This window comes from Conyzicola sp. (assembly GCF_046714715.1).
GTDB lineage: Bacteria > Actinomycetota > Actinomycetes > Actinomycetales > Microbacteriaceae > Conyzicola.
Map to the genome: position 1 here is coordinate 1 of NZ_JBKKAD010000099.1, position 47,197 is coordinate 47,197.

Consider the following 47,197-nt stretch of genomic DNA (forward strand, 5'->3'; position numbering starts at 1 on the left):
ATCGCGATGCTGCTGCCCTACCGCCTCTCGTGGTTCGCGCTCGTAGTCGGGCCGGCAATGTCGATCGCAATAGAGCTCGTTCAGGCGATCGCGTTCTCGGCGCGGTTCGCCTCCGTCGGCGACGTTATCGCCAACTCCACGGGCGCGTTCATCGGCGCCGGCCTCGCTTTCGCCCTACGTACTGTTGTGCGTCGGCTGGAACGCGAGACCGTCGGCGCGGCGCTTCGACAAGCTAAGCGACCGAGTCCCTAGCGAGCGACCGAACCGCTAGATATAGAAGTCGGGCGTGTGCGGAGTGCGGGACCGTGGCTTCGCGGGAGCACCCGTCAGCAGAGAGCCTTCCGGCGCATCCGTCAACACGACCGCGTGCGCGCCGACGACCGAGTTCGCTCCAATGACGACCGGACCGAGAATGCTCGCGCCCGTGCCAACGACGACGTGGTCGCCCAGCGTGGGATGCCGCTTGCCCGGCAGCGAAGTTCGACCGCCCAAAGTGACGCCGTGGTAGATCATGACATCGTCGCCGATCACTGCCGTTTCGCCGATCACGACGCCCATGCCGTGGTCGATGAAGAACCGGCGACCGATGACGGCTCCGGGGTGAATCTCGACGCCGGTAAGGAACCGGGTGAGCTGAGATACGACGCGCGCCAGCAGAAGCCACCGCCACTTCCACAGCCGGTGGGCAAGGCGGTGGCCCCAGATCGCGTGCAGTCCCGAGTAGGTGAGCCAGACTTCCAGCCCGTTTCGTGCCGCGGGATCACGGTGGCGGGCGGTGGCGATGTCCTCCCGGGTGCGGGAGAACGGCACGCTAGTCGACCAGGTCTTCGTAGAGAACGGTCGAGAGGTAGCGCTCACCGTAGCTGGCGTCGATCACGACGATCGTCTTGCCGGCGTTCTCGGGTCGGCCGGCGAGCTCGAGGGCGGCCGTGACGGTCGCACCGCTCGAGATGCCGCCGAGGATGCCCTCTTCGGCCGCGAGACGGCGGGCCATTTCGACGCTCTGCGTGATGTTGACGTCGATGACCTCGGCGTAGACCTCGCGGTCGAGAACATCGGGCACGAAGTTCGCGCCGATGCCTTGGATCTTGTGCGGGCCGGGCGCTCCGCCGTTGAGGATGGGGCTCTCGGCGGGTTCCACCGCCACTACCTGCAGGCCGGGCTTCTGTTCCTTGAGGTAGTTGCCCGCACCGGTGATGGTTCCGCCGGTACCGATGCCCGAAACGAAGATGTCGACGGTGCCGTCGGTGTCTTGCCAGATCTCGGGTCCGGTGGTCGCGCGGTGAATAGCGGGGTTCGCCTCGTTCTCGAACTGGCGGGCGAGAACGGCGCCGGGGGTCGAGGCCACGATTTCGGCCGCCTTTTCGACTGCGCCCTTCATTCCGGATGCGCCCGGGGTCAGCACCAGCTCGGCGCCGTACGCGCGCAGGAGTACGCGGCGTTCCTTGCTCATCGTCTCGGGCATGGTGAGGATCACCTTGTAGCCGCGGGCCGCGCCGACCATCGCGAGGGCGATGCCGGTGTTGCCGCTCGTGCCCTCGACGATCGTGCCGCCCGGCTTCAGCTCACCGCTCTTCTCGGCGGCGTCGACGATGGCGACACCGAGACGGTCTTTGACGCTCGCGCTGGGGTTGTAGAACTCGAGCTTCGCGAGCACCGTGGCGCCGAGCCCCTCGGTCACCTTGTTGAGGCGCACGAGCGGGGTCTTTCCGAAGATCTCTGTGATGTCGTTGTAGACGGGCATGCGTGTTCTCTCTCTAGACCGGTCGGCAAAGCGTTAGGCCAAGCTTAGGGACGCGATGAGTGGGCGGGGCCCGTTCTCCCTAATGTGACGTAACACGCTCACATAATGATTGACTCTACGAACGCTTCACCGGCCACTCGGTAAAGCGCCGCGCCCGCCCGTTCTCGAGCTCGATGAACCAGAGGTCGTCGTAGTCGGGTCGGTCGTCGAGATACTCCACGAACGCCTGTGCGACAGCCGTGTCATCCGCAAGCACACCGAGCACGCGCACATCGAGCTTCCAGACCTCGGGACTGTCCGGCTCCTCGATCCAGCCGGTGACGATCTCGTCGCGTCCGCGCCAGGGGTCGGGGTCGTTCGGGCGGAACTCATAGAGGGCGTCTTCGGTGAAGAGGGCGCCTATCTCGTCGGCGTCGTTGCTGATCCAGGCGGAACGGTAGGCCTCCACCCAGCGGGTCACATCGTCTGTCGTAGTCATGGTGACCGTTCTATCCGCGGCCACCGACACGCGCCAGTGGGTTGCGGCGCATCCGGCACCGTCGGTTAACGGCGAAAGGCGCCCACCCCTGAGGGATGAGCGCCTTGCGCTTCGACAAGCTCAGCGACCGTTAGGCAGCTCAGCGACCGAAGTGGCTACAGGGCGGCGAGGTCGGAGACGACCTTGTCGCCGGGAGCGGCCTGGATCATCTGCGCCTTGATCTCGGCCCGCTCGAGCAGCTCGTCCATCTTGCGACGACGCGCACGGGGGATGAGCGTGACGACGGTACCGACCTTGCCCGCGCGGCCGGTGCGGCCCGAACGGTGCAGGTAGGTCTTGTACTCCTCGGGAGCGTCGGCCTGGATGACGAGGCTGATGTCGTCGACGTGGATGCCACGTGCCGCGACATCGGTCGCGACGAGAACGTTGACGCGACCACTCGTGAGCAGCTGCAGGTTGCGCGTGCGGCGGCTCTGGTTGAGGTCGCCGTGGAGGCTCGTCGCGGGGATGCCGGCGTCTTCGAGGAAGTCGCTCATCTCTTCGGCGAACGCGCGGGTGCGGGTGAAGACCAGGGTCTTGCCCTCGCCCGAAGCGAGCTCGCGGATGAGTTCGCGCTTGTCGCGCTGCTCGATGAGCAGAACCTTGTGGTCGATCGTGGAGGAGGCCTGGTCTTCACCGGCGACCTCGTGAACCGACGGGTTCTTGAGGAACTGCTTCACGAGGGTGGCGACACCCTTGTCGAGGGTTGCCGAGAAAAGCAGCTTCTGGCCGCCTTCCTTGGTTTCCTTGAGGATGCGCTGCACGGGCTCGAGGAATCCGAGGTCGCACATGTGGTCGGCCTCGTCGAGAACCGAGACGATGACGTTCGAGAGGTCGAGGCGACCCTGCTCGACGAGGTCTTCGACGCGGCCCGGGGTCGCGATGATGATGTCGACGCCGCGCTGGAGGGCGGAAACCTGCTTGTACTGCGGAACGCCACCGACGATCGTGGTGGTGAACAGGCCGACGCTGCGGGCGATGGGCTGAACCGTGCGGTCGATCTGCATGGCGAGCTCACGGGTGGGGGCGAGGATCAGGGCGCGCGGCTTGCGGCCGGCCTGACGGTCCTTGCCACCGTTGTTCTCCATGAGGCGCTCGACGAGCGGTGCGCCGAAGGCGATGGTCTTGCCCGAGCCGGTCTTGCCGCGTCCGAGAACATCCTTGCCGGCGAGAACGTCGGGGATGGTCGCGGCCTGGATGGCGAACGGAGCCGCTGCACCCATCGACTCGAGCTGGCGAACGATGTTGGCGCCGAGGCCCAGGTCGCCGAAGGTCACACCTTCGACGTCTTTGGCCGTGATGACGGCCGCTTCGAGACGCTCGAGAACGACGTCTTCCTGCATGCCGCCGCCGGAGTGCGACTTGTTCGCAGCGCCGTCTTTGGCCGGGTAGTAGCTGGAGTCGCGGGCGGGACGCTCGGCGCGGTCGGCGTACGAGGGGCGCTCGGTACGTGCTCCGTACGAGGGACGCTCGGTGCGCTCTGCGCGGTCGTACGAGGGACGCTCGGTGCGGGCCGGGCGGTCGTTGTTGTACGAGGGACGCTCGGTGCGGGCGGGGCGCTCCGAGTTGTAGCTCGGGCGGTCGTTGCCGTACGACGGACGCTCGGTGCGGGCCGGACGGTCGGAGTTGTACGAGGGACGCTCGGTGCGGGCGGGGCGCTCCGAGTTGTAGCTGGGGCGGGCCGGGCGGTCGCTGTTGTAGCTCGGACGCTCGGTGCGGCCGGCGCGCTCGTTGTAGGGCGTGCGCGGCTGGCGGTCGTTCGTGGCCGGGCGGTCGCCGTAGCTGGGACGCTCGGTGCGGGCCGGGCGGTCGCCGTAGGCGGGACGCTCGGTGCGCGCGGGGCGGTCGGTGCTGTCGCCGTAGGTCGGACGCGCGGGGCGGTCGCCGTACGACGGGCGGGCCGGGCGGTCGTTGTAGGTGGGGCGCTCGTTGCGGTCGCCGTACGCGGGACGCGCGGGACGGTCGCCGTAGGCGGGACGCTCGGAGCGGGGTGCGCCATTGCTGCGGTTCGGGCGGTCGCCGTAAGCGGGCTTCTCGCGCGGGTTCCAGTCGGGACGGCGGTCGCCGGTCGAGGGGCGGTCGCCGGTGCGTGCTGCACGGTCGTCGCCGGTCCAGCGCTTCTTGGGTGCGCCGCCCTGGTCGGGGCGGGAGTTGCGGGCGTCGCCACCACGAGGGGTGTACGGCTTCTTGTTGTCGCGGTCCGACTTGTTGTAGTCAGGCTTGGAGTACGGGGACATAGTTCTTTCCTGGGTTGTTTCAGTTACGTGAAAGTACACGTGCAGATGCAAACGCGATTGTGGAGTACGCGTGAGTTGCACTTCTGAACCCGGGCAGTCTTTGACCGAGGCCGTCACATACATTCGTGTGATTTTTTCGCAGCGGATGCGCTGGAAAACCGGCCTCTAAGACTTACAAACCCATACACGCAGTGCGTGCTGTCTCGAGCCGACTTGTCTACGTTACTGCATGAGGCGAGCTTAAGCGAGCTTCGGCGTCATTGTGATCCGTCAGTCGATCGCAGCTTCGGGTTGGAGGTCGAGTGACGACTCGGCGTTCGTCTTGATTGTCAGATCCGCTCGGGAGAATAGGGCGAGCACGACCCACGCTGCTGGCGCGAGATCCCAGTGACCGGTCAAGTAGCTGGCGAGGCTCACCGCGATGAAAGAGCCAACCAGAAGAGGTGGCTGCTTGACGAAGGTGAACCAGAGGAAAGTCAGGAATAGGGCGACACCTACGATGCCTTGGCCGGCCCCCAGCTCGAGGATTAAGTTGTGAGCTCCGATTCCCATCGGATTGGCCACCGCGAGGGTGCTGGCCCCGGACCCGATGAAGAAGTGATCCAACCACCATTCCCGGGCGATCGGCCAGATGAGAAGGCGCCCGGACCACGTTCCCGTGGGACGACCCAGAACGTTTTCGACAACAGGCAGCAAACGGTCGATGACTCCCACTGCCAGTGTCAGAGCGACTAGAGCCGAGGCGACGACCAAGGCCCAGAGGGGCGGTCGTTTGAGGAACCGCGAGGCCAGCAACCACACCACGAGCAGCGCGAGCCCGACGAAACTCCCGCGCGAACCTGCCATGACAATGCCTATTCCGAGCAGAACCGTGACGACGGCGAGAATGGCGACCACGGCGTTGGTTCTATTCATCGCGGCCGCGAGCAGCACTACGACGCCGAAACCGGCGACGAACGCGTACCCCGCATAGTTCGCATTCACATCGATGAGATTAAGCCGCACGGTCTCGGGCTTCGAGACGCGCAATTCAATCAAGCGGCCGAGCAGTATCAGGCAGCCCGCCAGATAGCCGCCCGCCAAGATACCGAGCTGGAGCCGGTTTGTTGTCACGTATCGAGACACGATGAAGTACATCGACAGCGCCCCGCTCGTGACGGCGGCGCTGAACGTCACCGGGATGTTGATAGACCACAGTGAGGAGAGGGCGGAGAAAAAGACGATCCCCGTGGCGAGAATCGCGGGCACGTCGAATCGGAAGTTCAGCGGTCGGGACGCGAGAAATACGATCGCGGAAACGACGATCAGCGGGGTCGTCGTCGATAACGGAGAGAAAACGGTGATCGCTGCGACGATGGCCAGCGCGATAATCCGCCATTCTCTAAGGACCGTCATACGGCGATACTAACTGGCTTACCCACGTCGCCCCCCGCCCTCGCCTGCCCTTCTTCACTGTAGCGCCCGCGACTTAGGACAAGGGGGGACAGAAAGTGTGAATCCCGACAAGGCTCCACGCGAGCCCGCTCGAATATCCGACCTACCCACGAGGTAGTGCAACACGGTCTGCGCAATTCACAAAGCGCGCGGTTGCTCGTGACGACCATCATGTCGCCGTCGGAGGGGGAGGCATCGCGGGAGACATAGCTGCACCCAGACTCGCGTGACGCTACTGCATGACCCGCAATTGTGCCAGCTTCGTCTCCGAACAGACGGATGCCGCGACCACCGCCATGCGCAGGCTGCAGCCGCGGCATCCGCCCCTTTATGTCCGTCTACAGGTCGTCGCTGTGGCGCCCGCCGTCCCGGCAACCGTGCCGCCACGGGCCACCGGACACGTCGTCGACCCGCCAGATCTCGCCGTTCAGGGTTACGACGAAGGCCGTGTCGCGGATGAACTCGAGCGACGTCGGCAGATCGAGTTCGCTCACCACCGGGGTCATGGTGCCGTTGCGGTTGACGCGCAGCAGCTCGCCGCTGTCGGCGAGCGCGGGCGACCCGTCGGGCACAACGCCGGGCGAGTCACCCTGCGAGAGCCCGTAGAGCACGTCGCACTTGCCGAACTCCACGTCGATCATGAGGCTGTACCCGCTCGCGATCACCCGGGGCTCGGGATTGCGGGCCGAGAACGCCAGGATGCGGCCGGTCTCGGGGAGGTGTGGAACCGGCCCGGCCTCGGCCATGTAGACGGTGCGCCCGTCGACGGCGAGGCCCGTCGGCACCGTGTTGCCGAAGGTGGCCAGCTCGCTGATCTCGCCCGACCGCGACACCTTGAGCACGCGGTTGTGGTGGCCGTCGGTCACGAGGAAGCCCGACCGGGTGGCCTGCAGCGCGAACTGCAGACCCCGCGAGAGGAAGAAGTCGGTCTCCGGCGGGTTGGCCAGCGACCAGGCTCCGATGTCGGCGACGACCGTAAAGCTGGTCGGGCCGTCGACGCGGTAGATGCCGTCGACCGAGGTTCCGGGGCCGTTCGGGCCGGGTGCGTCGTCGCCGACGACCGTCACCAGCACGTAGGCGGTGCGCCCGACGAAGTCGATGTCGATCGCGCCGCCGATGCCGATCACCGAGGCGGGCAAGCCGCTGGCGTAGACCGAGGTCTCGCCCGTTCTCGGGTCGACCCGGGTGATCTGGCCGATCGCGCCCTCGGTCACATAGAGTGCGCGGTCGGGGCCGATCGCGCTGCCCGTCGCGCCTTGCAGGCCGGATGCGATGAGGTGCGCCTCCGCGACCGGTACGGGCGGGTGGTGGCCGGGCGATCCTCCCGTCGGTGCCGCCATTGCCGGGGACGTCGCCAACAGCGTCGGCACAACGAGTGCCGCCACTATCGCCGCGAACGCCCTTGTTCGCTTGATTGTCATGTTTTCCTCCGGTTGGTTTCACCACCGGTGGCATTCGTCGCTTCGGCGATGCTGCCGGCGTCGTGTCGCGCAGCTCGTCACGCGATGCCGCCCATCCTTCTCGGGGCCGGAGCGGGGCGTCAAGGGGACAGAATTGACGGATGCCGACGACCATCACCATCGAGGCCCCGCGCCAGCCCGACGTGCTCGAGCTCATGCGCGCCGCCGACGAATACGCGCTGAGCCTCTACCCGCCCGAGGCGTACCACAAGCTCGACGTCGCCGACCTCGAGCGGCCGGGCGTGACGCTGTTCGTGGCGCGCGACGACGGGCTGGCCGGCATCGTCGCGCTGGTCGAGAACGGCGACGGCTCCGCCGAAGTGAAGCGGATGTTCGTGGCCGAGACCCACAGGGGCCGCGGCGTCGCGGGCGCGCTGCTCGGGCGCCTCGCCGAGGCTGCCGCCGCGGCATCCGTCTCTGTCATCCGTCTCGAGACCGGCTGGGAGCAGCCCGACGCGATCGCGCTCTACCTGAAGCACGGCTACGTGCACATCCCGAACTTCGGCAAGTACGTCGGCGACGAGTCGAGCGTCTGCATGGAGAAGCGGCTCGCCTAGCGCCCCTCTATCGTCGTCGACCTGCCAAATGAAGGAGATTTCGCCGGCGCGGGCCGCGCATCCGCGAGAACGTGTGACTCGACCGCACTTTCTCCTTCATTTGGCAGAGAAGCGGCTGGGCTAGACCTCGAAGCGGGCGGTGCCGTCGGTCTCGACCGCGCTCATGACGCGTCCGCGCATGTCGACGCTGATCTCGGGCAGGGCGGTGAGGGGAAACCAGGCGGCCTCCGTGTTCTCGCCGTCGGCGGGGAAGGCGTCGCCCGAGACGTAGCTGCAGCGGAAGATGAGGTCGAGGTACTGCGACTCGTCGCCGTTCTCGTAGCGCACGGGGTCGGTGACCTTCACCCAGACGAGGGTGTCGACGCTCGCGACGACGTTCGCCTCCTCGAGGATCTCGCGGGCGGCGGCCACGGCCGGCTCCTCGCCCGGGTCGATGATGCCGGTAACCGGGGTCCACGCGCCGGTGTCGGAGCGCCGCACCAGCAGCACCTCGGTGCCGGTGATGCTGTCACCGTCGCGCAGCACCACCGCCGTGACTCCGGAGAGCCACAGCGGGTGGGTGCCGACCTTCTCGCGTAGGGCCAAGACGAAGTCGGGAGTTGCCATGCGTCGAGCCTAGGCGGTGGGCTCGGCGGTCAGCGCCTCGGCCTCGCGAGCGGCCCGCTTGTCGGTGCGGCGCTCCTTGGCGCCCTCGACCAGGTAGTACAGCACCGGCAGCACCACGAGCGTCAGCACGGTCGACGACACGAGGCCGCCGATCACGATGATCGCGAGCGGCTGCGAGATGAAGCCGCCGTGTCCGGTGAGTCCGATGCCGAGCGGCAGCAGCGCGAAGATCGTGGCCAACGCCGTCATGAGGATCGGGCGCAGTCGGCGCGAGGCACCGTGGATGATCGCCTCGCCCACCTTCATGCCGCGTTCGCGGTACTGGTTGATCAGGTCGACGAGCACAATGGCGTTGGTCACCACGATTCCGATGAGCATCAGCACACCGATGAGCGACGGCACACCGAGCGGGATGCCCGTGGCGACCTGCAGCAGGATCGCTCCGGTCGCCGCGAACGGCACCGACACGAGCAGCAGCAGCGGCTGGCGCAGGCTCTTGAACGTCGCGACCATCACCACGTAGACGATCAGGATGGCGATGAGCAGCGCGAGACCGAGCTGCTGGAACGCGTCGCCCTGCTGCGACGTGACGCCGCCGAGCTCGGCGCTCGCGCCGGCGGGCAGGTCGACCTCGGCGACGGCCGCGGAGACGAGCGACGAGGCGGTTCCGACGTCGTCGCTGCCCGGGGTGACGCTCACGGTCGCGCTGCGCACGCCCTTGATGGTGGTGATGCTCGAGGGGCCGTCGGCCTGCTCGACCGTGGCCAGGTCGGAGAGGGGCACCAGGCCGGTCGCCGTCGGAATCTGGAAGCCCTGGATCTCGGCGAGCGTCGTGGGCGCGTTCTCGTTATCGATGTAGATCGAGAGGGTCTCCTCGTCGATCACGACCGAGCCGCTCGCGCTCGGGTTCATCGCGGCGGTGACGATGCCGCCGACCGCGATCTCGCTGAGCCCGGCCTGTGCGGCCTTATCGCGGTCGACCACGATGGCGATGTACGGCTGCGTCACCGACAGGTTGCTCGACGCCTCGGCCACGACGTCGAGTTTCTCGACCTCGGCGAGGATCGCGTCGGCCGAGGTGGTGAGGTCTTCGGAGCCGTTGGCCGTGATGTTGATTTCGATATCGGATGACGCGAAGCCCGAGCTCGCCGCAGCGAGGCTGATCTCGCCCGCGTCGTCGATGTCGGCCACCGCATCACGCACGTCGGCCTTCAACTCTTCCTGGTCGACATCCGGGTCTGTAGTCAAGGAGAACGTGTTCGATCCTCCGCCCGAGAAGGCGGCGGTGAGCGAGCTACCGCTGGAGCCGAGCGAGAGCTGGACGGTCTCGACGCCGGGCAGGCCGATGAGCGCGTCCTCGACCTTCATGGCCGCCTCGTCGCGCACCTCGAGGCTCGAGCCGAGCGGCAGGGTCTGGGTCACGGTGAGCGTGTTCTGGCCGCTGTCGCCGATGAAGTTGGTCTTCAGCAGCGGGGTCACCAGCACGGTGAGCGCGAGCACCAGCACGGCCGAGAGGATGGTGACGAACGGGCGCTTCAGTGTCCAGCGGATGACCGGCAGGTAGGCCCGCTGCAGCGCGCTCGGGGTGTCGAGCTCGTCGGCGACCGGCTCGACACCGCCCGCGTGCTTGTGCACGGGCTTCGCCTTGAGGAACCAGTAGGCCAGCACGGGCACGATGGTGAGCGAGACGAAGAGGCTCGCGGCGAGCGCGATCGTCACGGTGAGCGCGAACGGGCGGAACAGCTCGCCCGTCACGTCGCCCACGAGTGCGAGCGGCAGGAACACGGCCACCGTGGTCACGGTCGACGCGGTGACCGCGCCGGCGACCTCGCGCACGGCAGTGAGGATGGCGGTCTTCTTGTCTTCGCCGAGGCCGAGGTGCCGCTTGATGTTCTCGATCACGACGATCGAGTCGTCGACGACGCGGCCGATCGCGATCGTCAGCGCGCCGAGGGTGATGATGTTGAGCGTGTAACCGGAGGCCTGCATGCCCACGAAGGTGATGAGCACCGAGACGGGGATCGAGATCGCCGTCACGAGTGTGGAACGGATGGAGAGCAGGAACACCAGGATCACGATGACCGCGAAGACGAGACCGAGCAGGCCCTCGACGGCGAGGCTGTTGATCGACTCCTCGATGAACGGTGCCTGGTCGAAGACCACGGTCAGCTCGGTGTTGCTGCCGAGCGACTCCTCGATCTCGGGGATGAGGTCTTGCACGAGCTTCGACACCTCGACGGTGTTGCCGGCCGGCGACTTCGTGACGGCGATGGTGAGCGAGGGTTCGCCGTCGACGCGGGAGATTCCGGTCACCGGGTCGTCGGCGATCGTGACGGTGGCGACGCTGCCGAGGGTGGTGGGGGTGCGGGCGCCGAGCAGCGGCAGGGCGGCGAGGTCGTCGGTCGACTGGATGCGCGAGCCGGCCTGGACAGTGAGGGTCTTGCCGTCTTCGGTGATCTCACCGGCGGGCAGCAGCACGCCGTTGTCGTCGAGCGCGTCGCGGATCGACTGGGTGGTGAGGCCGGCAGCCAGGAGTGCCGCGTCGTCGGGGGTGATGGTGACGCGCTGGGTGGTGGAACCGAGCAGGCTCGCGTCGCTGACACCCTCGAGCTGCTTGATGTCGGCGATCGCGGTGTTCTCGAGCTGCGCCGACAGGTCGCGCGGGTCGAGGTCGCTGGTGACGGCGATCTGGATGACGGGCAGGTCGCTGAGGCTGAAGGTGAGCACCTGCGTCTCCGCGCTCTCGGGCAGCTGCGACGACAGGCGGTTGATCGCGAGCTGAACCTTCTGCTCGGAGGTCGTGATGTCGGTACCGTAGGCGAACGATGCCGTAATGGTGGAGACGTTCGCGTTGGAGGTCGCCGTGGTTCCATCGAGACCGGGCACGCTCTGGATGGCGGTCTCGATCGGGGTCGACACGTCTTCGTTCACGACCTCGGGGCTGGCGCCGGGGTACGAGGTGACGATGAAGATCTGCGGCAGCGACAGCGACGGGATGAGCTCCTGCTTCAGCGAGGTGAGCGCCACACCGCCGAAGATGCCGACGACGACCGTCACGAGGGCGATGAGCGCGCGGTTGCGCAGGCTGAACACGGACAAAAGGTGCACGGGGCAGGCTCCCTGGGATTGTTGTGGGCGAAGCACAACGACGTGCGCTGCCCCAAATTATCCCTTGTCGCGCGCGCCGGCCACATACTCCCGTCGGATTATTTGTGCCACCGGCGCCGTACCACCGTGGTACCGACGGCGGCTATCGCCGACAGCAGCAGGACCAGCAGCAATGCGCGTGCCCGCGGGTCGTCGAGGGGCGAGATCGACGACGCGGCGGACGCCGACAAGACCTCGGGCCCGGCCCCGGCCTCCGGCTCCGCCGAACCGCCACTCGCGGCCACGGCACCCTGACGCGCCTCCTGGGTCGCATCCTGCGACGCATCGAGCGACGCGACCACCGACGATGCCGGCATTTCGACGAGTCCCTCCGCCAGCGGGAAGAGGCGGGAGAGCGGCGCGAAGCCGCGCGGGGTCGCGGCCACGGCGGGCCCGGCGGCCGGAGTCTCCGACAGGGTAGCGGTGGGCGACACCGAGGGAGCGACGCTCGGCGACACCTGCGGGGTCGGGGCGGGCGCGACATCCGGGCCCGGCGGCGTCTGGGTCGGCACCTGGGTCGGCGCCTCCTGCGCGGGCGGCGTCACGGCCGGCACCGGCACCGGCACGACCTCGATGGCCGCGAGCGTGGGCTGGTCGACGGCCGCCGAGAAGTCGATGTCGAGGTTGCCGCCGACCACCGTGACGGTGTTCTCGATCACCACCGCCGTCATCGGCGCGACCCGCGCGTTCAGGTCGAGCCCGGCGATCTCGGTGGCCCCGCCCTCGAGGTTGACCGAGAAGACGCGCTTGCCGTTGCCGCCCGCGCCTCCGCCAGTGGCGCCGTGGTAGATCTCGGCGAAGTGCAGCCGCACCGTGTAGGCGCCGTTCGGCACCGGGATGTCGTAGGAGTACGAACCCTTGTCTACCGTGGTGCTGCGCTCGTTGAGGTAGAGCACGTCGTTGGCGGTGCCGGCGATCTGGGTGACGCCCGGGTTGCTGTACGACTTGCCTCCGCCGCTGTAAAAGGAGTCGGCGAGCCAGGAGACGCCGCCCGTGGTCACGGCCGGTCCACCCGCGTTGATCCGCACGGTCGGCCCGGTCGCCGCGCGGGTGATGCTGGCCACCGCACTCGTCGCGGTGAGTCCGCTCGAGGCGACCGCGGTCACCCGGTAGTAGACCGTGCCCGCCGTGGCCGGCGCGGTGGTGTCGACGAACGAGAGACCGGCGGTCGGCACCGCGGTGAGCCGGGTGAACGGTCCGGCCGCCGCCGAGGCGCGCTCCACGATGTAACCGCTCACGTCGGCCGACCCGCTCGCCGCGAAGGTCACGGTGTTGCCCGACCCGGTCGCCGCGATGGCGACACCCGTGGGTGCGGCGGGAGCCGTGGCATCCGCAATCGTTCCCGGGATGATCTCGATCGCCGCGATCGTCGGCTGGTCGACCGTCGACGCGAAGTCGATGTCGAGGTTGCCGCCGGTCACCGTGACCCGGTTGGTCGTGATGAACGCGTTCATCGGCGCGACCCTGGTAGAGATGTCGAGCCCGCTGATCTCGGGCGTGCCCTCTTCGAAGTTGACGTTGAAGACGCGCTTGCCCGTTCCGACAGCTCCACCGCCGGTCGCCCCGTGGAAGATCTCCGCGAAGTGCAGCTTCACCGTGTAGACGCCGTTGGCGACGGGCACGTTGTAGCCGAACGACCCGGGCGCGGCGGTCGTGCTGCGCTCGTTCAGGTAGAGCTGGTCGTTCGTGGTTCCGCCGATCTGGGTGACCGCCGGGTTCGAGTAGACCTTGCCGCCGGTGGAGTAGCTGTCGGCGAGCCAGGTGACGCCGCCCAGGGTGAGCGCGCCACCACCGGTGTTGATGCGCACCGGCTGCTGCACGGGCGGTGCGATCGTGGCCGAGACCACGGCCGACGCCGGCGACTCCAGCCCGGTCGCCCCGACCGAGACCACCCGGTAGTAGGCGGTGGCACCGACGGCGAGGGCGCCATCGGTGTAGGCGCCGGTGGTGAGCAGCGAGGCGCCGCTGATGCGGGCCCACGGGCCGGATGCTGCGACCGAACGCTGCACGTAGAACCCGGGCGTGCCCTGCCAGGCCAGGTTCACCGCACTCGACGTGGTCGTCGCGACAAGCCCGGTCGGTGCCTGCGGCACGACCGCGCGCACGATCTCGATCGCCGAGATCTTGGCCTGGTCGACGGTCGACGTGAAGTCGATGTCGAGGTTTCCGTCGGTGAGGGTGACCAGGTTGGTGGTGACGAGCGCGGTCATCGATCCGACGCGGGCGTTGAGGTCGATGTTCGCCTGCTCGGCCGGTCCGCCCTCGAGGTTCACCGAGAAGACGCGCTTGCCGTTGCCGCCCGCGCCACCGCCGGTCGCCCCGTGGAAGATCTCGGCGAAGTGCAGCTTCACCTCGTAGCTGCCGTTCGGCAGCGCGAAGTCGTAGGCGAACGGTGCGAGGTTCGTCGTGGCGCTGCGCTCGGTGAGGTAGAGCGCGTCGTCGGTGGTTCCGCCGATCTGGGTGACGGCCGGGTTCGTGTAGGCCTTACCCCCGGTGAAGCCGGAGTCGGCCGACCACGTTCTACCGCCGACGGTGAGTGCCGGCCCGCCGGCGTTCACGCGGATCGACTGGGCTACCCCCGTGATGTCGGTCGAGGCGACGGCGCTCGGCGCCGACACCGCTCCGCCGGCCCCGAGCGCGATCACCCGGTAGTGCGCGGCGTTGCCGAACGGCACCGCCGAATCGGTGAAGCTGAGCCCGGTCACCGCGAAGGTGCTGATGGTGGTGAACGGTCCGGCCGCGGCGAGCGCACGCTCTACCCGGTAGCCGGTGACGCCGCTGCCGACGGGAGCCGTCCAGGCGACGGTCACGCCGTTCGCGTTCGGCGTCGCGGTGACTGCGGTGGGCACGTACAGCCGTGAGACGTCGGCCGACGCCACCGCGGAGGCCGCGGAGCTGCCGGACGCCGAGACGGTGGTCACCCGGTAGTACGTCGTCGACGTGAACGGGAGGGCGGCATCCGTCAGGCTTGTCGCGGTGATCGGCGCGCTTCCGCCGATGACGCTCCACGGTCCGGTCGCCGAGGTCGCGCGTTCGACGGTGTAGCCGGCGGCTCCGGCGACGGCGGTCCACGACACGGCGACGGATGCGCCCGCGACGGTCGCGGTGACTCCCGACGGCGCGGCCGGCGGGATCGGCGCATCGCCGACGCGCACGACCTCGATGGCCGAGATCGTCGGGTAGTCCACCCGGGCCGAGAAGTCGATGTCGAGGGTGCCGTCGGTGACGCCGACCGAGTTGGTCGTGACGTAGGCGGTCATCGGTGCGACCCGCGCGTTCAGGTCGAGTGCCGGGATCTCGGTGGCCCCGCCCTCGAAGTTGACGTCGAAGATGCGCTTGCCCGCACCGCCCGTGCCGCCGCCGGTCGCGCCGTGGTAGATCTCGGCGAAGTGCAGCTTGACCTCGTAGAGGCCGCTCGGCACGGGTATGTCGTAGGCGAACGCCGGTGCCTCGCTGCGCTCGGAGGTGTAGAGCGCGTCGTCGGTCGTTCCGGCGATCTGCGTGACCGCGGGGTTGCGGTACGCGGCACCACCCGTGAAGAAGGTGTCGGCGATGAAGGTGCGGCCGCCGGTGGTGACCGCCGCGCCTCCGGACTTGATCAGGATCGCGCGGCCGGTGACACCGGAGATGTCGACGGCACCCGAGGCGGCGGGAGTCGAGACGTTGCCCGACGCGTCGACCGCGATCACCCGGTAGTAGAGGGTGTTGGCGAAGGCCGGCAGCGCCGAGTCGACGAACCCGGTGGCCCGGATCGGCGTCGAGGTGAGGCGCGTATAGGTGCCGGTGGCGCTCGTCGCCCGCTCGACGTGGTAGCCGGCGAGGTCGGGTGCGACCGCGACCGCAGCGGGCCAGGCCAGGGTCACGTCGGAGGTGCCGACCGTGGCCGTGGGCGTACCCGGTGCCGTCGGTGCGACCGTGTCGCTGGATGCGACGGGCAGCACGTTCGTGATGAGGTACGCGTTGTCCTGGAAGTCGCAGTTCGTCGGAGCGATACCGCACTGGTTCGGCGAGCTCACGTAGTCGTGGCCGACGATCCAGGCTCCGGCGACGATCGCGCCGTTGCGGTCGCGCACCGGCCAGGTCTTCGAGGCCATGTACGCGATGTTGTTCGTGCTCTGACCGGCGACGATGATGCCGAAGTTGCCGGTCGGGCTCGTCGACAGCTGGGTCGGCGTCGCGGTCGCGGTCGGCGGCAGGATCGACTGTCCGTACGGTGCGGCGTGACGCGCGGTGGCGCCGTTGACGCTGACCACCTCGGTCTGGTCGCAGCAGCCGTGAAAAGCGGCGAGCTGGCGCACGTTCACGGGGAGGGTGGCGTCGGCGCGCTTCCAGAGCAGCGACCGCACCTCCTCGCCGGCGAGCGGCGAGGTGCGCATCTCGTCGCCGTTCTCGAGGGCGCCGATGTCGGTCGTCCAGCCGAACAGCTCGGAGATCTGCGGCAGCGTCAGTTCGCTGCCCCCCTCGGGAGCCGTCATGTAGCCGCCGCGCAGTTGCACGGTGGTGACCGGCTGGGCCGGGTCGCTCGAGGTGATCACGAGCTGCGCGGCGCGCACGCCCTTGCCGCCCGTGGTGGCGATGAACTTCACCGTGACCGGGGTGGACGCGCCGGGAGCGACGGTGCGAACGCCGGCTGGCGCATCCGTGATCTCGAACTGTGCACCCTGCGGTCCGCTGATCGTGATGCTGGAGATGCGCAGCGGCTTTGTGCCCGAGTTGGTCAGGGTGACCGTTGCGGTGTCGACCGTCTGGTGCAGCACGACGCCGCTGTTGATGCGCTGCATCACCAGCCAGTCTTCGCTGAAGCCGGGGATGGGAGCACCGTTGACGCGGGTGGCCTGCTCGTTGCGCAGCACCAGGGTTCCGCCGATGTCTTCGATCGTGAAGGCCACCGTGCGGGCGGAGGTGCGGGCGGCGGAGTCGACGGCGGTGACCACGAGGGTGTGGCTGCCGACACCGAGCGCGAGCGGGGCCGTGTAGGGGGTGGCCGCCGCGCCGTCGAGCGCGTAGCTGAGCGACGAGACCGTCGCTCCGCCGGCCGCCGTGGCCGCGAGTACCACGTTGGCCGGGCCGCTGGTCGAGCTGGCGCCGACGGCGGTGCCGTTCGAGGTGACGGTGATCGACGGGGCCGCGATCTCCGCGCCGGTGATGGTGATCCAGTCGACCTTGGTGTTCGTGCCGGTCGGGGTCAGCGTGAGCAAGCCGTCGCTGACGACCACCTCGGCGGTGCCGGTGGTGAACGGGGTCGTTCCCGTGGGCGTGAACGAGGTGATGACCGGGGTGCCCTCGATCGTGACGCCGTGCACCGAGTCGAGGAAGCCCGCGTCGCCCACCGAGACGGCCACCGTGTAGGTGCCGTTGGCGACCGAGTACTGCCAGACCCCGTCGGTGACGCCGTCGACCGGGCCGGCCTGGGTGAGGATGAAGGTCTGCCGCGTCAGGTCGCCGGTCGGGTAGGTGATGCCCTGCGTCGGCGCGTTGCGGTAGCGGGTGGCCGCCGAGCGGTCGGTGGCGACGCCGCCGGTGAACCAGCCGTAACCGCGGGCCGCGTCGAAGGCGGCGCCGGTGTCGGCGACCCATCCGGTGGGAGCGGTGACCGTGGAGGGCTGGAAGTTGACCTTCGTGCTGGCCCCGGCCGGCGGAGGCGTTTCGAGCCCGTCGCCCTTGATCGACACCCAGTTGATCTTCGTGTTGGTTCCGGTGCCGGCGATGGTGAGCTTGCCGTCGGTCACGGTGACCATGCGCTTGCCGGTCTGGAAGGGGGTGGTGCCGGTGGGCGCGAACGTCGCGACGACGGGCTGGCCCTCGGCGGTGACGGTGTGCACCGAGTCGAGGAAGGCGGAGTCGCCGACCGATACCGCGACCTCGTATTCGCCGTCGGGCACCTCGTACTCCCAGACCGCGGCCGTGGGGGCCTGCAGGTGGGCGCCGGACCGCAGCAGCGGGTCGGCCGGGAAGGCGATGCCGGCCGTGGGGGCCGGGCGGTAACGCAGGAAGGTGGAGCGATCCACCGGGGCGCCGGTCGCGGTGACCCAGCCGAAGCCGGCGGCGTCGGTGAACGCGCCACCGACGTCGGCGGTCCAACCGTCCGTCGCCGGAGCGTCCGGGGTGCGGAAGTTGACCTTCACCTGTGCGCCGTCGGTCGGGTCGTCTCCGCCGCCGTCGGTCACCGGGATCACGTCGATGTAGCTGATCTTGGTGTTCTGGCCGCCGCGGGAGTCGACGGTGACGAAACCGTCGGCAACGGTAACGACCTGCGTGACCGTCCTGTGCCTGGTCGCTGCACCGGCGGCGCCGCTCGGGGTGAAGCGTTCGATGAGCGCGGTGCCCTCGACGTTGATCTGGTGGATCTCCACGTCGGTCTGCGGGGCCGGGTCGCCGACCGCCACGGTCACGGTGTACTGGCCGTTCGGCACGGCGAGCTCCCAGAGCGCGTCGATCGGGGTGCCGTTGAAGGTGCCGGTGACGTCGGAGCCCTGCATGTGCATGAAGGTGTCGAGGCGCTGGTCGGTCTGGCTGGTGGCGCGGTCGCGACCGTTGCCGGCGGTGCCGCCGACGGACAGGTCGACATCGTTCTCGGTGACGTCGTTCTTCCAGCCGTACGACAGGCTGGTGCCCTGGCCGGCTCCGGTGCGCAGGCTGAACGCCTGGCCGTAGTCGCGCAGGTAGCCGGTCGGAACCGCGGCGGTCGCCGTGGTGAAGTCGACACGCACGCCGCCGTCGACCGAACCGGTGTCGGTGGCCGGCTTCACGCCGGTGACGAGGAACACGTAGTCCTGATAGTCGCCGTTCGAGGCGTCTTCGAAGGCCACGATGTAAGAGTTCGTCATTATTGTGCCCGCGCGGTTCTTCGCCGGGTAGATGCGGGCGCGGTGGGCGATGCCGGTGTTCAGGCGGTCTTCTGTGAAGCCCGTGCGCTGGAAGGTGTTCGAGTAGTAGTAGAAGCCGAACTTCGCGGCGCCCGGGTCGAAGCTCGGCACGGTGCCGGGGCTCGACGGCGGCAGCAGCGACTGGTATCCGCTCGTGTCGATCGATCCGAGCTTCACCCGCTCGGCCGTCGAGCCGTCGCCGGTGTACCAGCCGAACGGCAGGTCTTCCTTCGGGGCGTACTGCGCCAGCGGGGTCATGGTCGGCGCCGCGGTGCCGCTCTTCACGAACAGCGGTTCGAGAATCTCGTCACCCTTCGCGGTCGGCTGCACGCCGCCCTCGAGGTTGGTCCAGCCGACGTTGATCGCATAGCCGAGGGTGCCCATCACGTTGGCGAAGGTGGGCTCGTTGCCGCCCTCGATGCCGTTCATGGTGAGACCGAACAGCCCGACGTTGACGGTGCTGTCGCCCGCGGTCAGCCGCAGGGTGGTGGCACGCTGCCCGACGGTGGCGCTCGGCTTGAAGGTGACGTTGAGCACGGCAGACCCCTGCGGCGCCAGGGTCGTGTTGCCGCCGGTGACGATGAACTCACCGGTCTGGCCGCCGGTGAGCGTGTTGGCGAGCGCGATCGGCTTCGAGCCGTTGTTGGTCACGGTGACCGACTTGGCCGCGCTCGTGCCGTTCTTCACCGCCGAGAAGACGAGTTCGTCGACCGAGCTCGAGATCGCCGCGGCCTGCTGGCTGGCCGGCACGCGCAGCAGGTAGAGGCGCTGGTCGCCCCCGCTGCGGTCGTACTGGTTGACGTAGAGGTTGCCGTTGCTCTTGTCTTCGACGACCTCGAGCGGGTCGTTGAACCCGTCGACGCCGCTCATCGTCGTGTTCGCGACGCCGGTGATGCCGACCGAGGTCTGTGCGCCCAGGATCTTGCCGCTCGTCGAGTCGGGCTGCAGGAAGATGAGGTCGTTGTTGTTCGAGAAGCGGGTGATCAGCAGGCGGCCCTTGAGCTGGCCACCGAACGTCGCACTCGTGTACTCGAGAGCGCCGTTCGGCGACTTGTTGAACTCGAAGTCGTACGCGACGCCGCGATAGTTCGGATCTGCCGCAGTGCCGAGCGGGTACTTGACCTCTTTAGTTCCCGGAGCGTCGGGGGTCGCCGGGTTGTTGCCGGCATTGAGAACGAATTCGCAGCGCTCGGGGTTCGGGTGGCCGTAGTAGCCGCCGGCCACCACGTCGAAGAGCAGGTCGCGCTGGGTGGCGATGTTGCCCTGGGGCGGAACGGTGCCGCCGGTGTAGCCGCGGCGCACACACTGCGCGGTCACGTCTTTGCCGTTCACGGTCGAGAAGCCGGGGATGCCGGGCGCCGCGGTGCGGGTGAACGTGCCGTTCGGGTTGGCCGTGACGCCGGGGGTGTTCGCGCCGCCGGCGGTGCCGTTGGTCGCCACATAGAGATGGTCGTTGGAGTGCCAGACCAGGTCGTAGGCATTGCGGATGCCGCTCGCATAGATCGTGAGCGGAGCACCTGCGGAGTACGGCGAGTACGTTCCGCCGTCGGCGGTCTTCACGTTGATCGCCGCCCCGCCGTTGGCGGCGGTGGCCACCTGCGGGTTGGCGGGGTCGAAGGCGAGGGTGGCGGCGGTCAGCAGCTGCTCGCCGCGCTGGCCCCAGGCGTTGTCGAGGTCACCCGACGCCTGGTTGGAACCCTGCTGGAAGTAGATGCGTCCGTCGGGGCCGTACGCCATCGAGTTGGTGAGGTGGTCGGAGAGCGAGCGCGGGAGGCCTTCGAAGACCGGGCGGTCGACCTGCAGCCTGTCGCCGGAGAGCTGGTGGATGCTCGAGACCCACTGTCCCTGCTCGCTGAAGTTCGCGGTGGTGCGGGTCACCCAGACCTTGAGGTTGTCGGCGGTGGCCGATTCGTCGAAGAGCAGGCCGATGTGCGCGACGCCCTCGTAACCCAGCGATTGCGGTTCGCCGAGCGTGCCGTCGGCGGCCACGTCGAAGCGGAAGATGCCCTGCCCGATGGTGGTTCCGTAGAGCTTGCCGTCGGGACCGAAGGCGAACGAGGCCCAGAACTTGCCGCGACCGGTGGGCAGCTCGACCTTCTGGAATCCGACACCGGTGAGCGGCGTGAACTCGCCGCTCGCGCCGGTCTCGCCGGATCCGGTGGTGAACAGCGACGAGAACGGCACGAACGGAACCCCGAAGTTGTCGGTGACGCCGCTCGTCACCTCGAACCGGTACTGGGTGTTCGGGGCGAGCGGGGTGGTGGGGGCCAGCGAGATCACGTCGTTGCCGCCGGACGAGCCGACGGTCGTCGGAACCTCGGCGCCACCGGCGACGGCATACAGGTGCACGTTGCCGGGAAGCGACGACGGCTTCAGACCGATGCCCGCGTAGGGCACCTTGATGGTCGCCGAGACGCCGGCGTTCACGTCGTGGCCGGTCACCCGGTTCTCGGGCAGCACGGTGTCGACGTGCGGCGCGCGTGCCAGCCCGACGACCTCGATATAGCCGATCTTGGTGTTCACGCCGCCGCGGGCGTCGATGGTGAGTTTGCCGTCCCAGACGCCGACGGTGGTGGTGACGGTGGAGTACTGGGTGGCGTCGCTGCCGACGAACCCGTTGACCCCGAGGCTGCCCTCGACGTTCACGACGTAGTTCGAGTCGTAGGTCTCGGCGCCCTTCTCGTCGCCGACGCCGATCTTCACCGAGTAGAGCCCGTCGGGTACGGCGAGCTCCCACATGCCCTCGGTCTTGATGCCGTTCGTTCCGGTGCCGCCGTTGGCGTCGCCGTACTGCATGTGCATGATCGAGTCGAGCAGCGCGGGGATACCCGCGCGCTCGCGGTCGCGGCCGTTGCTGACGAGGCTCAGTTCGTGGCCGTCGGTGTCGAGCCAGCCGTAGCTGAGGGTGCCGGCGCCCTGCGTCGCGCCGGTGCGCAGGCCGTAGGCCTGGCCCCAGTCGGCGACGTAGCCGCTGACGGGTGCCGCGTTCGTGGCGGTGAAGTCGACCTTGACGTTCGTGGTGTTGGGCACGTTCGGCACGGCGACGACCTCGTTCGACGCTGTCGAGGCGTTGCCGGCGAGGTCGACCGCGACCACGACGTAGAAGTAGGTGGTGCCGTTGGTCACCGTGCCGTCGGTGTAGCCGGTCGAGGCGACGAGCGCGCTGCCCGAGACCGGGGTGCCGGTGGTCGCGACCGCGGGTTCGGTCGACCGGTAGACCCGGTAGCCGGCCAGGTCGGTCGACGCGGGAGCGGCCCAGACCAGCTGCACCGAGCCGCCTCCGGCGGTGGCGGCGAGACCGGTGGCCGCGAGCGGCGCCTCGGTGTCGGGCACGGTCGAGATCAGGGCGGTAGCCGGGGCGGAGGGCAGCGAGGCGTTGTCCGCGTCGTCGACCGCGACCACGACGTAGTGGTACTGGGTGTCGGGCTCGGCGGTGGTGTCGACGAACGAACGGGCGGTGAGATCCTGCGTTCCGCTCAGCGGTGTGCCCGTCACATCCACAGGAAGGCTTTCGCTTCTGAACACACGGTATCCGACAGCGTCGGTCGAGACGGATGCGGACCACCCGATCTCGATCTCGTCGTCATCCGCCGTCGCAGAGATCTCGGCGGGGGCGGTCGGCGCCTCGGTGTCGCTGCTGGTCTTGACGATGTCGACCTCGATGGCCGCCTCGTTGTAGCCCTGGTAATACTCGACGACGACGAGGTGGCTGCCCGCAGACAGGGCGACCTCGGCGGAGTACTGCTCGGTGGCGCTCTGGTCGCTCCACTCGTCGATGATGCGCTCGCCGTCGACGCTCACGCGTACGCCGTCGTCGGCGCGGGCGGTGAACTCGAAGGTGCCCTTGCCCTCGTTGATCGCGCGGGTGAACCGCGCCGAGTAGAGGCTCGAACCGACGCCGGCCGGGCCCTCGCCCACCCCGAACTCCTGGTCGATCTCGTCGATGCAGGCGCGCTTGGTCACGACTCCGGCGAGGCTGGTGCCGGCGAAGTACTCCGACATCCACTGTCCGGGCGGGCAGGCGGTGATGGTCTTGGTAAAGGTGACCTTCGCCGAGGCGTCGTTGAAGCCCTGGTAGTACTCGACGACGATCTCGTGCGGTCCGTCGCCGAGCGGCACCTGCACGACGCGGGTCTGGTCGGCGGACTGCGCCGTCCACGCGTTCAGCACGAGGGCGCCGTCGACACGCACGCGCACGCCGTCGTCGGTGCGGGTGGTCAGCTGGTAGCTGCCGGCACCCTCGTTCACGGTCTTGCTGAACCGCATCGAGTACTGGTTCGGACCGTCGAGACCCACGGGGTAGGTGCCTCCCGTGAACGACTGGTCGATTGCGCTGACGCAGGTGATCGACTTGGGGGTTCCGGCGAGCGCGGTGCCGCCGAACAGCTCGGCCTTCCAGGTGCCCGCCGCGCAGAGCTGCGGCGGGGTCGGCTCTTCGGCCTCGGGCACAACGACCTCGAGGGGAGCGGAGGGCGCCGAGTCGCGGTCGTCTCTGCTGGTCGCGGCGACCACGTAGAAGTAGGTCGATCCGGCCTCGGTCGTGAGGTCTATGTAGGCGGGTTCGGTGACCGTGGCGAGCGGGGCTGCGCTGGTGTCCACCGCCGAGGTGGTGCCGCGGTAGACCTTGTACGAGACGGCAGACTCGGCGGCCTGCCAGCCGAGACTGACGTCTTCGCCGTCGATCGTCGCGGCGAGGCCGGTCGGCACGGCCGGGGTGATCAGCGTGAGCGCCGTGCGGTAGACCTCGAGGTAGGCGAGCTTGGTGTTCGCGCCGGCCACCGCGTCGATGGTCAGGGTTCCGTCGGCGACGGTGATGTCGGTCGTGGCCGCCTCGTCGTACTGGCGGGCGGCGGTGCCGACGAACGGCGCCACGACGCGCACGCCCTCGGCGTTGATCACGTGCGTGCTGTCGTAGCCGTTCACGATGCCGTCGCCGCTGTCGCCGACGCCGGCGACCACGGTGTACACGCCGTTGGGTACATCGAGGCGCCAGCTGCCCGCCGTCGGGTTGGCGGCGAGCTGGAGGTGGATGATCGAGGCGAGACGCGGGTCGGCGGCCTGACCCGAGACGGCGCGGATGCGCGTCGACGCGGTGAGATCGAGCGGTGCGCCGTCGGGTCCGGTCCAACCCGATCCACGAGCAGCGGTGTAGGCCGAGCCGTCGTCTTTCGTGTAACCGGCTACGGGGGTTCCGGCCGCGGTGGTGAAGTCGACGCGGGCGACCGGGTCGCCGGCGGGGACGGACGAACCGGCCGGCCCGACGGCCGCGGCGGGCGAGGTGTTGCCGAGGGCGTCGACCGCGACGACGGCGTAGTGGTAGTTGCTGCCGCCGAAGGTGGCGACGTCACGGAACGTTGTGGCGGCGATCGGGGTCGCGCCCGAGAGCGGGGTTCCGGTGAGAGCCACAGGCGAAGTGGCGGAGCGGTAGACCCGGTAGCCGACGACGTCGGTGTCGGCCGGTGCGGTCCAGCCGAGATCGACGGTCGAGGGGGTGCCGGATGCCGCGAGCTGCGAGGGTGCCGCCGGCGGGGTGACATCGACCTCGGCGTAGGCGAAGTTCTGGAACGCCCAGGCCAGCGGGGTGGTCTCGGCCATGTTGCGCTTGGTGCCGAAGACGCCACCGAACGCGGTGACCGTCGAGTCGGCGGGGCGGGTGGTCGGCGCCAGCAGCGCGCCCGAGAAGAACGCGGCGGGTACGTCGGCGAGCGTGCCGACGGCGACCGGCGCGGCGGTGCCGACCCGGTAGGTGGCGCTCACGCGGCGGTTGATCGAGTCGACCAGCAGGTTCAAGGTGACCGGGCCCGCGGCGAGAGCGGTCTGGGTCGTGGTGATAGCGACCTGGTCGACGCTCGGCGCCGGCAGCGAGACGTCGTTGATCTCCTTGGCGAGTTGCACCTGCCGTCCGCCCGTGTCGGTGTTGGCGGCGATCACGAGCTTGATGTAGTTCTTGTCGTCCGCCCCGAACCAGAGCCCGCCCTGCGCGAATCCGGTGGCGACGGGACTCGTCACCGTCGTCGTGAGCAGCAGCGCCTTGCCCGCCGAAGCGAGGCCGACTCCGAGCGTGTTGTCTTGGTTGTTGTTGGTGCCGTTGGCGATGCCCTTGGTCGCGTTGATTGTCAAGGCGCCTCCGCCGACGGTGATGTTCGCCGGGAGGTAGTACGGCGAACTCGCCGCGGCGCTAGACGGCTGCACCGCCGTGAGCCCGGTGCCGATACCGGCCGAATCGGGCAGGCCGCCGGCCTCCGCGTCGAAGGTGAGTTCCAGCGACCCTGCCGCGGGAGCAAGCTCGCCCCAGCCGATCGGCGAGTACGGCGCTGCAGCCCAGGCGGCCGGGTCAGCCGGCACGTCAGCGGCGGCGATGGCGCTAGCGGGCGTGGCCTGCAGCAGCGAGCCGAGCAGGGCGGCGAGCACCACAGAGGCGGGGATGAAGGCGGTGCGGCGCGCGAAAAAGGGTCGCGTGAAAAGCGGCATGACAGGTCCGTTTCGGGTCGAACCGATCGCGCCCCGCCCACGACAACGTGGGCACGGCAAGTTCGGGTAAAGCACTCTGGACGAGGGGCGACCACGATGGGTAAGACCGCAGAAAGCTTTTCCCCGACACGGTCGGACACCCTTTCGAGGGACACGACTGTGATGGTCAAAAATTAGTGGTAAATATTCGACAAAAAAGGGTCTTGCGCGGGCTCACCAAACGTTAGTAAGTTGAGCGTTTCGAGCGAAACCATCCCCGCGCCGTCGCGGCTTTGATAAAAGTGCAGATCAGACCCCTGTTATTTTCGTCGCGCTCGCGGGCCCCGGTGGTCAGACGATTTCGGCGAGCCAGCCGTTCTCAGAGAAATCGAGGCGGCCGACGCCCCGCCAGGCCGCGGCGAGAGCGTCGACGGCGCGCACCGTCTCGGCCTCGGGGTACGAGAACGGGATGCGCAGGAACCGCTCGAAGGCGCCGTCGATGCCGAAGCGGGGGCCGGCCGCGATCTGCAGTCCCTCGTTGCGCGCGGCGATCGTGAGCTGCGAACTCACGGGGGCGCCGAGGTTGACCCACGTCGTCAGGCCGCCGGCGACACGGGGCACCTCCCAGTCGGGCAGCTTCTCGGCGAGCTGGGCACGCAGAAACTCCTGGCCGGTTGCGAGCAGCCGGCGACGCGACTCGAGGATCGCGTCGTAGTCGCGCAGCAGGTGGGTCACCACGAGCTGCTCGAGCGCCGGCGTTCCGAGGTCGCCGCTCGACCGCGCACGCACGAGGCGCGCGATCACCGAGCGGTCCGCGCGGATCCAGCCGATGCGCACGCCGCCCCACACGGTTTTGCCGACCGACCCGACAAGGATTGCCTGCGCGCCCGCCGCACCATAGGCGGCGAAGGGCAGCATCCGTTCTGTCTCATCGATACCGAGCTCGGCCATCGTCTCGTCGGCGATGAGCGTGGTGCCGTGCTGGGCGGCCAGCTCGAGGGTGCGCTCGCGCAGCGCGGCCGGCATGGTCTGCCCGGTCGGGTTGTGGAAGTCGGGCATGAGGTAGCCGATCGACGGGCTGGTGCGTTGGATCGCCTGCTCGAGCGCCTCCTGGTCCCAGCCGTCGTGGGTCGTCACGGGAACCGGCACCAGCCGGGCGCCCGACGACTTGAGCGCCTCCATCGCGTGCGGGTAGCTCGGCGTCTCGACGAGCGCCCGGTCACCGCGGGCGATGAGCGTGCGCGAGAGCAGGGCGATGGCGTGCTGCGCGCCGAGGGTGACCATGATCTGGTCGGGCTCGGTCGGCAGGCCGCGCGCGGTGTAGCGGTCGGCGAGCGCCTGCCGCAGAACGGGCATGCCGACCGGGTCGAAGCCGCTGTCGCCGAAGTAGGCCGGCAGCTGCTCGGCGGCGGCGACCGCGGCGGCGGCCATTTCGGGCAGGGCGGGCATGCTGGCCTTGCTGAAGTCGAGCAGGCCCGACGACGCCGCCTCGGCCGGAATGCCGGCCCCGCGGGGCTGGCGGGCGACGCTGCCCGAGCCGCGCACACTGCTGAGGTAGCTCTTATCGCGCAGCTCGGCGTAGGCGGCGGTCACCGTGGTGCGGCTCACCCCGAGCTGCGCGGCGAGATCGCGTTCGGCGGGAAGGCGCGTGCCGAGACCGATGCGGCCGTCGAGGATCAAGAGCCGGATGCGATCGGCCAGGGCCTCGTAGGCGGGCGTCGCTCCCGCGCCCCTCCAGCTGTCGAGCATGAGGTCGAGGGAGCGCGCCGATACGAGGTTCACGCGGGCCACTTTACACCGATTGGCCTCTTGTCGAAAGGCCAATTTGGTAATTGGATTGCAGCTATGAACAGTTCAGCCCTATTGGCTCGCCGAATCATCCAATTGCTGATCGGCCTCGTGGCCTACGGTGTCGCGATTTCGATGATGGTGCGCGGCGCCCTCGGGGTGCCGCCGTGGGACGTGCTCACCCAGGGCCTCGTGCTGCAGACGGGCCTGCCGTTCGGCCTGCTGACCAACATCATCGGGGCGCTCGTGCTGCTGCTGTGGATCCCGATCCGGCAGAAGCCCGGCATCGGCACGATCGCGAACGTGCTGCTCGTCGGCCCGTCGATCGAACTCGGGCTCCTCTTGGTACCGGTTCCCGCCGAGCTCTGGCAGCAGGTGCTGCTGTTCGCCGGCGGGCTCGCGTTGCTGTCGGTCGCGAGCGGCCTCTACATCGGCGCGCGCTTCGGGCCGGGACCGCGCGACGGGCTGATGACCGGCATCCACACCCGGTGGGGCTTCAAGATCTGGTGGGTGCGGTCGGTGATCGAGATCACCGTGCTGTCGATCGGCTGGCTGCTCGGCGGCAACGTCGGACTCGGCACCCTAGCCTTCGCCCTGCTCGTGGGCCCGATGGTCGGGATCACGCTGCCGTGGCTGCGCGTTCCGACGCCGGAACCACGGGTGGTCGACGAGCCGGTTACGACTGTTGTTGATAGCTCGCAGCAAGGAACATCCGCAATTCGTTCCTGAAACGAAGGACACTCGCGGGCTCGCGGCGCAGACGTCCTTCGTTTCAGGAGTCTGCGCGGGAAGAGCCCGGCTCGTCTGAGGCTTGCCGGCTCGAGTTGATGCCGCCGCTAGTTGAAGGCGCTAGTTGATGCAGGCGCCCGCGGCGTAGGTCGTGCCGGCCGGGGTCGCCTCGGGAGCGGGCGCCGCGGGTTCGGCCGCCACCGGGGCAGCCGGCATGACGCCGTCGCCGCCGAGCACGACGGTGACCTGCGACACCGTGGTCGACGCCACGACGGCGGCGCCCGGAAGGTAGGTCGCCACGGCCTTGGCCGCCGCTTCCTGTCCGGCCGGGTATTGGATGGTGGTTGCGGCGGTCGCCTCCGTGGACGCCGGGGCGACAGTGACGAAACCAAACGACGCGAGGGTCTCGGTGGCCTCTGCCGCCGACCCGCTGTAGGAGCCAGCGTTCAGCACGGCGACCGTGACGTCGGCGGGGGCTGCGGCCGCCGCCGTCTCGTACGCCGACGGCCCGCCGATCAGGTCCTCGATGAAGGCGGGGATCGCCGCCGTGTCGACCTCGACGATCGACAGCGAACTGCCGCCGACGTTGATCGTGGGCGTGCCGAGAATCGGGATCGTCGCCGTCGTGATGTTGTCGGCGCTGAGACCCTTCACCTGGGTCGCGAGGTCGATGAAGTTGAGTCCCTCGTCGGTCTCGATCGCCCCGCTCACGGCGTCGAGCACCTCGCCGAGCTTGAACGGGTTGAGCAGCGTGCCCGCGGAGAGGATCTTGCGCGCCTCCACCGACAGGAAGTACTGCTGGCGCACCTGGCGGTCGAGGTCGCCGCGCGGCAGGCCGTGACGCTGACGCACGAAGGCGAGGGCCTGCTGGGCGTTCAACGTGGAGACGCCCGCCGGCAGGTTGAGGGTGGAGTACCTGTCGTTCACGGCGTTGTTGAGGCAGACGTCAATCGGGCCGAGCGCTTCGGCGATGTTGTAGAAGCCGAGCAGCGAGACGCGCACGTAGTGGTCGATCTGCAGCCCCGTCATGCCCTCGATCACCGAAATCAGCAGGCGTGCGCCGCCCGCCGGGTCCTCGTTGCCGCCGCCCAGCGAGAACGCCGCGTTCAGCTTGTTCTTGCCGAAGCCGGGAACGTCGACCCACGAGTCGCGCGGGAACGAGATGAGCGTCGCCGAGCTGCCGTCGGCGGGGATGTGCATCACCATCATGGTGTCGGTGCTGGTGCCGCCGCCGTCGGCGGTCGTACCGAGCTGCGCGAGTTGCGCGTCGCTCGCGCCGTCGGGCCGGTGGTCGTCGCCCACGAGCAGGATGTTCTGGTCGGTGCCGTCGAAGTCGTCGTCGCCCGAGCTGTCGATCGCGTCGACCTGGTTCACTCCCGAGATGAACCGCTGGTAGTTGAAGAAGACGTATCCGCCGGCGGCGAGAACCGCGACCGCCACCACGAGGCCGATCCAGCGCATCACGTGACGGCGGCGCTTCGGGCGCTGCGGCGGCATCGGCGGCTGCGGTGGCTCGAACGGCGGCTGCCCGCCGAGGGCCGGGTCTACCGGCAGCGGGAAGTCGTCATAGGAGTTCGGGCGGGAAGTCACTCCGCGAGATTACCGACCGATCCTGAACAAATATGCCGACCGAGCCGACAATCACTCTTAAGGATGACATGCCGGTTGAGTAGCGAGCGAGAAACGAGCCCGCGTATCGAAACCCCGACGAGGGCTTTGGATACGGTCGCGGAGCGACCTACTCAACCAGCGCTACAGCTCGCGCTCGGCGAAAGCCGTCATCGCGTCACGCACGAACGCGGCACCCTCGGCACCGCCGTAGTTCGCGCCGAAACGCTCGTCTGCGACGTACATCTCGCCCAGACCGACGACGTACTCCTTCGTCGGGGCGCCGGGATAGCCGGGCGTGCCGGGAATGCCCGACAGCCAGCCGTACTGCCGCCGGGCGAGTTCGTGAGCCTCGGTACCCGCGGGGTCGAGGGCGCGAGCCGCGGCATCCGCCCAGTCTGCGGCGAGCGTCGCCTGCTCTGCCAGGAAGGCCGCCTTCTCCTCCCCGGTCTTCGCGCGCCACCACTTATCCCCCGAGGCGTAGGCGTCCGTGCCCCAGCGGTCGACCACCTCCCCTTTGTATTGGGTGTGGTCGAAGCCGTTCAATATTTCTTCTGCCATGAGTTGTTCACCTCCCTTCAGTTTGTCGATGGTGGATTGGACGCTCGAGATCTGGTCGGCCAGCCGCTGCTGTTCCGACCGCAGCCAGTCCAGGTGTGCGAGCAGAGCCGACGCGTGGTCGCGCTCACCGGCGAGCACCTCGCCGATCGCGGGCAGGCCGAGGCCGAGCTGTCGCAGCAGAAGGATGCGCTGCAGCCGCACGAGCGCCGCCTGGTCGTAGTAGCGGTACCCGTTGTCGCCGGTGCGACTCGGGGCCAGCAGGCCGACGTCGCCGTAGTGCCGCAGGGTGCGGCTGGTGGTGCCGGCGAGGCGCGCCACCTCTTGAATGGGCCAGTCCACGGGCCCTCCTCTCTCGTGTTTTCCACCGTACGGGTTGACGCAGCGTCAAGGTCAATCGGGGGGGTTGTGCTCGTGCGAAGACGCGATATATCGTGTTGATCACGCAGTCGCGATATAACGCGAGTGCCCCAGACCCTAGGAGAAACCGATGGCACACGAGAAATGGCTTATCGACGGCGCCAAAGTCATCGACGTCGAGAACGTGAGCAAGCTCAAGGTCAGCCTCATCGCCGGCAAGGTCGACATCGTCGGCCACGACGAACCGGGCGCCCGCATCGAGGTGCACTCGGTGGACGGCAAAGAACTCAAGGTGTCGATCGAGAACGGCACGCTCGAGATCGACCACCCCCAGCTGAGCTGGGACAACTTCATCGAAGTCTTCTCGAGCTTTCGCGGCACCGCCCGCGCCGACGTGAGCATCATGGTGCCGCGCACCGTCGCGCTCACCCTCGGCGTCGTCAGCGCGAGCGCCCTGATTTCAGGATTGACGACGACGGATGCCACGGTCTCGACCGTGAGCGGAGACCTCGTGATCGACGGGCTCACCGGCACCCTCCAGGTGAACGGCGTGAGCGGAGAGGTCGCGATCAGCGATCACGACGGCAGGATCTCGTGCCGCACCGTCAGCGGCGACATCACCGCGTCGGGCGACCTGAGCGTCTTCACCGCGGAGTCGCTGAGCGGCGACGTGTTCACCGACATCACCGGCATCCCCGACGAGGTGCGCATCAGCACCGTGAGCGGCGACGTCACGACACGCCTCGCCCCCGGAGTCGCGGCGCAGTACAAGATCAACACGGTCGGCGGCAGGGTTCAGCTCGACGACGCCGAGATCAAGGGCGTGCACGGCCAGTACATCGGCAAGTACGGCGAGCTCGACGCGAAGTGGCTCGACTTCAAGGCCAACACGGTGTCGGGCCGCATCAACGTGATGCACGCGGTGTCGGCATGACGCCCCCGGTCTTCGCCCACGGCCACCTGCGCCTCTACCTCCTGAGCCTGCTCGCTGACGCCCCGATGCACGGCTACGAGGTCATCCAGGCACTCGAAGAGCGCTTCGGCGGCACCTACGTTCCGAGCGCCGGCACCATCTACCCTCGACTCGCAAAACTCGAGGAAGACGGGCTCGTCACCAAGTCCACGGACGGCCGCAAGACCGTCTACGAGATCACGGAAGCGGGCCGCGCCGAACTGGCCGCCCGCGCGAGCGAACTCGACGGCATCGAAGACGGCGTCACCGACTCTGTTCGCCGACTCGCCGACGAGGTGCGCTCATCGGTCAACTCGGCGATGAAGACGCTGCGCGCTGATCTCGCGTCGGCGGCGCGTGAGGCGCGCAGCGAGGCGAAGGATGCCGGACGCACGACCCGCGCGAACGTCAAGACCGAGCAGGTCGACAGCCGTGGCCAGCTGATGAACGCCGAGGCGGCGCTCAACGACTTCCGCCTTCAGCTGCGAACGGAGCTGCGCAAGCAGGTCGCGCGCGGCCAGCTGAACGAGGAGACCGTGCGCGTGCTCACCGTCGGGCTCGACGAGCTGCGCGATCGGGTGAAGGCGACGCTGGTTGAGTAGGCCGCTTGCGGCCGTGTCGAAACCGTCTGGGTTTCGATACGTCGCTGGCGCTCCTACTCAACCAGCAACAATCGTAGATATGTACTAGGGTTGACCGCGCGTTGATCTTCATCCACGATCCGCCGAGCTCCTCAGGAGCTGCTCCACTGCCGTAATCCACGGCCGGAGCCCCACACACTCTCAGCTAGAAAAGTCTGTTTCACCATGTTCAATCCCACTATCAATCTCAACCACTCGCAGGAAGCACTCGACGCGTTGTCGCCCGAGCTGCGCCAGGCGATCAACCTCAGCTACTTCTCCGGATTCACCAACGCGCAGATCGCCGGACTGCTCGGCGTGACCATCGAGGTCGTCGAGGAGCGGCTGCGCGAAGGCTTCGCGGCGCTCGCTGGTTGAGTAGGTCGCTCAGCGACCGTATCTAAACCCTGCGTCGGGTTTCGATACGCGCGCCAGAGCGCGCTACTCAACCAGCAGGGGCGAAGGCGACCGGCACGTAGAGGTCTTGCGCGCGGTCGGTCAGCGCCGTGTGGTCGTTGCGCGTGAAGATGCCGCACGCGTCGACCCGGCAGTCGAGCTCCTCGCCGACCGGATCGCCCACCTCGAGGTAGGCGGTGAACGTTCCCGAGCCCGGGTCGTCGTAGCTGCGGGCACCGAACAGTTTCCAGGCCCAGTCGTCGTTGATCCAGTTACTCGGCGCATATTCGACGGCGCCCACGGTTCCCTCGGCGGCGCCCTGCTGGTCAGGAACGCCACCGATGCACGGCCCGGGCTTCGAGCCCGTGTCATCCGGAATCTTGCAGATCGCCACGTAGATACCGCGCGATGAGTCGTAACCGGTACCGCTGACGACGATGCGGGTGCCGGGGGTCAGCGACGCGGTGTCGACGGATGCGCCGGGCTCGGGCGAGAGCACGTCGAAAGAGCGGGTGCGCCCGTCGTCTCCCGCGGCCGTCACCGATGTGGGCCACTCCTCGGCGAAATCGCCCTGCCCCGAACGTCCCTGGTTCTCGTGCGTGACGATCGGGATGACCACGAGCGCGACCGGCACGAGCACCACGATGGCGACCGCGAGAACCACCCACCGCCAGCGGATTCGTCGCCGTCTACCCGCTCGCACCATGGCTGAAGTCTAAGTCGTGACTAATTTCTGCCCGTCGGGAATAAAAAGAGTAGGCTCGCCCCTCGTGACTAACGACGTGCGGTCGCCGAAGCGTTGGCTGATCGGTGAACCACTCCCCTCGGAGAAGCTCGAGGGGCAACTCCTCCCCAAGCATCTGGCGCTCCCGATTTTCGCGAGCGACCCCCTCTCGTCTGTGGCGTACGCGCCGCAGGAACTGCTGCTCATCCTGACCCTCGGCGGCCTCGCGTTCCTGTCGTTCGCGCCCTGGGTGGCCGCCGCGGTCGTGGTGCTGCTCATCGTCGTCGTCGCGTCGTACCGCCAGCTGATCAAGGCCTACCCCTCGGGTGGCGGCGACTACGAAGTGGCGCATAATAACCTGGGCGAGAAGGCCGGACTCGTCGTGGCATCCGCCCTTCTCGTTGACTACATCCTCACCGTCGCGGTCTCGGTCGCGAGCGGCGTCGACAACATCATCTCCGCCTTCCCCGGCCTCAACCCGTTCCGGGTCGAGATGGCCGTCGGATTCATCATCGTGCTCGCTGCGATCAACCTGCGCGGCGTCGCCGAGTCGAGCAAAGCGTTCGCGCTTCCCACCTACCTCTTCATCGCCAGCGTCGGCGTGATGATCGTCACCGGAATCGTGCGGCTGGCCCTCGGCGACCCGGCCGTCGCCGAGAGCGCCCAGTACACGGTGGAGGGCGAGAGCCTCACCCAGGTCGCATTCGTGCTGCTGCTGCTTCGCGCCTTCGCGAGCGGCTGCAGCGCGCTCACCGGCGTCGAGGCCATCGCCAACGGCGTGCCCGCCTTCCGCCGCCCGAAGATCAAGAACGCCCAGCGCACCCTCGTGCTCATGGGCGGCATCGCCATCGTCCTCTTCATTGGCGTGATGATCTTGGCCCTCACCAGCCGGGTGCACTACGCCGAGAACGCCTGCGATCTCAACGGTTTCGTCGACTGTCTCACCAACCCTCAGCGCAGCGTGATGGCGCAGATCGCCTCGGCGGTGTTCGGCAACGGGTCGATCATGTTCTTCCTGATCCAGGCGGCGACCGCGCTGGTGCTGCTGCTCGCGGCCAACACCGCGTTCAACGGCTTCCCGCTTCTCGGTTCGGTGCTGGCGCGCGACAAGTACGCGCCCAAGTCGCTCTCCACCCGCGGCGACCGTCTCGTCTACTCGAACGGCGTGCTGGCCCTCGGCTTCGTGGCCGCGGTCATCCTCATCGCCTACCAGGCCAACCTCACCCAGCTGATCCAGCTCTACATCATCGGCGTCTTCGTGAGCTTCACGCTCGGACAGACGGGCATGGTCGTGCACTGGACGAAGATGCTGCGAGACGGATGCGCCAATCCCGGCCAGGTCTACCGCTCGCGCGCGATCAACGCTTTCGGCGCGGTGCTCACGGCCACCGTCCTGGTGATCGTCACCGTCACCAAGTTCACCCACGGCGCCTGGCTCGTGTTCGCGATCATGCCGATCCTCTACCTGGTGATGCTGCGCATCAACCGCTACTACGGCAAGGTCGAGCGCGACATCGAGGTCGACAACACCACCCAGTTCGGCGCGAGCGGCGACCACGCCATCGTGCTCGTGGGAAAGATGCAGAAGCCCACGCTGAAGGCGCTCGACTACGCGATCGCCGCACGCCACGCATCGCTCGAAGCCGTGCACGTGTCGATCGACGAGGTGGAGTCGGCGCTGCTGGTCGCCCAGTGGGAGGAGCAGGGCATCGACGTGCCGCTGCGCATCATCGCCTCGCCGTACCGCGACATCAGCATGCCGCTCATCAGCTACATCAAGGCCCACCGCGACGAGAACGGCTCGGAGATCGTCACGGTCTACACGCCGCAGTACATCGTGGGCCACTGGTGGGAGAGCCTGCTGCACAACCACAAGGCGAGGCGCATCCGCCACAAGCTGCTGCTCTGCCCGGGTGTCACCGTGGCCCTCGTGCCGTGGTTGCTCGACTCGACCCGCGCGCTCTACACGCGCCCGCAGCGCCCGCTGCCCGGGCAGGACCGGCGCGGCGAGCCCGTGCGTGTGATCCAGCGCAAGGCACTGCCGCCGGCCCGCATCCCGACCAAGCGGCCGTAGTGTCGTCGCTGCTGGCGGTGCTCGTGGGTGGGGCGCTCGGCACGGGTCTGCGCCTCGGGCTCGACCTGCTGGCCGCCCCGTTCTCGACGCTGATCATCAACGTGGTCGGCGCGTTCGCCCTCGGCCTGCTCACCGCCCGCGTCTGGCCCCGCGCCCGCCCGTGGGTGCGCGCCGGCCTCGGACCGGGGCTGCTCGGCTCGTTCACGACGTTCTCGGCGTTCGCCGTGGCGCTGGTGTCCCTCGCGTCCTCAGACGACTGGATGCTCGGGGCCCTCTACCTCGTCGCGACCCTCGCGCTCGGGTTCGGCGCGGCGTGGGCGGGCCTGCGCGCCGGCGCGCCGCGGAAGGGTTCGCGGATTTCGTCCGGCTCGCCACCTCCGCCGATTGAGCCTGTCGAAATCCCCAGGGCCACCCAATGACCCCGCTGCTCGCGCTCGCCGTCATCGCCGCGGGCGCCGTGGCGGCCGTCGCGCGCTACCTCGTCTCGCTGTCCTTCGCACGCACGCCCGGATTTCCGTGGGCGGTACTCACGGTCAACGTGGCCGGATCCCTGATCGGCGGCGCGGTGCTCGCCCTCGCCGAGCGGGCCGAGGTGAGCGCCGACCTGCGTCTCATCCTGCTCACCGGCCTCTGCGGCGGACTCACGACCTTCAGCACGTTCAGCGTCGAGACGATCGAACTCGTGCGCACGGGCTACACGCGCATCGCGGTGCTCAGCGTCGCCGCCAACCTCGTGCTCGGGGTGGGCGCGGCGGCTGCGGCGTACCTGCTGCTGCGCTGACGCGCGCGGCCGGCGTTCGTCATTCTCGCAACTCAGGCAGAATGCCGGATGCCGCGGCGCCCGCCCCTGCAAAACCGCGGGTCGCGCGGCCAGCCGGCACGATCTGCCTGAGTTACGAGAGCGGGGCGAGGGCGTTCGGCATTCAGGACAACCCGCCGCGTAGCCACCTCGCAGCCGCCCCAGTTCGCGGCGGGTGATGGCGGCGGCCCGTTTCATCCTGAATCACGAACCCGCCCGTCTTCGCAACTCAGGCAGAATGCCGGATGCCGCGGCGCCCGCCCCTGCAAACCCGCGGGTCGCGCGGCCAGCCCGCAAAATCTGCCTGAGTTGCGAGATGGACGGTGGCGAGTGAGGGGCGGCTGGTTCGCTCATCGGCGGCATAGTGCTGCTCCCGGCACTCGGGAAGAGCAGTATGCCGCCAGTGAGGGCGAGCTAGTCGTCGTTGCGGGGGTTGAGCAGCTCGTCGAAGTCGGGGAGCTCGCGCGCGATCGGACGCACGTGCTCGCGCGGCTTCGTCGAATCGTCTACGCCGTCGTCGTCTTGCGGCTCGACCTCGAAGCGGAACACGTAGTCGCGCGGCTCGTCGGAGTGCGACGCGGAGACCGGCAACGGGAAGACATCGTCCTCGGTCTGCGGCACGAACTCGAAGGTCGGGGTCGGATTCGACGCCGGGGTGGGGGCGGGAGTCGGTTCCGCGTGATGCCAGGAGTCCGGGCGCTCGGCCAGATCGGGGTCGGCGGCGAGTTCCTGCTCGGGTGTGGGCTCGGCTTCAGCCCCGGGTCCGGGGTCGGCCGCGAGCTCGGGGTCGGGCTCGGCAACCAGCTCGGGCTCAGGCTGAGGTTCGGGCGCGGTCTCGGTTTCCGGCTCGGGGATGGGTTCTGTGCCCGCGTCGGGCTCGGGCTCAGCAACAGCTGCGGGCTCGGCGGCGTCGGACTCCGCGTCGGTGTCGGACTCCGCGGCCGGTTCGGGCTCGGCACCGGGGATCGACCCGGCGGAGGCGAGGGCCACCGCGGCCTTGGCGAATGTGGTGCGATCGGCTGTGGGCCGCGGCTCGACGGCGGCCGGTTCCTGCGGCTCGGCGGGAACCGGGGCGATCGTGATCTCCGGTTCCGCCTCGGCGAAGGCCTGGAGGTCGGTCTGCTGGTGGGCTTCGGTGCCGGGCTCCGGCTCAAATTCGACCTGCACCGGCTCGGCGAGGGCGGGCGCCGCCGCAGGATTCGGGAACCCGGTGAAGGCCGGCGCGGCGACCTCGTCGGGCAGGAACTCGATCGGAACGATCGGCTCGCTGCTCGGCAGCAGCCAGCTCATGTCGTCATCGGGCTCGCTGGCGTGGCGGGGCTGGGTGTCGGGGGCTGGGGTTTCGACTGAGGGGGTTTCGACAGGCTCAACCGGCGATGTCGGCTCAACCGGCGATGTCGTCTCAACCGGCGATGTCGGCTCAACCGGCGAGGTGGTTTCGACAGGCTCAACCGGCGATGTCGGCGCGGCCGTCGACAGGAAGACGAAGGGCGCGGGATCCCCGGTGCGCACAGACTCGGCGGCGAGGCGGGCATCTTCGGCCTCGCGTTCCTGGCGCTTGAGCCGGGAGAGGGTCGCGATGGCCTGGCGCGCTACGGTGCGCCCGGCGCGGTTGGCTCCGATGGTCGACGCCTGGGGTCCGTAGCCGGCGAAGAAGATGCGCGGCTCCTTCCACGACGTTCCGTTGGCGACCATGATGCCGCCCTCCTTCTCGCGCAGCTTCAGCGGGGCGAGGTGGCGAAGCTCGGGGCGGAATCCGGTGGACCAGATGATGACGTCGGCCTCCTGGAACGCGCCGTTCGACCAGCGCACACCGTCGGGCTCGATCGACGAGAACATGGGACGAGCGGTGAGCACTCCGCGGTCGATGCCCGCCTGGATGCGCCTGGTGCGCGGCACACCGGTGCCGGCCACGATGCTGGGGAGCGCCTTGCCGGCACGGGCGGCCTCGTCCTGCATCGCGACGGCGGAGGCACGCGCCTCGAGGTTGAGCTCGCCGTCTTCGAGAAACTCGATCGGACGGCGGCTGACCCACGTGGTCTCGGCGGCGACCGACTCGAGCTCGAGCAGGAATCCGATCGCCGACGTTCCGCCGCCGACGACCACCACGTTCTTACCGGAGAAGTCCGCGGCATCCGCATATTCGGCGGTGTGAACGTGACGTCCCGCGAAGCTGTCCCGACCTGGGTACCACGGGATGAACGGGGAGCCCCAGGTGCCGGTGGCGTTGATGACGACGTCGGTCGACACCGTCTGCTCGCCTTGGCCGTCGGAGAAGGTGACGAGCATGCGGTCGCCCGCATTCACGACCTTCGTCACGGCGGCGGGCCGCACGACCTGGAAGTCGTAGAAGCGCTCGTACTGCTCGTAGTAGTCGGCGACGACCTCTTTGGCCGGCTGGGTGCGGTCGGCGGTCTCGAAACTGAGTCCGAGGGCGTCGAGACCGGGCAGGTCGTTGATGCGGTGAGCCGATCCGATGCGCAGCGCGTCCCAGCGGAATTGCCAGGCGCCGCCCGAGCCCGGGCCACGGTCGAGCACCACGAACTCGTTTCCGGGGTCGAGACCAAGTCGCTTCAGGTAGTAGGAGACGGAGAGTCCCGCCTGGCCACCACCGATAACGACGACGGATGTGTCGGTGCTGTCAGAGGTCACCCGACAACGTTACCCGCTGACCCTGCGTGCTAAACTGCCAACTACTTTTCGTTCAATCGCTGTTCGCAATCTCCCGGAACCTTTGAGGTTCCCTTCGGACTGATTTATGAGGGGGTCACGCATGGGGCGAGGCCGTCAAAAGGCGAAGCACACCAAGGTCGCACGTGACCTTAAGTACTTCAGTCCTGACACCAACTACGGAGCTCTTCAAAAGGAGCTCGGCACTTCCGGAGACCCCCGACTCGACGAGGACCTCGCAGCCTGGCCTGAATACGTTGCCGGCTCCGGCGTCGCCGTTGCCGAAGACGACCAGGAAGACGACGACGACGAATACGTGCCCGGCAGCTACCAGGCCGAAGACGACGACGCGGCGCGCAGCGCGTAACCACTAACTGCTGATTGAGTAGGCCGCCCGCGGCCGTATCGAAATCTGGTTTCGATACGCTCGCTGGCGCCTTCCTTCGCAGGCTCAGTCAGCGCTGGGGTCGCGCAAACGCTGGCGCCTTTGCCCCAGCTCCACCGCGCTCAACCGGCGTATTTTCCGCTCAGGCGCACGGCCCCGCCGTTGACGCCCTTCGCACCCTGCTCGAAGCCGGCGAGCGAGCGTTCGCCTGTGCCGACCCGGCCGGCCTCCCACGCGGGGATGCCGGCGGCCTCGATCGACGCGATCACCGCTGCGGCTTGGTCGGCGGCCACGACGGCGAACATGCCGATGCCGAGGTTCCAGGTGCCCTCGGTCTCCTCGAGCGTCATCGAGCCGAGGTCGGCGAGCACACGGAAGACGGGGTCGGGCGACCAGGTCGAACGCTCCAGCTCCACCCACGAGCCGATCGGCAGCACGCGCGCGAGGTTCGCCGCGATGCCTCCACCGGTCACGTGGCTGAGCGAGTGGATCGCGCCGGGCAGCTCGTCGATCACGCCGAGCAGCGGCGTCGTATAGAGACGGGTCGGCACCAGCAGCGCCTCGCCCCAGCTGCCGAGATCGCTCGAGGTGTCGGTGTAACCGACGCCCGCGCCGCCCAAGATGTGGCGAACCAGAGAGAACCCGTTGCTGTGCAGGCCGGATGACGCGATCGCAACGACCACGTCGCCGTCGACCACGAGCTCCGGGCCGAGAGCCTTAGACGCCTCGACCACACCGACGGCCGCACCCGCCACATCGTAGTCATCCGGCCCCAGAAGTCCGGGGTGCTCGGCGGTCTCGCCGCCGACCAGCGCCGTGCCCGTCTCGGAGCACGCGAGCGCGATGCCCTTGACGATGTCGGCGATGCGGGCCGGAACGACCCGGCCGCAGGCGATGTAGTCGGTCATGAACAACGGGCGGGCACCCACCACGACGATGTCGTCGACGACCATGCCCACGAGGTCCTGCCCGATCGTGTCGTGCTTGTCGAGAGCCTGCGCGATGGCGACTTTCGTTCCGACGCCGTCGGTGGAGGTGGCGAGCAGCGGGCGGTCGTACTGCTTGAGGAACGAGACGTCGAAGAGGCCGGCGAATCCGCCAAAACCCCCGACCACGGACGGGCCGTGCGTCGCGGAGACCGCGGACTTCATGAGTTCGACGGCCAGGTCACCGGCCGCGGTGTCGACTCCGGCCTCCGCGTACTTGTTACTCATGCCAGAGATCCCATCCGCAACGTGAAAGACTGTATATATCCCCCCAACTCTACGGTCTGGAGCTCATTCCGCATGTGCGGCATTGTTGGCATCGTTTCCTCCCAGCCGGCTAACCAACAGGTCTACGACGCACTGCTGCTCCTGCAGCACCGCGGCCAAGACTCGACGGGCATCTCCACGGCCGACGGCAGTACCTTCTACAGCACCAAGGCCAAGGGGCAGGTGCGCGAGGCCTACCGCACCCGCGACATGCGCGGCCTGCTCGGCAACATGGGCATCGGCCACGTGCGGTACGCGACGAAGGGCAACGCCGCCAACGAGCAGGAAGCCCAGCCGTTCTACGTGAACGCGCCCTACGGGATCACGCTCATCCACAACGGAAACCTCACCAACACCCGCGAGCTCACCCGCGAACTGTTCGACGTCGACCGCCGCCACCTCAACACGACCAGCGACACCGAGCTGCTCGTCAACGTGCTCGCCCACGAGCTGCAGGCCGAAGTATCCGGCGCCGACCTCGACGCCGACCAGGTGTTCAACGCCGTCTCCCGCGTACACGAGCGGGTCGAGGGCTCCTACGCCGCCATCGCGCTCATCGCCGGGCACGGACTGCTCGCCTTCCGCGACCCGTTCGGCATTCGCCCGCTGATATTGGGCAAGCGCTCGGCGGGACTCGTCGGCGACGAGTGGATCGTGGCATCCGAATCTCTCGTTTTGGAAAGCGGCGGCTACGAGGTCGTGCGCGACGTCGCGCCCGGCGAAGCGGTGTTCATCACACGCGGCGGCGAGATGGTGTCGAAGCAGTGCGCGGCGAACCCGCGGCTCATCCCGTGCTCGTTCGAGTACGTCTACCTCGCCCGCCCCGACTCGATCATGAACGGCATCTCGGTCTACGACGCGCGCCTGCGCCTCGGCGACCGCCTCGCCGACACGATCGCGCAGTACACGCCGATGGGCGACATCGACGTCGTCATGCCGATCCCCGACTCGTCGCGCCCCGCCGCGATGCAGGTCGCGCAGAAGCTCGGCATCGAATACCGCGAGGGGTTCTACAAGAACCGCTACGTGGGCCGCACCTTCATCATGCCCGGCCAGGAAGAGCGCAAGAAGAGCGTGAAGCAGAAGCTGAACGCGATGGGCAGCGAGTTCCGCGGCAAGAACATCCTCATCGTCGACGACTCGATCGTGCGCGGCACCACCTCGAAGGAGATCGTGCAGATGGCGCGCGACGCCGGCGCCAACAAGGTCACGTTCACCTCGGCCGCGCCGCCCGTGCGCTTCCCGCACGTGTACGGCATCAACATGCCGTCGCGCCAGGAGCTCGTGGCCCACAACCGCAAGATCCCCGAGATCGCGACCGAGCTGGGCGCCGACTACCTGATCTACCAGGAGGTCGCCGACATGCAGGCCGCGATCCTCGAGGGCTCGAACGTCACCGAGCTCGAGATGAGCTGCTTCACGGGCGACTACGTCACCGGCACCGTCTCGCCGGAGTACCTCGCCTGGGTCGAGGCGAACCAGCTGAGCTAGCTGGGGGCCGCTGGCGCCTGTGCCTGGGTTCGCACCTGCACCTGCACCTGCACCTGCACCAAATGCAGGAGATTTAGCGTCGAGCCACAGCTTCAAGCGGATCACGGGGCCTCGGGCACGGAATCTCCTGCATTTGGTACCCGGTGGGGGCGGATGCGCCTCGCGCCGCACGGCTCGGGCCGGGCGCGGGGACTGGTCCGGCGTCGAGATGTCACGAAACGGGGTGACCCGCGCACAAGTGGCCCCGTTTGCGGCAACTGGGCGCGCGTGCGCGGAATCATCCGCGGGTTTTGGTCGCCAGATGCTGTTGCCGCCGCAGAAATGCAGCAGTTAGCGACCAAAACTGGCCACAGGCGGGCGGGCGGATGCGCCTCGCGACGCACGGCTCGGGCCGGGCGCGGGAGCCGGGGCCGGTCGGGCGTCGAGGTGTCACGAAACGGGGTGACCTGCGCACAAGTGGCCCCGTTTGCGACAACTGGGCGCGCGTGCGCGGGATCATCCGCGGGTTTTGGTCGCCAGATGCTGTTGCCCCCGCGGAAATGCAGCAGTTAGCGACCAAAACTGGCCGCGGGCGGGCGGATGCGCCTCGCGCCGCTCGCCTCCCGCTAATGTGCGGGAGAACGACTTTTACCCGGGGAGAAACGTCGTTCTCCCGCAAATTAGTTGGCTGTGGTGCCCGGCTTCGGGGTTTCTCGGCCGTCGACAGGCTCGGGGGACGCAGGCGAGGCCGGCGCAGCGGCCGCCGCATCCTCGGCGGCGTAGCGCTCGTCTTCCAGGCGCTCGGCCTCGGCGAGATCCGGGTCGGTGAGTTCGGTGACGACCGTCGCGGGGCGGGAGCGGCGCAGCAGCATCCGGTCGAACAGCAGCGCGAGCAGCGCGCCGACCAGAACGCCCGCGGTCACGCCGTACAGCGCGAAGTAGCCGAACAGCGCGGCGAACCCGACCTTGGGGTCCACCGGGAAGCTCGCGGTGAGCATGAACGTGATGATGGCGCCGATGCCGCCTCCGACGATCATGAACGCGGGGTACTTGGGGGCGCGGCGAATACGCACCTCGGTCTCGTTCTCGGCGTCGTGATCGTCGCTGGGGGCAGTGCTCATGAGCCTATTGTCGCAGCCGTAACCGGGAGGTAGTCGCTGAGGTCGGCGCGCTGGCCCGAGGCGTGCACTCTGCCCGCGGCGAGCGCGTCGGCCCAGCCGAGTGACCCCGTCGCCAGAGCGAGCCACGTCGCGGCATCCGTCTCGACGACATTCGGCGGCGTGCCGCGCGTGTGCCGCGGTCCCTCGATGCACTGCACCGCGCCGTACGGCGGCACGCGCACCTCGACGGTGTTGCCCTCGGCCCGATCGGCGAGCTCCTGCAGCAGGTAGCGCACCGCCGTCGCCAATGTGTCACGTGAAACTTCCACGCCGTCCACGGCGGTTCTCACCGCTGCGGCGCCGATCCCGCTGTCGATGCGTGCCTTGGCCATGCACTCAACGCTACCCGGGCGCGCCGGGTACGCTGATCGGGTGCGAATCCTAGTTCTCGGCTCCGGTGCGCGTGAGCACGCCATCATCACGTCCCTGTTGAGCGAGAACGCGGGGCACGAGATCACCGCCGCTCCCGGCAACGCCGGCATCGCCGCCGTCGTCGAGGTGGTCGCCCTCGACCCGACGAACGGCTCGATCGTGCGCGACTACGCCGCCGACAACGGCATCGAACTCGTGGTCATCGGGCCGGAGGCACCGCTCGTCTCCGGTGTCGCCGACAAGCTGCGGGCCGCCGGCATCCCCGTCTTCGGTCCGAACAAGGCCGCCGCCGCCCTCGAGGGCAGCAAGACGTTCGCGAAGCGCATCATGGACGCCGCCGGCGTTCCCACCGGCCGCGCCGTGCGCGCCACAAGCCACGAGCAGGCGATCGCCGCGATCGACGAGTACGGCGCCCCCTACGTGATCAAGGCCGACGGTCTCGCCGCAGGCAAGGGCGTGCTCGTCACCCCCGACCGCAACGCCGCGGTCGCCCACGCCGACTACTGGCTGCAGCACGGCGACGTGCTGGTGGAGGAGTTCCTCGCCGGCCAGGAAGTGTCGCTGTTCCTACTCAGCGACGGCGAGAGCGTCGTGCCGCTCGAACCCGCGCAGGACTACAAGCGCGCCTACGACCACGACGAGGGACCGAACACCGGCGGCATGGGCGCCTACTCCCCGCTGCCCTGGCTCAGCGAGGAGTTCGTCGACGACGTCATCACCTCGGTCGCGCTGCCCACGATCCGCCAGCTCGCGGCCGAGAAGACGCCCTTCGTCGGCCTGCTCTACTGCGGCCTCATCCTCACCAAGCAGGGCACGCGCGTGATCGAATTCAACGCCCGCTTCGGCGACCCGGAGACGCAGGCCGTGCTGCCGCGCCTGGTAACCCCCTTGAGCGGTTTGCTCTACGCGGCCGCGACCGGCGGTCTCGGCCGCCTCCCGTACCCCAAATTCTCGGGCGACGTGGCCGTGACCGTGGTGCTTGCCAGCGAGGGCTATCCCGATTCGCCGGTCACCGGACGGGAAATCACCGGCCTCGACGCGGCATCCGCAATCGAAGGCGTGCACATCACGCACGCGGCGACCGCGAAGCTCGACGGCAAGTACATCGCGACCGGCGGGCGCGTGCTCAGCGTCGTCGCGACCGGCGCGAACTTCGGCATCGCGCGCGGCCGGGCGTACCAGGCGCTCGGGCACATCCGCCTCGAGGGCAGCCACTACCGCACCGACATCGCCGCCCGCGTAGCGCAGTAGCGCCGGGCCGGCGTCCGCTCCCCGAGCTCGCCGGGCCCCATGTACCAAATGCAGGAGAATTCCGGTCGAGTCACACGTTGACGCGGATCGACGGTCCTCGCGCGCGAAATCTCCTGCATTTGGCACGCGGCGGGTGCGGTTTAATGGGGGCATGACGGATGCTGCAGCTCTCCCCGGGTGGACCCTCCTCTATTCCGGCAAGGTGCGCGAGCTGTACACCTCGCCCGATCACCCCGGCACAGTGCTGATGGTCGCCAGCGACCGCGTGAGCGCGTTCGACCACGTGCTCGAGCCGGGCATCCCGGGCAAGGGCGAACTGCTCACGACCCTCAGCCGCTGGTGGTTCGAGCAGCTCTACGGCGTGCCGAACCACCTGGCACCAAGCGCAACTGCCGATATCCCCGAGTCCGTCGCCGCGCGCGCGATGCTCGTCACAACGCTCGACATGTACCCGGTGGAGTGCGTCGTGCGCGGCTACCTCAGCGGCAGCGGCTGGCTGGAGTACCAGCAGACCCAGAGCGTGTGCGGCGTCGCGCTGCCGGCGGGCCTCAGCGACGGCGACCGCCTGCCCGAGCCGATCTACACCCCCGCGTGGAAGGCCCCGCTGGGCGAACACGACGAGAACATCACCTACGAGCGCACGGTCGAGCTCGTCGGCGCGGAGGTCGCATCCGCCCTTCGCGACGCCAGCCTCGACATCTTCACCCGCGCTTCGGCGATCGCGGAGGCCCGCGGCATCATCCTGGCCGACACCAAGTTCGAGTTCGGCGCCGATCCGGAGACGGGCGAGCTGACCCTCGGCGACGAGGTGCTCACGAGCGACTCGAGCCGGTTCTGGGACGCCGAGCTGTACGCGGCTGGCGGCCCGCGCCGGCTGGAGAGCTTCGACAAGCAGATCGTGCGCAACTGGCTGAAGGCGAACTGGGACCAAGCCACCGCCCCGCCCACGCTGCCGTCCGAGATTGTCGAGCAGACCGCCGCCCGCTACCGCGAGCTGATCGAGAGGCTGACCGGCGCATGATCGTGCGCGAAGTCCACTGGGACGACGCGGGCGCCGTCGCCCTGCGCGCGGCCCAGCGCGTCGAGATCGCCGAGCGCTACGGCACCGACGACTCCGAGCCCGGCCCCGCGCCCACGGCCGACGACATCACCGCGTTCTATGTGGCCTATGCCGACGACGGCACTCCCGTCGGGTGCGGCGGGTTGCGCCGAATCGACGAAACGCACGGCGAGATCAAGCGGATGTTCGTGGCCCCCTCCGCCCGCGGCTCCGGCGTCTCGACCGCCGTGCTCAACCGGCTCGAGCGCTTCGGCCTCGAGAGCGGGTGGTCGCGCCTCGTGCTCGAAACCGGCACGGCCCAGCCGGACGCGATCAGGTTCTACACGCGCGAAGGCTTCACCCCCATCGACAGGTACGGGTACTACGTCGACTCCGACGACTCGCTGTGCTTCGCATCCGACCCCGCACTTGACCTGCTGTGCGAGGGCTGCGAGTAGGCACCCATCCGATCGGCGCACCGCTCCGAATCCTTTTCGGTGGTGGCCCGTTGCCCAGAACAGCGGGCCACCGCCGCCTTTTTCGCCACCTCCAGGAATAGTTGTAGCGTCAACTAAGTTGTAGGCTGGTGACGGAAAGGCACTCGATGACCAGCACCCAGAATCTGCTCGCGCCCGATACTTCGATGGGCGCGGTGACGCTGCGGGTCGCCGACCTCGACGCGATGACCGCCTACTACCGCGACGCGGTCGCGCTGCAGGTGCTGAGCGCCGACGGCGATGTCGCGTTGCTCGGCCGCGGAACCACTGCCGTGATGATCCTCGTGCACGCTCCGGAACTGAAGAACGCGAGCCCGCGAGACGCCGGGCTCTTCCACACCGCGATTCTCTTCGAGACCGAGGAGGCGTTGGCGGCATCCGTCTATTCGGTCGCGCAGAAGCACCCGAACACCTTCACCGGCAGCTCCGACCACCTCGTGAGCAAGGCGTTCTACTTCACCGACCCCGAGAACAACGGCGTCGAACTCTACTGGGACCGCGACCGCAGCAACTGGAGCTGGTCGCACGGCAGCATCGAGATGTCGACGCTCTACCTCGACCCGAACGAGTTTCTACAGCAGAACCTCACCGAGCGGGCGGTGGCGCAGCCGCTCATCGGCGGCGCGCAGGTGGGTCACGTGCACCTGCAGGTCGGCGACGTCGAGACCGCCCGCGAGTTCTACGTGAACCGGCTCGGCTTCGAGACGACCACCAGGTTCGGCGACAGCGCGCTGTTCGTGAGCGCCGGCGGCTACCACCACCACATGGCGATGAACACCTGGAACTCGAAGGGTGCCGGCCCGCGACAGCTCGCGCTCGGTCTCGCACAGGTCGACATCCGCGTTCCCGGCGTCGACGACGTGGGCGCGCTCACCGAGCGGCTGAACCACTTCGGCGTGCAGACCCGCGACGACGGCGCGGCCGTGAGCTTCGACGACCCGTGGGCCAACCTGATCACGGTAACCGCGGCCGGCTGAGTTTGCTCGCCGGGCGCGAGAGGCCGCAGGATAGGCCCATGCTGGAAACGCTCGGAATCGCCCTGCTCATCGTCGGTACCGTGCTCGGCTTCACCGCGGCGCGGCAGATCACCCGCGCCAACCACGGGGTCGCCATTCCGTGGTCGGGCCGCATCCCGAACCAGCCGCCCAGGGCGCCGCTGTGGCGGGGCGTCGGCGGTGCACTCGTCATCGTCGGAGCGCTGAGCCTCTACTCGACGCTGGGCGTGCTGATCATCGTGGTGGTGCTCGTCGCGACCGCCTCGCCGCTGCTCGTGTTCGTTGCGCACAACCGCCGCGTGGCCGCCGCCGGCTAGCCGATGCGGTCGTCGAGCTCGGTGATCACGTCCCACGCGCCGTCTTCGGAGTTCGAGAGCACGACCACGTCGAGGCCCGCCTCGACGTAGTGCCGCAGGATGCCGCTCGCGCCGGCGTTGATGCCGTCCTGGAAGTACGACCGCACCGAGCCTTCCTCGTCG

The 47,197-nt window shown here is 68.5% G+C and carries 33 protein-coding genes; 16 read left to right on the top strand and 17 right to left on the bottom strand.

Features of this window, described 5'->3' with window-relative positions; translation table 11 throughout:
• Positions 1-252 (top strand): VanZ family protein (locus ACLQ6X_RS07640; RefSeq protein WP_411699575.1); only part of this gene is annotated, 252 nt, incomplete at its 5' end.
• A gap of 15 nt (positions 253-267) precedes the next feature.
• Here the strand turns inward: ACLQ6X_RS07640 and epsC are convergent.
• The 6 genes from epsC to ACLQ6X_RS07670 all read right to left on the bottom strand — a co-directional run bounded on the left by epsC (position 268) and on the right by ACLQ6X_RS07670 (position 7,353).
• Entirely contained in the window at positions 268-810 is a 543-nt protein-coding gene (epsC, locus tag ACLQ6X_RS07645) for a serine O-acetyltransferase EpsC (RefSeq protein ID WP_411699576.1), read from the bottom strand.
• Between the two features lies 1 nt (position 811).
• On the bottom strand, positions 812-1,744 hold the full coding sequence (gene cysK, locus ACLQ6X_RS07650; protein WP_411699577.1) for a cysteine synthase A: 933 nt from the start codon (positions 1,742-1,744) through the stop codon (positions 812-814).
• Between the two features lie 115 nt (positions 1,745-1,859).
• Positions 1,860-2,222 (bottom strand): nuclear transport factor 2 family protein, encoded by a 363-nt coding sequence (locus ACLQ6X_RS07655; protein WP_411699578.1) that lies wholly within the window; start codon positions 2,220-2,222, stop codon positions 1,860-1,862.
• 155 nt (positions 2,223-2,377) lie between these two features.
• Positions 2,378-4,498, bottom strand: a complete 2,121-nt coding sequence (locus ACLQ6X_RS07660; protein WP_411699579.1) for a DEAD/DEAH box helicase — start codon at positions 4,496-4,498, stop codon at positions 2,378-2,380.
• A 270-nt stretch (positions 4,499-4,768) separates the two neighbouring features.
• Positions 4,769-5,893, bottom strand: a complete 1,125-nt coding sequence (locus ACLQ6X_RS07665; RefSeq protein WP_411699580.1) for an O-antigen ligase family protein — start codon at positions 5,891-5,893, stop codon at positions 4,769-4,771.
• A gap of 377 nt (positions 5,894-6,270) precedes the next feature.
• The gene (locus tag ACLQ6X_RS07670; RefSeq protein WP_411699581.1) at positions 6,271-7,353 is read right to left on the bottom strand and encodes a ScyD/ScyE family protein; all 1,083 of its coding nucleotides are present in this window, start codon (positions 7,351-7,353) and stop codon (positions 6,271-6,273) included.
• A 140-nt stretch (positions 7,354-7,493) separates the two neighbouring features.
• On the opposite strand from ACLQ6X_RS07670, the gene ACLQ6X_RS07675 reads away from it, so the two are divergent.
• Positions 7,494-7,949: a GNAT family N-acetyltransferase gene (locus ACLQ6X_RS07675; RefSeq protein ID WP_411699582.1), complete on the top strand. Its 456-nt coding sequence runs from the start codon at positions 7,494-7,496 to the stop codon at positions 7,947-7,949.
• A 120-nt stretch (positions 7,950-8,069) separates the two neighbouring features.
• Here the strand turns inward: ACLQ6X_RS07675 and ACLQ6X_RS07680 are convergent, their stop codons facing one another.
• The 4 genes from ACLQ6X_RS07680 to ACLQ6X_RS07695 form a co-directional block, all read right to left on the bottom strand.
• Complete coding sequence (locus tag ACLQ6X_RS07680) at positions 8,070-8,555, bottom strand: NUDIX hydrolase (RefSeq protein ID WP_411699583.1); 486 nt, start codon at positions 8,553-8,555, stop codon at positions 8,070-8,072.
• 9 nt (positions 8,556-8,564) lie between these two features.
• Complete coding sequence (locus tag ACLQ6X_RS07685; protein WP_411699584.1) at positions 8,565-11,663, bottom strand: efflux RND transporter permease subunit; 3,099 nt, start codon at positions 11,661-11,663, stop codon at positions 8,565-8,567.
• 98 nt (positions 11,664-11,761) lie between these two features.
• Positions 11,762-25,039: a malectin domain-containing carbohydrate-binding protein gene (locus tag ACLQ6X_RS07690; protein WP_411699585.1), complete on the bottom strand. Its 13,278-nt coding sequence runs from the start codon at positions 25,037-25,039 to the stop codon at positions 11,762-11,764.
• 330 nt (positions 25,040-25,369) lie between these two features.
• A complete protein-coding gene (locus ACLQ6X_RS07695) occupies positions 25,370-26,800 on the bottom strand; it encodes a PLP-dependent aminotransferase family protein (protein WP_411699586.1) in 1,431 nt (476 codons plus the stop codon).
• 81 nt (positions 26,801-26,881) lie between these two features.
• Here ACLQ6X_RS07695 and ACLQ6X_RS07700 point away from each other — a divergent pair, with 81 nt between their 5' ends.
• Entirely contained in the window at positions 26,882-27,535 is a 654-nt protein-coding gene (locus tag ACLQ6X_RS07700; RefSeq protein ID WP_411699606.1) for a YczE/YyaS/YitT family protein, read from the top strand.
• A gap of 120 nt (positions 27,536-27,655) precedes the next feature.
• Here ACLQ6X_RS07700 and ACLQ6X_RS07705 read toward each other — a convergent pair whose 3' ends face one another.
• Positions 27,656-29,125 (bottom strand): LCP family protein, encoded by a 1,470-nt coding sequence (locus tag ACLQ6X_RS07705; RefSeq protein ID WP_411699587.1) that lies wholly within the window; start codon positions 29,123-29,125, stop codon positions 27,656-27,658.
• A gap of 162 nt (positions 29,126-29,287) precedes the next feature.
• Positions 29,288-30,043, bottom strand: a complete 756-nt coding sequence (locus ACLQ6X_RS07710; RefSeq protein WP_411699588.1) for a MerR family transcriptional regulator — start codon at positions 30,041-30,043, stop codon at positions 29,288-29,290.
• Between the two features lie 148 nt (positions 30,044-30,191).
• On the opposite strand from ACLQ6X_RS07710, the gene ACLQ6X_RS07715 reads away from it, so the two are divergent.
• The 3 genes from ACLQ6X_RS07715 to ACLQ6X_RS07725 all read left to right on the top strand — a co-directional run bounded on the left by ACLQ6X_RS07715 (position 30,192) and on the right by ACLQ6X_RS07725 (position 32,011).
• Positions 30,192-30,995: a DUF4097 family beta strand repeat-containing protein gene (locus ACLQ6X_RS07715; protein WP_411699589.1), complete on the top strand. Its 804-nt coding sequence runs from the start codon at positions 30,192-30,194 to the stop codon at positions 30,993-30,995.
• Positions 30,992-31,615 (top strand): PadR family transcriptional regulator, encoded by a 624-nt coding sequence (locus ACLQ6X_RS07720; protein ID WP_411699590.1) that lies wholly within the window; start codon positions 30,992-30,994, stop codon positions 31,613-31,615. Before ACLQ6X_RS07715 ends, ACLQ6X_RS07720 begins: the two co-directional genes overlap by 4 nt.
• Positions 31,616-31,819: 204 nt before the next feature.
• Positions 31,820-32,011 (top strand): RNA polymerase sigma factor, encoded by a 192-nt coding sequence (locus ACLQ6X_RS07725; protein ID WP_411699591.1) that lies wholly within the window; start codon positions 31,820-31,822, stop codon positions 32,009-32,011.
• Between the two features lie 67 nt (positions 32,012-32,078).
• Here ACLQ6X_RS07725 and ACLQ6X_RS07730 read toward each other — a convergent pair whose 3' ends face one another.
• Entirely contained in the window at positions 32,079-32,735 is a 657-nt protein-coding gene (locus ACLQ6X_RS07730) for a hypothetical protein (RefSeq protein ID WP_411699592.1), read from the bottom strand.
• Positions 32,736-32,799: 64 nt separating this feature from the next.
• Here ACLQ6X_RS07730 and ACLQ6X_RS07735 point away from each other — a divergent pair, with 64 nt between their 5' ends.
• From ACLQ6X_RS07735 to crcB, 3 genes are read left to right on the top strand one after another with little or no spacing between them, the layout of a single operon-like run.
• The gene (locus tag ACLQ6X_RS07735; RefSeq protein WP_411699593.1) at positions 32,800-34,827 is read left to right on the top strand and encodes an APC family permease; all 2,028 of its coding nucleotides are present in this window, start codon (positions 32,800-32,802) and stop codon (positions 34,825-34,827) included.
• Complete coding sequence (locus ACLQ6X_RS07740; RefSeq protein ID WP_411699594.1) at positions 34,827-35,246, top strand: fluoride efflux transporter FluC; 420 nt, start codon at positions 34,827-34,829, stop codon at positions 35,244-35,246. Before ACLQ6X_RS07735 ends, ACLQ6X_RS07740 begins: the two co-directional genes overlap by 1 nt.
• Positions 35,243-35,608 carry a fluoride efflux transporter CrcB gene (gene crcB, locus ACLQ6X_RS07745; protein ID WP_411699595.1) on the top strand — a complete coding sequence of 122 codons (366 nt, stop codon included), beginning with the start codon at positions 35,243-35,245 and terminating at the stop codon, positions 35,606-35,608. Before ACLQ6X_RS07740 ends, crcB begins: the two co-directional genes overlap by 4 nt.
• Before the next feature lie 432 nt (positions 35,609-36,040).
• On the opposite strand, the gene ACLQ6X_RS07750 is transcribed toward crcB, so the two are convergent.
• Positions 36,041-38,278: an NAD(P)-binding domain-containing protein gene (locus tag ACLQ6X_RS07750; RefSeq protein ID WP_411699596.1), complete on the bottom strand. Its 2,238-nt coding sequence runs from the start codon at positions 38,276-38,278 to the stop codon at positions 36,041-36,043.
• 121 nt (positions 38,279-38,399) lie between these two features.
• Here ACLQ6X_RS07750 and ACLQ6X_RS07755 point away from each other — a divergent pair, with 121 nt between their 5' ends.
• Positions 38,400-38,663, top strand: a complete 264-nt coding sequence (locus ACLQ6X_RS07755; RefSeq protein ID WP_188510946.1) for a DUF3073 domain-containing protein — start codon at positions 38,400-38,402, stop codon at positions 38,661-38,663.
• Between the two features lie 140 nt (positions 38,664-38,803).
• Here the strand turns inward: ACLQ6X_RS07755 and purM are convergent, their stop codons facing one another.
• Entirely contained in the window at positions 38,804-39,895 is a 1,092-nt protein-coding gene (gene purM, locus ACLQ6X_RS07760; RefSeq protein ID WP_411699597.1) for a phosphoribosylformylglycinamidine cyclo-ligase, read from the bottom strand.
• 72 nt (positions 39,896-39,967) lie between these two features.
• Between purM and purF the strand changes: the two genes are divergently transcribed.
• Complete coding sequence (gene purF, locus ACLQ6X_RS07765) at positions 39,968-41,425, top strand: amidophosphoribosyltransferase (RefSeq protein WP_411699598.1); 1,458 nt, start codon at positions 39,968-39,970, stop codon at positions 41,423-41,425.
• Between the two features lie 659 nt (positions 41,426-42,084).
• Here purF and ACLQ6X_RS07770 read toward each other — a convergent pair.
• Both ACLQ6X_RS07770 and ACLQ6X_RS07775 read right to left on the bottom strand, forming a co-directional pair.
• Positions 42,085-42,525 (bottom strand): hypothetical protein, encoded by a 441-nt coding sequence (locus ACLQ6X_RS07770; protein ID WP_411699599.1) that lies wholly within the window; start codon positions 42,523-42,525, stop codon positions 42,085-42,087.
• Complete coding sequence (locus tag ACLQ6X_RS07775) at positions 42,522-42,896, bottom strand: sterol carrier family protein (RefSeq protein ID WP_411699600.1); 375 nt, start codon at positions 42,894-42,896, stop codon at positions 42,522-42,524. Before ACLQ6X_RS07775 ends, ACLQ6X_RS07770 begins: the two co-directional genes overlap by 4 nt.
• A gap of 40 nt (positions 42,897-42,936) precedes the next feature.
• Here ACLQ6X_RS07775 and purD point away from each other — a divergent pair, with 40 nt between their 5' ends.
• From purD to ACLQ6X_RS07800, 5 genes are all read left to right on the top strand, one after another.
• A complete protein-coding gene (gene purD / locus ACLQ6X_RS07780; protein ID WP_411699601.1) occupies positions 42,937-44,187 on the top strand; it encodes a phosphoribosylamine--glycine ligase in 1,251 nt (416 codons plus the stop codon).
• Between the two features lie 151 nt (positions 44,188-44,338).
• On the top strand, positions 44,339-45,208 hold the full coding sequence (locus ACLQ6X_RS07785) for a phosphoribosylaminoimidazolesuccinocarboxamide synthase (RefSeq protein WP_411699602.1): 870 nt from the start codon (positions 44,339-44,341) through the stop codon (positions 45,206-45,208).
• On the top strand, positions 45,205-45,684 hold the full coding sequence (locus ACLQ6X_RS07790; RefSeq protein WP_411699603.1) for a GNAT family N-acetyltransferase: 480 nt from the start codon (positions 45,205-45,207) through the stop codon (positions 45,682-45,684). The genes ACLQ6X_RS07785 and ACLQ6X_RS07790 overlap by 4 nt, the downstream gene beginning before the upstream one ends.
• A gap of 146 nt (positions 45,685-45,830) precedes the next feature.
• Positions 45,831-46,700: a VOC family protein gene (locus tag ACLQ6X_RS07795; RefSeq protein WP_411699604.1), complete on the top strand. Its 870-nt coding sequence runs from the start codon at positions 45,831-45,833 to the stop codon at positions 46,698-46,700.
• Between the two features lie 38 nt (positions 46,701-46,738).
• A complete protein-coding gene (locus ACLQ6X_RS07800; RefSeq protein ID WP_411699605.1) occupies positions 46,739-47,035 on the top strand; it encodes a hypothetical protein in 297 nt (98 codons plus the stop codon).
• Positions 47,036-47,197 lie beyond the last annotated feature (162 nt).

Coding starts and splice junctions, on each gene's coding strand:
- cysK (WP_411699577.1), bottom strand. CDS start 1,744: ATGCCCGTCTACAACGACATCACAGAGATCTTCGGAAAGACCCCGCTC.
- ACLQ6X_RS07655 (WP_411699578.1), bottom strand. CDS start 2,222: ATGACTACGACAGACGATGTGACCCGCTGGGTGGAGGCCTACCGTTCC.
- ACLQ6X_RS07660 (WP_411699579.1), bottom strand. CDS start 4,498: ATGTCCCCGTACTCCAAGCCTGACTACAACAAGTCGGACCGCGACAAC.
- ACLQ6X_RS07665 (WP_411699580.1), bottom strand. CDS start 5,893: ATGACGGTCCTTAGAGAATGGCGGATTATCGCGCTGGCCATCGTCGCA.
- ACLQ6X_RS07670 (WP_411699581.1), bottom strand. CDS start 7,353: ATGACAATCAAGCGAACAAGGGCGTTCGCGGCGATAGTGGCGGCACTC.
- ACLQ6X_RS07675 (WP_411699582.1), top strand. CDS start 7,494: ATGCCGACGACCATCACCATCGAGGCCCCGCGCCAGCCCGACGTGCTC.
- ACLQ6X_RS07680 (WP_411699583.1), bottom strand. CDS start 8,555: ATGGCAACTCCCGACTTCGTCTTGGCCCTACGCGAGAAGGTCGGCACC.
- ACLQ6X_RS07690 (WP_411699585.1), bottom strand. CDS start 25,039: ATGCCGCTTTTCACGCGACCCTTTTTCGCGCGCCGCACCGCCTTCATC.
- ACLQ6X_RS07715 (WP_411699589.1), top strand. CDS start 30,192: ATGGCACACGAGAAATGGCTTATCGACGGCGCCAAAGTCATCGACGTC.
- ACLQ6X_RS07720 (WP_411699590.1), top strand. CDS start 30,992: ATGACGCCCCCGGTCTTCGCCCACGGCCACCTGCGCCTCTACCTCCTG.
- ACLQ6X_RS07725 (WP_411699591.1), top strand. CDS start 31,820: ATGTTCAATCCCACTATCAATCTCAACCACTCGCAGGAAGCACTCGAC.
- ACLQ6X_RS07730 (WP_411699592.1), bottom strand. CDS start 32,735: ATGGTGCGAGCGGGTAGACGGCGACGAATCCGCTGGCGGTGGGTGGTT.
- crcB (WP_411699595.1), top strand. CDS start 35,243: ATGACCCCGCTGCTCGCGCTCGCCGTCATCGCCGCGGGCGCCGTGGCG.
- ACLQ6X_RS07755 (WP_188510946.1), top strand. CDS start 38,400: ATGGGGCGAGGCCGTCAAAAGGCGAAGCACACCAAGGTCGCACGTGAC.
- purM (WP_411699597.1), bottom strand. CDS start 39,895: ATGAGTAACAAGTACGCGGAGGCCGGAGTCGACACCGCGGCCGGTGAC.
- purF (WP_411699598.1), top strand. CDS start 39,968: ATGTGCGGCATTGTTGGCATCGTTTCCTCCCAGCCGGCTAACCAACAG.
- ACLQ6X_RS07770 (WP_411699599.1), bottom strand. CDS start 42,525: ATGAGCACTGCCCCCAGCGACGATCACGACGCCGAGAACGAGACCGAG.
- ACLQ6X_RS07775 (WP_411699600.1), bottom strand. CDS start 42,896: ATGGCCAAGGCACGCATCGACAGCGGGATCGGCGCCGCAGCGGTGAGA.
- ACLQ6X_RS07785 (WP_411699602.1), top strand. CDS start 44,339: ATGACGGATGCTGCAGCTCTCCCCGGGTGGACCCTCCTCTATTCCGGC.
- ACLQ6X_RS07790 (WP_411699603.1), top strand. CDS start 45,205: ATGATCGTGCGCGAAGTCCACTGGGACGACGCGGGCGCCGTCGCCCTG.
- ACLQ6X_RS07795 (WP_411699604.1), top strand. CDS start 45,831: ATGACCAGCACCCAGAATCTGCTCGCGCCCGATACTTCGATGGGCGCG.
- ACLQ6X_RS07800 (WP_411699605.1), top strand. CDS start 46,739: ATGCTGGAAACGCTCGGAATCGCCCTGCTCATCGTCGGTACCGTGCTC.